Below are 57671 nucleotides of genomic sequence, written 5' to 3'. Positions count from 1 at the left end.
TAACCCAATCAGAATGGTTATTCAAAGTGTAAAGTTCTTGTCCCGTGTTAACATCCCATAGCTTTACACTGTGATCTGCACTGTAGTTAGGGTTGAGACGAATCGCTTGGGTAAAGTCTTCAATTGCTTCAGTATATTTTCCTTTTTGAGCTTTCTCCATCCCCAGTTTGTAGAAACTTTCAGCATTAGATGGAGTGAAATCAATTTTGATAGAAGTGGAAGCAGATTGATTTGTCTCATCTGGCTGATAAGACTTTAACCTTGCATAGGCTTGATTGATTTCTTTAATTTTTTCTTCCGCTTCTAACTTTTGCTGCGGTTCAATAAAACAATCTGGATGCCAAGTTTTAGCCATCTGACGGTAAGCTTGCTTGACCTCATCAACAGATGCACCTGGTTTCAACCCAAGAATATTGTAAACATGATTTATATCAAAGCGTAGACGTTTCGGCTTGTCGTTAGACATCACTCATACTAGAAAATCAGCAGCAAATCCAACTCTACTTAGTATTACCTGGTACAGGTAATATCTAACTCAAGATACGGTGTCGCCGTCTGAAGCGTCTTAAACTATATTCGCTTCTCATCTCCAACGCCGATTTAGCCGCAATATCTTTTTAATCCCCTGACAAAATCTTTCTAGCAGAGGTCTAGGTTTGGATACATATCTAGGCGATCGCACTCTTCTTGTAGCACCAGGATTTTTTAACCCTTGTTCTATTTGTGCAGCTTTATTCAAATCTGAAGCGGCTCTATATTCGTATCCAAGTTGGGAGCAAACTAGCCCACGATATTTATATGCGTCAACATAGTGAGGATTAAGACGAATTGCATGGGTAAAATCTGCGATCGCATCCTCATATCTTCCTTCCGTGGCATTCTCTACGCCTAAAGTATAGAAAGCTTCTGCATCCCAACGATTGACAGATATTTTTGTGGGATTTTTAGGCGAAGATGAAGAGGGATTTTCTGAAATGGGAGGCTCGGATGAACTTTCTGATTTGAGCTTGTTGTAAGCTACGTTAATTAATTTGATTTTTTCCTCAGCTTCCTGTTTTTGCTTTGGATCGAAAAAGCGATCAGGATGCCAAATTTTTACCAGTTTACGGTAAGTTCGCTTCACCTGTGCTTGAGACGCACCGGGTTCTAGCCCAAGAATTTCATAAGCATCATTGATATCGAAGCGTAGACGTTTCGGCTTGTCGTTAGACATCGCGCATACTGAAAAAATCGGCAACTACATACTATGTTAACTATTCCCCTCAATTTCCTCCAATCAACCCAAACGCCCCATTCTGGTTATCACTGGGATGGCGGTAGTCGCCGCTTTTTTGAAGGTTGGTATTACCGCGTCACTTTACCGGAAATTGGGCAAACATTCGCCTTTATGTACTCCATCGAAGACCCCATCGGCGGTAAATCCCACAGTGGCGGTGCAGCCCAAGTTCTCGGCCCGGATGATGAGTATTTATGCCGTACTTTTCCTGATGTGAAGAAATTTTGGGGTAGTCGGGATGTTTTGGGTTTAGGCCATTGGGGTAAAACAGATTTACAAATTGCTCCTCTGTACCTTTTAGCAGCAGAGTTTGAGCATCATGTTCAAGAAGGATATCAAGCCACAGCCAACTTGAATCAGGGAATAATTAGCGAACCTGCAACCAATAATTATTGCCGTTGGGAGTATGAAATTCAACCAGTATACGGTTGGGGTAATAAAAATAGCATTCAGCAATCAACCGCCGGCTGGCTGTCATTCTCACAGATTTTTGAACCTGGATGGCAGATTTTGATGGCTCACGGTTTAGCCAGTGGAAAAATTGACTGGAATGGCAAAATCTACGAATTCACTAACGCCCCAGCTTATGGAGAGAAAAATTGGGGTGGTGCTTTTCCTCAAAAATGGTTTTGGCTAAATTGTAATTGCTTTGAAGGCGAACCCGACTTAGCATTAACTGCTGGCGGTGGAAGGCGGGGTGTGCTGTGGTGGATGGAATCTGTAGCAATGATTGGGTTGCACTATCAAGGCAAGTTTTATGAATTCGTTCCCTGGAATTCCCAAGTAGATTGGGAAATTCAACCCTGGGGTAGATGGCAAATGAAAGCTACAAATTCTAATTATGAAATTGAATTGACAGGAACCACAGATTTAGCTGGTACACCTCTGCGTGCGCCCACAGAGGATGGTTTAAGATACTGTTGCAAAGACACCATGCAAGGAAAGTTAAATTTAGAGTTACGAGAACTAAATGGGAGAAAATCTAAAGTAATCTTGAAAGCAGAAAGTTTTCTTTGTGGTTTAGAAGTAGGCGGCGGCTCTTGGGATAATGTTTGGCAGTCTCGGTAAAAGTACTGCTATAATTATATATGCTTCATAGTTGGGGTTGTAGCTCAGTTGGATAGAGCGGACGCCTCCTAAGCGTCAGGTCGTGCGTTCGAGCCGCACCAGTCCCGTAACCAAAGAAATCCCTAAGACCTTAACTAATAGCAGGTAATAGGGATTTTATTTTTACCGTAGTAGCTGGAAAAGAGTACTGCATAACAATTTTGCTCACTCATGTCTCCAAAAAATCCCTATTGACACCATATCAATAGTACTGAGTTAAGCCAGCGATCGCTCCTCCAACACTAAGAGTGATCGCGCATTAAACTAGTGACAAGAAGACGACTATAATAAATTTCTTCATTGCTAATCAGCGACTCATTGCAAAAATCTGTTCAGCCGTTAAGGGAATGTTCCCAAACAATCTAGAATCAATTCGATCCTGCCCTCGAAAAATCTTTGGGGGTAAATACTCTCCATCTTCAAGTTGATAGACTGTAATGGTTGGCTGCTTGGGAGAACCAATGAAGCGAATGCCACCAAAAGCAGCATAGTCTACAATGATGTACTCGAAAACGCCCAAGTCCTCATATTCTGCAAGTTTTGTCAAATAGTCGTCCTTCCAGTTGTTGCTAACGACCTCAATGACTCCGGGTGGTGGAATATATGCAGCAGAAGAACTAGAGATAGTTTTCATCCTCTGCCATTCAACTCTTGCAAATATAACAATATCTGCTTTCCGGCTTTTTTCCTTTTCTCCTGGTGCTGCTTTGAGCCGAACCTGCTTAAACTGGCGCGAGATGTAAGGCAGGTCATTTTCTTGGCAGTGATTTTCTAAATAAGCACACAGTCGCTGGATCAAATCCTCATGATTTGCATTTGGTTCTGATAATGGCACGGGAATCCCATCCAATAGCTCAAACTCTCTGCCTGAACCATCATCCCAGGCAAGAAACTCTTCAAAAGTCAGTGGTTGTGTGACGGTTGCGTACATCGCCCTCGCTCTCTTGCTGACGGGTACTTCACTCAATGCTACCAAGATGTACAGCTTTGTCTATGGCTTCAATCATCCCATAGGTTTTGGATGGACACACCTTTCTAAAAGTTTTTGTGTTTTTCCTAACAAATTATATGCAATAATACCTGATGTGATATCACCATCCAGATTATCGTAGAAGTACGAAGAATGAGCATCTTCTGCTCCAACAACCATTGCCATATCTGATTGACCCATATTGTTTAATGTTTTCTCCATCCCGTTTGCATACTGCCACACATAATGATCGCAGAATAATAAATCTGAGCTAATTTCATCTTCTATGGCAGCTTTGAGAGGATAGGCAATTAAGTCAGAGGAATGAATTATATTTACCCATCTTAACTTCTGCAATCCAGCAGTTTCTTCTTTATCAGAATTTTTAAAATAATAATTGATAACCGAGAAATCAATATCTAGCATTTGCTTAAGGAATAAGAGAGGAGAACCCAGTGTCGTAATGCTAGCTAAATTTAATAGATTTAGTTTCTCACGAAAAATAAAAGCTGGATCATCATTGTCCAAAGTATCTGAAAAAATGAGATCCCAAAGAATAAAACTACCTAGAGAATGAGCAATCAAATGAATTTCTTGTTGATCTGAGTGGTCATTTAAGAACTGACTCAGTTGTTCAACAATAGTTTTACGTATTGCTTTACCGCGAACGGGATTTTGATAAATTAAAAAATCACCTAAAAAATTATTGATTATCTCATTTCTTCGTTTTTTGTATCTGTAAATATCATCATACGAACTTTTATATTCTTTATGGTGTTCACAAACTCTAGAAAAATCTTTTTCGATACATCCAATAGTTTGATGTTTCTTATTGTTGAATAAGTTTCCCCAAAAACTTGAGTAAAAATTTGTAGGGTTTGCTAGTTTTTTGTGGATTTTTTTTATTAGTACGTCAGCATATCTAGAATTCTGAGTGTTGACACCGTGAATAAAGAATACAAGCATACTGATGAATAATTATAGTTATAACTGCTAGAAATTGTATTGTTATAATATTTCCCCACAACCAACGTCAAATCACTACGCAACAGAACAATTGTTATTTGATGTTGAGCCATACAAATTTCGGGGAACACTAAACTTGAAACCCAATGAGTCTGTTATATCAGTATTTACCAGAGGATATAGTATGGATGAATTCGTAAGGAAAGCAGCTGGAATAGGTTTGCCTGCAATTGTACTTCTAATTACGATGGCTACTACAGGTCTTACAGGAGCTGCTGCTATTACAGCAGCTTTAGCAATGTTGGGGCCAGGAGGGATGATTGGTGGTATAGTTCTGCTTGGAATAATAGGCTTGGCAGCTGATATGTTATCTAGGTTTGGTCTAGAGATGTTGTTAATAGCCATCTATAGACAGCGCTTACAAAATGGTGAAACTCGTAATAATATATGCCAAGAAATTAACTGGCTACCTATCTCTGGAGATTTAAGGCGCAGGCTTAGAGAAGAATTTGGGTGCTAATTGCTTTAAGTAAACTATATTTGTTAGTGAGTATCGCCCCACCTGTTAAATTAAGGAGAGATTCTGGAAATCTGATCGCCTACGGTGGGGTCTAGACCATCGTACAAATGTCGCTCATCCTCTTTCACCGCTGTACTATTCTGCAAATAATCTCTCACGCAACTACAAGCTGGTGCCAACAATTTCTCTGGCCTGAATGGGGAAAAAATCTCCATCACCTACCAGAACACAAGGCCCGTTCGCCCCTGGCGTTGGCGGAACCATCACTCTTCATGACCTTCTGGTTAGTCTGCAAATAATCATGCAGCAAATTGCAACCCCGTGTTAGTAGTTTTTCCAGTTCGATATCTGCCAAATCTTGGAAAATCACTGTACCATTACCACTACCCGCAGCTAAAGTCTTACCGTCATTACTAAAACTGACGCTGGTTAACTCTTGCTTATCACCTTTCAAAGCAATCAGTAATGTCCCTTCGCGGTTCCAAATCCTCACTTTGTCATCACTGCTAGCAGCTAAAGTCTTACCATCGGGGCTAAAACTTACACTAATAAAACTATCACCATCACCTGCAAGATTACTTAGCAGATGACCGTCTCGGTTCCAAATCTTCACGGTGCTATCAATACTAGCTGAAGCAATTTCTTGACTATCAGGCGACCAAGCAACCCCATTTACCCGGCGGCTATGACCAATTAAGGTATATAGCAATTTACCATCTAAACTCCAGATTTTCACGGTTTTGTCATCACTGGCTGAAGCTAGCAACTTACCATCGGGGCTAAAACTTACCCAATTCACTGCATCTTGATGTCCTTGCAAGGTGTTGAGCAGCTTACCATCTCGACTCCAAAGCTTTACTGTTTTATCTTTACTAGCTGAGGCAATTACTTGACTATTAGGCGACCAAGCTACACTCAAGACGGTACTATTATGACCTTGTAAGGTGTTGAGCAGTTTACCGTCAGTACTCCAAAGCTTCACTGTTTGATCTTTACTAGCCGAAGCGATCGCTTGACCATCTGGACTGAAACTAACCCCCCAAACTTGACCCTGATGCCCTGTAAATATGCGGAGTAGTTTACCTTCGCGGCTAAATAGTTTTACAGTTTTGTCTCGACTCCCAGCTGCTAAGGTGCGATCGCCTGGGCTGAAACTGATGCTAGTTATCCAGTCATCATTATCGGCTTTGGGTTTTCGCAATAATATATCGTCCCAATGCCAGAGTTTAATAGTTTTGTCCCGACTTGCAGAAGCTAGGGTGCGACCATCTGGGCTGAAGCTGACACTGTTAACCCAATTATTATGTCCTTTCAGGGTTCCCAGCAACACACCTTCAAAACTCCAGAGTTTGATTGTCTCATCGGTACTTGCAGAAGCAATTGTGTTACCATCACGGCTAAAACTGACGCTGGTAACTCCAGCACTATGCCCTGATAGGGTTCGCAGTAATTTCCCCTCTAAATTCCACAGTTTGATTGTCTGGTCTAAACTAGCAGAAGCGATCGCTTTCCCATCGGTTGACCAAGCTACACTTTTAACTGCATCATCATGTCCCTGCAAGGTTTTGAGCAGCTTCCCATCCCGACTCCACAATTTTACTGTCTTGTCTGCACTCCCAGAAGCAATGGTCTGTCCATCGGTTGACCAAGCGACGCTCAAAACTGCACCATCATGTCCTGGCAAGGTTTTGAGCAGTTTACCATCCCGACTCCACAGTTTTACTGTCTTGTCTGTACTCGCTGAGGCAATAATTTGTCCATCTGGGCTAAAACCGGCACTATTCACTACACCTTGATGCCCTAATAGAGTAACAAGTAGTACACCCTCTCGGCTCCAAAGTTTTACCGTCTTATCTTGACTAGCGGAAGCAACAATTTGACCATCGGGGCTGAAACTGACGCTATTAACTACATCTTCATGCCCAGATAAGGTTTTGAACAAGCTACCATCAGGAAGCCAAAGTTTAATTGTAGTATCCGCACTAGCTGAGGCAATTAAAGAACGGTCAGGACTGAATGTAGCATTATTTACTCCAGATAGATGCCCCTCCAAGCGGTTATATTCTTTCAACCCAGAAACAGCTTGATAGAGCGCCGTCTGTACTTGCTCTCTTGTGTAGGAATCTACCCAAACTATTTGTTGTAATTTTCTTCCTGCCCTTAAAGCTTCTTTTAAAGAATCAATACCTTTTTGTGAGGCAAAGAGGGCTTCACTGGATGCACTAAGGGTTTTAATTTCACTATCTACTGCTGTGACGATGGAAACACTTAATCCCAATATGGCAAGAAAAGAAGCAGTCAAGGCAATTTTCAACGAACGATTTAATTGAGCTTCACTAAGTCTTTGTTTCTTTTGACTTTCTGCAAGTTTAGCTGTTAATTCTTTTTCTTTTAGTTCAGCTCGTAATTGTTCAATTTGTAACTGACTCAATTCTTCCCGCTTGTGTAATTCTCGCAATTCTGTTAGTAAGTCCACTCCCTGTTGAGGATAAGAATCTACTAATGTGGAACGCTGCGTTTTCTGGCTAAGTTCGCTCTTAAGTCGGTCAATTTCAGCTTTACTTTGTTCTACTTTGTGGCGCAACTGATTTAGTTGTACCTGTAGGCTCGATTCTTGTTGTTGTAAGTAGCGAATTAAGTCTACTAAATAATCGTGAATCAGTTGATAGCGTTCTGGTACATCAGGGAATAGTACTACCAAACCGGAGCGTACTAAAATATCTAATACTAACTCTAATTTGCTGGCATCTTCTAATTCTGCTAATTGCGCCGCTAATTCAGCACGAGTTTTAAATGGTCGGTTGTTACTTTCATCTGTTAATAAGTATAAGACAAGTAACGCGGCTCGTTCATTTTCTGGGCCGCAGTCTTTAATCAGTTCTTTAAGATATCGCTCGATGAGTTTGTTGGGTCTATACGGCTGATATTCTTCTAGAGTAGTAATACGCTCATCTTGAATTTGCGCTCCCACAACTTGCAATTCAATGGGGCGGACTTCTCCAAATTCTGTGGATAAATCTTCGATTAAGGCATCGATTAAAGCAGGTTCTAAATTAAACTGCGATCGCTCGGTCAATTTTTGGATAATTGCTTTAGCATATTCTGGTGAAAAGTTATTCAACTGGTAGCGAATATGCTTGTCGAGAATATTATTATTAATCGCTTCTAGTGCCGAAAGATGTTTAAAATCTAACAAACGATGTAAGTAATCTTCTCGTAGCGAAAGGATAACTTTAACAAAGGGGATATTTAGGCAATCACTAATAAATTTATCAAATTCTTGCTTTTGGTTGCGATCGCTATAACCAAAGAAAAATTCTTCAAACTGGTCAAAAATTAAAACTGTGATCAGGTGGTTATCAGCATTTTGTTGGAGTTGTTGTAAAATTCTGACGATGGTGATGGGTGTAGGAGAGTAGGGCAAAATCTCCGCCGCTTCGATGTTTGTTTCTAGCTTAATATCAGCGTAGACGGCAAGGGATGCGTCACTAAACATCGCTTCACTTAAAGATTTCTCTAATTCCCGCGCCCAATCGGTATAAACTTGCAATACTACAGGCACAGCTATTTGATCGCCAATAGCTCGATTTTGCAGTGCTGGAACTAAACCAGCAGTAACAATAGAACTCTTACCTACCCCTGATTGACCGTGAATCACCGTCAGCTTTTGATCGGCGCGGCTTATTCTCCCAATTAAGTTATTAATATCACGCTCCCGACCAGAAGCCGCAATTTCTAAAGCAACGCTGCTACTTCCAGAATGTGACATCAATGCTGGGTTTGTTGCTTGTCTTTGGGGTTGCAAGCGCCCTGCACCAATAAAAGCCCGAAAACCATACTGCTGCTCAACAGAACGCCGTTTCTGTCGAATGTAATAGGCTTCCAGATAGCGGCCTTCTTCAAAGTATAGCGATCGCAGTGTCCGCAATAAGCGAATATAACGATGGGCATCGTATTGATGGGCACTGCTTTCTAAAGCTGCTGACAATTCTTTTGTTGCTTTTTCTAAGTATTCATGAGCGATTACTAGCTCACCTAAATTTCGCTGTGCTTTCGCCAACACTAAATAGTAAATTTGCGCTAACAGTAAGGGAAATAAGCAGTTATAAGGATCGTTGTGCTTTTGCGCTTCACCTAATTTCAACAGCGATACATGGGCTAATATACTCGCCTGTACCCACCGAGACTGCTGCACAGCCACTTGTGCGAGAAAACCGTAGTCACAAGCTAATTGAATTTGACTACCATAAGTTTGATGCAACTCCAGAGACTTTTGGGCAACTGTCTGCAATTCTTCCCACTCTTGCAGATATTGCAAAACTTCAGCGAGTTGACTAATAAACCCAGCAACTATATCTAAACGCCCAGCCACCTGTAAAACATTCAAACATTGCTGAAAATAAGATTTAGCTGTATACCAATGACGACGGTTTTCTGTTTGATTTTGCTCTGCGAAACGGCAATAACATAGCCCAATATAAAACAGCAAGATTCCCTGTCGCAAAGGTAGCGGCGATGGGGGGGATGGAGGTGTAGGGGAAGAAAATACTCTTTCATCTCCCTCTACTTGCCTATTTCCGATTTCCTCTAATTTTTGCCAAACTTGCAAGCTTTGCTGAAAGTGGCTTAAAGCTGTACTGATGCGATCGCTAATATAATTATCTAGACCAAAAACAAACTCTAAACTAGCGTGTAATTCTGGCTCTAAGGTAATCCCACGATTGTGCAACTCTTCAATCGCAAAGTGGAGTTCATAGCTATTTTTCCAGACTTGCTCCACAGTGAAATAATGCTTGGCAACTTGAGGAGGTTGGTGTTGTCCAGCATCGCTTGGTAACACCGTGGCAAATAAAGCGTCCGTTTCCTGTTGCAAAAATTGCCGCAATGATTGAGTTGTCATCTCAAACCGAATCGGTGTAGCCGCCCAACTCGCAAAATCTGGTGCTAAACGGACTACCTTTTGCAACACTTCTTCATTCACCCACACAATCATCGGAAATGGGTGGCGTTTGCGAAACTCATCACGAATATGATTGATAGACCTCAGTAAATCGTCGATTCCATCTACTGACTCCAAACCCAAAATCATCAACGCCGATGGCGGATTATCTTCAGTTACCAGTTGTAAATGAATACTTGTGTAAAGACTTCTAGCATTATGCGGCAGAATTACCTTTTGAATATGGTGTACTCCTGAAGAGAGTTCTTCGAGTCGTTGCAGCATAAGTTCTTGCAAAACTCGATAATTGCAGCACACCAAAACCAGAGAGAATTGACCGCTAGAAAGGGCAATTGCTCTCCCCAAACTCCGTAAAGCCCGCTCATTAGCTGCTCTTATATCTGCTTGTGGGTGTCGTTCAACCATGATTTAAATTTTTCCGTCTCTGCTAAAACTGGGTTGACGGCAAACCAAGCTCCCTGATGATCTCGGTATTCAAATACAAATAAACTTCGCAATAAAGTGTGGTATTCTATATCACCTCTAACTCTTTGCTGTTGCACTACCTGAAAGATTAATTCCCACTCATGAGGATCGATCGCATTAGCTCGGTAATCTCGCTGTCTTTGAATCACCAAATCAACACACTCCCGCTCAAAAGGTGGATCTTGTTCTCGCAGACAGTCAAACAGTAACCCTAGCAAGTCGCGGACATGACCACCACTAATCAAGCACAACCGATCTAAGGTTTCCAAACTATCAAACACCTCTGTAATTAAGCCTAACCGATCGCTAGGTAAAATGTCTGGGAAAGCTCTAGCTAGTACCATTTGCCGCAACATTGCTAGCCCTTGAGGAAAAATCTCTCCAGAGCGCAGACGTACAGGTATCATCGGTAACATTTTTGGTGCGACTCCTCCCCCCAAACGATGTTGAAGTTCGGCGCTATCGTTGGAGAAAGTCAGAGCTAAAGGAATAGTGTAGACTACATGGCAATTTAGTTTGCGTAACTGTTCACCACGCTGAATAAATAAGTATTCTGGCAGCGATCGCCCCGATGGTAAAGGTCGAATTGCAACTCTATCCAGATTATCAACAATAACCACCAGTCCTTTTTTACCTCTAGTTTTTAGTTCCTTGATGGCACGTTCTAGCAATTCCTGATTAATTGACTGTAAAATGTTTGCTGTTCGCGGTTCTAAATAATCTCTTAACCGCCGCCGCAACTGGGGACTTTCTTTAGTTTTAGCTGTAATTTTGGCAATGCCTACAGACAATTCTGCTTCTACTCCAAGGTCAATTGGCGTTTGCAGAAAATCTACGATTTCACCAAACAACTTGCTAAAGTAAGTAGATTTGAGCCTGATTTTCATGGCTTCTAGGCTCTCACTTACTTGTCCTGCGATCGCCAACAAAATATCAGTCACATCCACATCTGCCATTTCTAAGACATGGGTAGACTCAAAGTAAACTACATGAAATTGCTGCGCTTCTAACTCAGCTTTTAACCGCAACAACTCCGTTGATTTTCCACAGCCGAGATGTCCTGTAAATAGCTGACAAGTTGGTTCATCGGGCGATATTTTAGCGATCGTGCGCTGCAAAGCTTCGATAATTTTGCCACCCCGTACCGCAGCAAAATCAATGTAGTACCTGCGATCACTGGGATTTCCTATGATTAGAGGTCTGCTCGGATTGCAAGCCTGATAAAATCTTTCTAAATCTAGGAGCATAACTAATCAAGTTCACTCAAGAATGGGGATGACAAAATTTACTGAATAAATATATTGATTTTAGGGAATTTATGCTTTATTTTAATCAAACTACTAACTAAACTAGCAGAATTTCGGATAATTGTTTATACATAAGTTAGATGTAGCACATAGTAATGCTGAGATTTTAGTTAAAGTAAGCAAAAATACTACTATAAGTACAAATAGCAAAAATATCTAATATTAAATAAGCTACTCTTATCAATATTAAAAATATCCGGTACAAAAAAAGGTACTGTTAAGTACAGTTTTGTAGCTCTCTTGAACCCGTCATCAGCTTGAGTTATTAAAGAGCTTTTGTCACTTTTGCGAGAGAATAATCTACAATCCTTGCAACATAAGACTTTTAGCAAAAGCGTTGGTTAATTACAACTTTAATTTAGAGTTAATTTTTGACTAGATTCCTGCCTCTAGTTACAAAAATAACGATTTTATTGATGACAAGAACGATTTTGTTGATGACCAAAACGATTTTGTTGATGACCAGAACGATTTTGTTGATGACCAGAACGATTTTGTTGATGAAAAGCATAATTTTCATCAATAAAATCATGTTTTTGTTCATAACAGCTTTTGAATTCAGAGTGACTAGGGCGTGTTTCCAAAGTTTTAGCTCCCCCCAACCCCCCTTTCTAAGGGGAGCTAAAAATCTCTTCAAGTCCCCCTTTTTAAGGGGGATTTAGGGGGATCTAAAAAATTAGGAGGCTAAACGAGTAGTTTGAAAACACGCCCTAGCCCTGAAGTATTGACGATCGCTAATCTACAATCCCATTGAGTATAAAATTATCTGGTCATGTAGCTTATCAGGCAAAATATGCTTTAGCACTGCTCCGAGTTTGGCATCTGAACCAACCAGATAGCGCGTCTTAGGTTGCTTTGCAGTGAGCGCATGAACAACAGTCTGAGCGACAATATCCGCAGAAATTCCCTTAGATGCGAGAATCTGCATTTTCTTGCGGACAATATTCATTGCTTGACCGTAGAGATTTTGTGCCGATTGTGGTAAATCGTGCTGTGCTACTTCCGATTGACTTAGGGACTTTTCCCAAATTGGGGTAGCGATGGAACCAGGTTCAATAATTGAAACCGAGATTCCCCAAGGACGTAATTCCATCCGCATGACATCAGTGAGTGCTTCCAAGGCAAACTTAGAAGCATTGTAAGCTCCTAAGAACGGCGTAGGACTCCTACCAGCAATGGAACCCATATTGACAATTCGGCCCCGACTTTGGCGTAAAAGGCCAAGAAATGCTTGTGTCACTGCTAATTGTCCGGTGACATTAACCTGCATTTGGTGTTGAAATTCTGCGATCGCTAATAATTCTAAAGGCCCAGGGATAGCGATTCCGGCATTATTCACCAAACCTAAAATTCCAGTACCACCGACTTCATTTGTTACCTTATCAACCGCAGCTGCGATCGATTCAGCATCAGTAACATCTAAAAAAATTGGAATCAGTCTTGGTGATCCTTTCTGCTTAAGTGTTTGAGCATCAATATCTTGACGCACGCCAGCAAAAACAGAGAAGCCCAACTGGTCTAAAAGCAAAGCACACGCTTGGCCAATTCCTGTTGATGCTCCCGTAACCACCACTGTACGTTGATGTTCTAAAACCATTAATTTTCTTTTTTTATAATTTGGACTACCAATTCCCAATTCCCAATTCCCAATTAGTATCAATCTTTGCAAGTACCAGCCCGAAGACAATCTTCAGTTTGGTCATCTCTAGCTGATATTTGCCAAGGTAATATGCGTGACGGAGCATTTGTACTGTAAGCAATTAGAGCAGCTATTATCGGAGGCTGGTTTTTGACAATTGTCACATCACTACTAAGACTATTACTTAGCCCAACATTGTATAAATAAACAGGCAATGCCATCATGACAATGCAAATTGTCCGTTTCATACTCAACCTCAGCTAAAAATTTCCGATTGCGCTATGTATGTATAGATGCCACCTTGATGAACCGGATTTTTAAAACTGAGTATTATATGTTGATGTTGTGTGAATTTACCCAGCACTACTAGTCGTGTATCAACTTGAAATTGATGGGTAAACAATCTCTTAGCAAGGATTTTAGCCCTTATTCTTGCACTAAAATGCTTACCACAAACCATCAAAACAAGTTAGACAGACTACTAGCCGCAGAGACGTGATTTCTAAATTATCAGTTCCACCCTTTTTTAGGTTAGGCATTGCCTACAAGATGGCTTCCTACTAACTTATGCAGATGCAACCCTAAAAAACAGGACAAAAAACCCACAGCATCCAAAAACATATCTTGGTAGCTGCATTCCCCGGATAAAATAATGAAGAGTGCTGAGTTCCAAGTCCTGAGTAAAAAATCTTGCTTATTACTTAGCACTCGGTTATAAATGTTGCCTACTAGCTGACTCATGCCGCCTTTACAAGACGTAGATACTGTAAACGTTCCCAACATCGATCCAGAAGGATATGGCAATTCAGACACAGATCCTCTTAATGAGTTGCCCGATGAAGTCGAAATGTCCCTTTTCGACCACCTAGAAGAGTTACGACAGCGCATTTTCTATTCGCTGATTGCCGTAGCGATAGGTATTATTGGCTGTTTCTTTGCCGTTAAGCCGATTGTTCAACTGCTTGAGGTTCCAGCGCAAGGAGTAAAATTTCTCCAACTTGCACCTGGAGAATATTTCTTTGTCTCCTTCAAAGTTGCAGCCTACACTGGTTTAGTACTTTCTAGTCCTTTTATTCTTTACCAAATTATCCAATTTGTGCTTCCAGGACTGACTCGCCGCGAACGCCGTTTACTGGGGCCTGTGGTTTTGGGTTCAAGTGTACTGTTTGGCGCGGGTTTAGCATTTGCTTATTTACTCCTTATCCCCGCAGCATTGAAATTTTTCATCAGCTACGGAGCAGATGTAGTTGAACAACTTTGGTCAATAGATAAATATTTTGAATTTGTGCTGCTACTTTTATTCAGCACTGGTTTAGCATTTCAAATTCCCATCATCCAATTGTTGCTTGGTAATTTGAATATTGTCTCGTCTGAACGGATGGTTTCTGGTTGGCGTTACGTGATTATGGGAGCAGTAGTTTTAGGAGCCGTACTTACACCTTCTACCGATCCTCTAACTCAAAGTCTTTTAGCAGGAGCCGTTTTAGGGCTTTATTTCGGTGGTGTTGGGCTGGTGAAGCTCACAGGTAAATAACATTTGGAATAAGTAATATAGAATAGGTAAAAAATTTTAATCCCAGCGTTGGCTTACCAGTTATACAGAATTCAGAATTGAATTCTGGCAACTGATGCCAATATTTATTTTTTGTTAAGTTACGAGGCGTTTAGCACGTTTATGCTCATACATGAGCTTGTCAGCCTCTTCTAGCAATTGTTCTAGTGAAACGTTTTCATTTAAAGCACATTGGGTAGCACCAACACTTATGGATAGTTGATATGAGTAATTATGCTCTTGATTAAAGCGCTCAATATTTTCTTGCAATCGCGGACGAAATTCATCTGTATTGCCTGGGGAGCAGACAGGAACAAATATTACAAACTCATCTCCTCCTATACGGGCAATAACATCCGACTCACGGAAGCTTTGTTTTAGTAATTGGGCTGTGTCAACGATCGCTCTGTCTCCTATTTCATGTCCTAGAGAATCATTAATCTGCTTTAAACCATCTAAATCAACAAACAAAAGACAGCAAAATATTTCTGTACGTCGGGCAATTTTGAATTGATGATTTGCCAGCCAAAAGAAACCACGTCGATTATATAATCCTGTCAATTCATCAGTTAAAGATAGCTGCCTTACCTCTGCTTCAGCCTTCAGGCGTTCCTGAATTTCATGCTCTAGGCGTTGATTTTGCTCAAGAAGTTGTTGATGTTGCTGTTTGATGAGTAGCTGATTTCTGACTCGCATTAGCACTTCAAGTTCTTGAAATGGTTTGGTGATATAGTCTTTTCCGCCCAGTTCAAAAGCCTGAACTTTATCATTAATTTGGTCAAGGGCACTAATAAAAATAATCGGAATTTGCTCTGTTGTTTTTGATGCTTTCAACTGTTGACAAACTTCATAGCCATTCATTTCGGGCATATTGATGTCAAGCAGAATTAGATCCGGTGGATGTCGCTCGGCAGCTTGTAATGCCATTCTCCCATTGATGGATTTACGGATGGTATAACCCTGTAACTCTAGTATTTTGGTTAACAACCGTAGATTATCGGGGGTATCGTCCACGATCAGGATATTCGTTTCCGAAGGGGATTTAAGTAAATTAGCCATAATCTTTTTACTGAGTTTGGGTGAGAGTTGCGATCGCTTCCAACTCGAAGTTCTCCACCAGATATTTCAGAGCATTGACGAGAACTTGCTCCTGGTTAGGGATTTGAGTGATGAGATTGTAGAGTTCGGCATCGTTAAGATCCAAAGCTGCTTGATGCACCTGAATAATCCACTCTGGCGACATTACCTGTAAATCTTTAGCTGTTAGGGATTTCTGAAGTAAATTTTGCTGGTCTAACCCCGGTAAAACTTTTTCACGGTAGCAGTAGCGGACTCTTAAGTAGTGTGCAATCTTCTCAAATAGGATAGCTTCTATAAATGGTTTATTAATGTGGTCGTTGCAGCCTACTTGAATGCTGGTGGTATAGTCTTCCTCAAAGGCATAAGCCGTCACCGCAATAATCACCACGTCTTTACCTCTTTCCCCCGCTCGAATTTGTCGGGTAATTTCGTAGCCATCCACCACGGGCATTTGAATGTCCATTAAAATTAGGTGGGGGTGCCACTTTTCCCAGAGCGCGATCGCTTCATTTCCGTTCTCGGCAGCACAGACCTCGAACCCAACTGATTCCAATAGCCTGATGAGCAACTGACGATTTTCTTGAAAGTCTTCCACCACCAAAATGCGATAAGTGGGCTGTCCGGGTTCTAGACCGATAACAGTGCGAGTCGTTTCCGGCGCGATGATATCTATTGAGTTGCCCAGACTCAGTAAAACCTCACAAATAAAAGTAGACCCCTGATTTAGGGTGCTTCGCACTGTAATATCACCACCCATTAAACGGGCAAACTGACGGCTAATCGATAAGCCTAAACCTGTACCTTGATTATGGCGACCTAGTTCTGTTTGCATGAAGGCCGCAAACACATTTTCCAAATCAGACTGAGCGATACCACATCCAGTATCTTCAACTTCGACATGAAGGGTGATGATTGGTTTGGAATCATCGGTATAAATAGAGGGACTGCGTTCTGTTGAATCAAGTGAGTTGATGCTGGACACTCTCCCGGTCAAAACTTGTAATCGCAGGCTGACATTACCTGTTGTCGTAAATTTGATCGCATTGCTTAATAGGTTGAGCAGAATTTGGCGCAGTTTTGATTCGTCACCATACACATAGCGAGGAACGCTGGTATGCTGTTGTGTTCTCAAATCAATTCCTTTCTCTAAAGCTTTGAGGGCAACCATATCTCTGATGGAGTAGATTAATTGATGCAAATCGAAACAATTTTCCGTTAGCTGTAACTGACCCGCTTCAATTTTGGACATTTCCAACACATCGTTGATCAAGGTTAGCAAGTGTTCTCCACTGCGGCTAATGATGTCTAAATCTTCTTGAAACTCAGATGGAATCTTGTTGCTGCGGTTCATCAACTGAGTAAATCCCAAAATGGCATTGAGAGGAGTTCGCAGTTCGTGGCTCATTTTAGCGAGGAACTGGCTTTTGGCACGGTTAGCGATCGCGGCTTGTTCTGCCGCTTCTTCTAGGGCTATCTGGGAAAACTCCAGCAGTGCCAACATCAGCGTATTTCGCATCTCACTAGCGGCTTCTAGTTCGGCCATTTCCCAAGGCAAGGAAGTTTCTCTCACGGTTTCCTTCCACAGTTCAAACGACTTTCGGGGACACAATTCCATCTCTCCAATTTCATTGATTTTCACTGTATCCTGGGGGTTGCCGACCCAATTCACTGTCTGGATTTGCTCTGGTCGAAACCAGATAATGTGGTAAGACTTTTGTTTAACATGATTGAATAAAATTGAAATTGCGAGGATGCCGCTAGCTTGATCTTTAAATGCCTTCGCTTCTGGATATAAACGTGAGAGGGAATCAGTCGTAAACACTTGTTCCCCCTGGTGTTGCACTAACCACGTCACCAGATCCTGTACTTGGGTAATCGATGGCGTTTGACCAACTAATGTCAGATGACCGTCAAGTGAAATCGCCGCTCCTTGAGCATGAACTAGCTCCAGTAATTGAAAAGTATTTCGGCTCAACACTTGCTCAATAAAATTGGACTCTTGCAATAATGTTTGTTGCAGTTCATTCTGAATCCTTTTCACCCGTGTTCGGTAAAAATGCAATTCTTGTTCTTGCTTATGCACCAGTTCAATTGAGGCAAACTGTCCTAAAAATTCACAGGCTTTGCGAGTTTCATAATCCACTAGTTTCGGGCTGGAGTGGTGACAGGCAATTAATCCCCAGAGACGTTTGTCGTTGAGCAACGAAATCGTCATCGACCCAGCAACCCCCATGTTTTGTAAGTATTCAATGTGATAGTGAGACACTCCTCGTAACACAGAATTACTCAGATCCAGGGGTGTATCCGTCAGAGGATAGTTGCTGGGAATCAGGGGGATCGGGGTGTAATTGACATCAGGAATGAATCGTATCAACTTGCGGCAAAACAACTTGCGGGCTGGTGCGGGAATATCTGTCGCCATATAGTGCAGTCCCAAGTAGCTTTCTAAATGCCTCTGTTTCTGCTCCGCAATCACCACACCACTGTCGTCTGCCTTAAAGCGGTAGACCATCACCCGATCAAACCCAGTCATTCTTTTCACATCTCTGGCAAGGGTTTGAGCCATATTTTTTAGGTTAGTGGCATTACGGAGATTGGCGATCGCCCCTTGTAGACGGTGATAGAACTGGGTTGAATGAATGCTGTTGCTGGATTGCTGAGGTTCTAATTCCAGGATCAACCCATCTATCATCCGGTACATTATACCTGTGAATATTTGATTTTTCTGTTGCCAATCAGTTTGGGCAACCCTCCGCCGCGTTTTTAGTTGAAACGGATTGCAAAGCTCCAGGTTATCTTGAGCTAGATACCCAGCAAGTCGCTGCACTTGATCGCCAGAAAACAATCGTTGCAATGGTTGACCCAGCAATGCTTCTGCCGAAATCCCAAAAAACTGTTCCACATTTTCGCTAATCTGCAAGATTCTAAGGTGTGGCTCTTGCAGCATCAGCAAAATTCCATGCGGCTGAATATAGCCCGGAGCATACACCGATTCATCACTGCACACTTCTAAAGCCGTTAGTAATGAAGGGGTCAGCGAGTCGAGTGAGATCGGATTTGGTGACTGCATAGCTTAAGATAAGCGATTTGGGAAATCAAAAAGTTGTGAATATGTAAGTTAAAAATTCAGACAAGGAGAATTGCCTGGAATTAGTTTAATTAGCTATTACCAGAAAGGGAAAAGGAAGAAAAACTTGGTCACAATATCCATTCTGAAGAACGTTCACCCAAATCTAGAGGAATGCTAACAGCCTTACCGAGGCGGGGGCGATCGCGTGTTTGGGCAATAAATGTTTGTACTTGTGTTGACCCGCCCAAAGCATGGAGATAATTAGCAATGCTGTCAAGATGCTCTTGGTATTCCGCCTCGCTCAAGGGAAAAGAAGCTTGCTCCACGTATTTCCACATTACTTGCAAAAATATCTTTCCCTGTGCCCGCCGGAACTGGACATCATAAGAATATCCCCACTTATCAAGCAACATCTGACGTAATTCCTGTCCTGTCATAGCTTTTCTCAATCAGATTTTACATTTAGTTATGATGTTAAGTTCCGTGACTCCAGTATGATAAGGATATAAAGAAATGTAATGCTAACAGAAAAGATGCTTTTTATATCTTGGAACAAAGAAGTATGGCATCGTTGTGAGCGCTAGCATTTCGACTTAGACAAGAGTTCCTCAAGTACAGTACTTTTGTCAAAATGCTTAACAAAATACACAAAGAGCGCGTAGATTATGGCTCAATTTTCTGAATCAGCAGACGTGCCCGATATGGGTCGTCGTCAGTTCATGAATCTGCTCACTTTTGGGACTGTCACTGGAGTAGCTCTGGGTGCATTGTATCCCGTTGTCAACTACTTTATTCCACCGGCTGCTGGTGGTGCTGGTGGCGGTACAACGGCAAAAGATGAGCTAGGTAACGATGTTAGCGTCACCAAATTTCTAGAAAACCGGAATGCAGGCGATCGCAACCTAGTCCAAGGGCTAAAGGGAGATCCCACCTATATTGTGGTAGACAGCAAAGAAGCGATCAAAGATTATGGCATTAACGCCATCTGCACCCACTTAGGTTGTGTCGTCCCCTGGAACGTTGCTGAGAACAAATTTAAATGTCCTTGTCATGGTTCCCAGTATGACGAAACTGGTAAGGTTGTTCGGGGCCCAGCACCACTGTCTTTGGCTTTAGCCCATACCAATGTAAGCGACGACAAAATCGTTTTGACCCCTTGGACTGAAACCGACTTCCGCACCGGTGATGCTCCTTGGTGGAGTTAATAATTTTGTCCTTAGTTCTTAGTCATTCGTCCTTTGTTCAGGGCTTAATGACTAATGACTAATGACCAATGACTAATGACAAATTCAATCGTTGCCCTTATTAGAGATGAGAAATGTTTTCCGAACAGCGAGGTTAACTCGCAGTGCTAGAGCGATCGTAAAAACATTGCTCATAGCGATCGCCACTGTGACATTTTACTTCACCAGCGATCTAGCCCTTCCCCAATCAGCTGCCGCCTATCCATTTTGGGCACAGCAAACCTATCCCGAAACCCCCCGCGAACCAACCGGGCGGATTGTTTGTGCCAACTGTCACCTAGCCGCCAAAGTTACAGAAGTAGAAGTTCCTCAATCGGTTCTACCTGACACTGTATTCAAAGCTATAGTGAAAATCCCTTACGATCTGTCCGCCCAGCAAGTTGGTGCCGATGGTTCTAAGGTTGGCTTGAACGTCGGTGCTGTACTGATGCTACCTGAAGGCTTTAAGATTGCTCCCGAAGACCGTATTTCTGAGGAACTTAAAGAAGAAATTGGCGACACTGCCTTCCAACCCTACAGCGAAGATAAAGAAAATGTCGTCATCGTCGGCCCCTTACCTGGTGAACAGTATCAGGAAATCATCTTCCCAGTTCTTTCTCCCAATCCCGCAACCGACAAAAACATCCACTTCGGTAAATATTCAGTTCACGTAGGTGGTAATCGGGGACGCGGACAAGTTTATCCTACTGGCGAAAAGAGCAACAACTCTGTTTACAACGCTTCCGCGACTGGCACAATTACCAAGATTGCCAAAGAGGAAGATGGAGATGGTAACGTCAAATATCTAGTAAACATCCAACCTGAATCTGGTGATGTTGTTGTTGATACGGTTCCTTTAGGTCCAGACCTGATTGTTTCCGAAGGGCAAGCAGTTAAGACTGGTGATGCTTTGACCAACAACCCGAACGTCGGTGGATTCGGTCAAATAGATGCAGAAATCGTACTGCAAGATTCCTCTAGAGTCAAATGGATGATTGCGTTCGTCGCTCTTGTAATGTTGGCTCAAGTTATGCTTGTGCTGAAGAAGAAGCAGGTTGAGAAAGTTCAAGCTGCTGAAATGAATTTCTAAATTCTTTGCTAAATCATTATTTGTAGGACAGGCAACAAGCCTGTCTTTTTTAATGTTAGTTACATGAAATTTAGAAATTTGGGACTTATACAAATTTCTGTACGCCTACCAACGTATTTATATCATTATTAAAATGAAACGCTATTAACTGCTAGTAAACTTTATGAACTCAATCATGGTTATTCATCCCTATAAGTTCGGCGAGATGTGGGTGTTTGACGATGAAAATTTAGGTCTAGTTAGAGAACCTTTCGTGGCAGGGGCAGACGAAATTATCGAAAGAATGGTGGCACAGATTCCAGATGCAGAGTCAGGGTTCAGTTTGGTATTTTCTGCATCTCCCTTTCCTGGCTATCAGATCAAGTTTGACTGGCGGCGTGAAGAATATGGAGGTAACTGGTATTACAGTGCAGATTTAGACCGGGAAGGATGGCTTTGCCCTGCTCTATTTAAGTATTTCGATGAGGCTCCCAAAGAGTTCTACGCTCAGTTCAAAGTAAGAATAAACCAATAATGTTGGTGAAGCTGATGAAGATGAGGGCACTAATTATGATGAGCCTCTTCCCTAACTTTTTGATGAAAGATGCTATGCAGAACCCTTCTAAACTTGTTCCTTATACTCAATAAATAAGCGATAAAATGGATGATTTACTAGCTGATGTAGTTATAGACTAATGGCTGCATTTACTTGTAATGGATGGCAGACTTTTTGATACCCAAAACTTGAAACGCACAGCAAATGATTAACAAAGAAACTGCCGAGCATTATCTGTGGGGTAATAATTGTCATGGCTGGCATCTTGTTAAGCATCCAGAGTTGAGCGTGATTCAAGAACTTATGCCGCCAGGAACCTCAGAAGTCAGACACTATCACCAGCGCTCACACCAGTTTTTCTTTATCTTATCTGGAAAGGCAACCTTAGAAATCGATGGTTCCCATCAAGTACTTTCTCAACATGAAGGTGTAGAAATTCCGCCTAATGTTCCTCATCAGATGCTCAATGAAAGCGACTGTAATTTGGAATTTTTGATGATTTCACAGCCCCCAAATCATGGCGATAGGATTTTGAGCGATATTATTGAATCTAGCCCTAGTTAAGTTGAGGTATCTGACCATGACAGCCTCAGTAGAGTATATCCCCGTTACCCCGATTGAGTACCCAGATGAGGATGGTAGGCCGATGGCTGAAGGTGATTTACAGCGCAAGTGTCTCGTATACGCTACCACTGTGCTGGAAATTTATTTTCAAAATCATCCAGATGTATACGTCGCTGGTAATCTATTTATTTACTACGAAAAAGGTTATCCAGAATCAGTCGTAGCCCCAGATGTATTTGTAGTCTTTGGAGTGGAAAACCGTGACAGACGCTCTTACAAAACCTGGGAAGAAAATAATCAAACCCCAGATTTTGTTCTAGAGATTACCTCAAAAACCACCCGCAGCAAAGACCAAGGTGCAAAGAAAGGAATTTACGCCTTTCTGGGAGTACGTGAATATTTCCAATATGACCCCACAGGCGATTATCTCAATCCCCAACTTCAGGGTTTACAGTTGGTCGATGGAAATTATTTCCCAGTGGCAGCCAATATCCTGCCAGATGGTACAGTATCTGTACCCAGTGAAGTTTTGGGGCTAGAGTTACGCCTGGAAGCAGGAAAACTACGTTTTTACAATCCAGCTACAGGTCAAACACTGCTAACTCATGAAGAAGAAGCAACTGCACGACAAGCCGCAGAAGAAAAAGCGCAAAGATTAGCTGCTAAACTCCGAGAATTAAATATTGATCCAGATAGCTTTTAGCTAATAATATAGGGTGAGTAATGCCCACCCTACTGCTGTTGATTATTTTTTGTGAGACTATAGCGGACGATAGACGCGATAGTTGATTTCGGGGAAGATATTATCCATTAACTCGACTTTTTCCAACCAACCACTGTCAACTTTGCCAACTTTCACATCTTCGTAGAGCTTATTGAAGCGCATCAGGTGCGATCGCGTCCGTCTAATTGCATAGGGTACCATTGTTCCTGTCCGCATAATAAATGCCCAGTCAGAAGATTGTGCTAATAGCAGTTCCCGCGCCGCTTGGTTAAGCGCTTTCCACTGCAATTCATCCTCTGGTTCCAAATGCGAGATTTCAATCATCCTTTCAGCAGCTTTGTGCAAATGCGGATAAATCCATGCATTGGTTTCGTTCAACCAATATTCGTGGAAACCCTTGAAACCCCAACTCGACTGTGAAGGACGACAGACTTGCTGAGTTGGCTGATCTCGCAAATAGTCTGCTAAATGGGTCATTTGATATGTTTTTTGGTCATACCACGATTTGCGGAATAGGTAATCGATGAACCAGGGGCCTTCATACCACCAATGCCCAAATAACTCTGCGTCATAAGGCGAAACGATAATTGGCGGACGCTGCATTATACCATAGAGATGCTCAGATTGCCGCTCTCGGTTATACATAAAGTTATCAGCGTGTTCTGCTGCCTTTTCCCTAGCCCAATACGGATCGTAGAGTGCCTTATCTGATAGCCCTAAGCCACGCCCTGTAATTTTGTGATACTTAATGCCCGTGTTTTTCCGTTGACCATTGGGCATGATGTAGGGCTTGATGTACTCATATTCTGCTTCCCAGCCCAAATCTTTGTAAAATTCTCGATATTCCGCCGCTCCAGGATAGCCCACTTCAGAAGACCATACCTGTTGGGAAGATTCATGATCTCGACCAAAAACAGCAACACCAGTTTCTGTATAAATTGGCGCATAAGTCCCAAAGCGCGGACGGGGGCGGGCGTAAAGAATGCCATGCCCATCTGTGAGGAAGTAGCGTAACCCCGCATCGGCTAGCATCCGGTCTAAACCTTCATAGTAGGCACATTCCGGCAACCAAATTCCTCTGGGTGCTTGTCCAAAGTTTTGCTCGTAATGCTCGCAAGCTACCTGGATTTGCGCCCACACCGCCTCTGGATACATTTTCATCAAGGGCAAATAGCCGTGAGTAGCGCCACAGGTGATGATTTCCAGGTTGTTACTGTCTTGGAATTTCTTAAAAGCTGTTACCAAGTCACCGTTGTAGCGTTCCCATAGCTGACGCGCTTCGCTAAACTCAGTAGCGTAATGTTCGGCTAAATAACGAAGATGCCCGTTGTTTACATTATGTTCTGCTTCTAGTGCTATAAGTTCTTCTAGTTGGGCTAAGTGTGCTTCATAGCGTTCTTGAAGCAGAGGATCGCGAAGCATTGACACGAGAGGAGGTGTCATGCTCATCGTGATTTTAAAGTCGATACCGTCTCGCTTTAAGCCTTCAAATACTTTCAATAATGGAATGTAGGTTTCTGTGATGGCTTCATAGAGCCATTCTTCCTCCAGCACGTAGTCACTTTCCGGGTGACGAACGAAGGGCAGATGTGCGTGGAGTACAAGCGCGACGTAGCCGATAGACATAGTGATTTTGGGGTGATACTTGTAAGTTGAAGGTCGAGAGGTTTGGCTGAAATTAACAATATTTTAAGACTTTATGGGGATCGTAAGAATAGTTTTCAATTGAGTTAAAGATAGTGTGTGTACGTACACAACAATGTTATGCCGTTATGCACCCACTGCGTGTTGTTGTTAACTAGTTGTAAAACCTGCCTATTTGCTTATTGTATAAGCCTGTACTGAAAATATTTACTCAGGTTTACTAACAGAGGCAGTTTTTACTGATCGCTTTTGGTGTCTCCTTCTGGGAGAGTTTACTTCAAGAGCATCAGTGACAGTTTAGAATCACGAACAATTTGTCAATAAGTAATAGTGCTTAAAGATATCGTAGACAAACCTCTCCTACCACTTCGTAGAAGCAAGCTACACGTTAGCGTCTCTGTTCGCGCAGCGTCTCCGACAGGAGAAGGAGAAGAGAAGGCTTTACGCTACGCGATCGCAAATCATAAATCCAAATCTGATGAGATAATCTTGCAATAATAATTTTTATATATTTGCTATTGCTGAATTTTAGAGCTTTTGCATAGCAGGCGATTACGCCTACGCATGATTATTTTCTAATCACAAATACAAGACCCATTTTTTTCTAATAGGATAGCTTGTATTGATTGCCTCATGAGGCTTCTGGCAATCGCCCTCCCGGAAAGTGACAAAAGAGGGATACTGCGGGTAAGTGCTAACCCAAAGTTTGCCAGTCAGCCTTTAAACTCACAAACCTGTGATTCCCGCAACCCAGAAACCCGAATAATTACATATTGGATCAAGACTTGCAGCCAGATGAGTGTTGCACTGATCGCCCAAAAAGCCGACAAAGTAAAGTCTTCCTTTATATAGAAGTGCGTAGGCTAGGCACATCCCGTCGTAGACATCGCACTCCTTATTCTTCATCGCGATATAATTCCTGCAAGTCCTGTAACTGAGTCTTGCGGGAAATTCGGCGATATTTTTTACTTTCTAGCTTGGGTTCGTATTGACTCTGCCCTTTGCCTTTGCTTTTTAACTTCATGGTGGATTCTGGATCGGCTTGTTGGTGCATCTGAGTTTGATGAGCGATCGCACCATCCAAAAATTCTAAATAATGTTCATATCGTTCCCAGTCTCCCCGCACCACACACTCAGGCTCGTCTCGATGCAGACAATCACTAAACCGACAGCTAGCAACTGCTAACCGTTTTCTTGCTTCTGGGAAATAATGGATTAATTCTTCTGGTATACAATCCATATCCGGCTGATTAAAGCCGGGAGTGTCAGCAAGCATTCCACCGCTAGGCAACTCAAATAATTCTGTATGGCGAGTAGTATGACGACCACGAGCTAGTTTGCCAGAAACTTCTCCTACGCGCAACTTTGCCGAGTCAATTAGCGTATTAATCAAGCTGGATTTACCAACGCCGGAAGGCCCAGCAATGACAGTAATTTTATCGCTTAAATATCTGCCTGCTTGCTCAGTATTTATACCATCTTTGACACTAATAAATATTGGTTGATAGCCCCAACGAAGTAGGCGCTCGCTAACTTGCTGCTGTTCCTGTGGTGAAATTAAATCACTTTTATTCAAACATAAAAGCACATCCAAGCCAGTAGACTCAGCCTTAATCAGAAACCGACTCAGTTGATAAGGTTCCAAAGGTGGATCGGCAACGGCAAATACCAATAAAATTTGGTTGACATTGGCGATCGCTGGACGATCTAATTCGCTGTGACGGGGTAAGACATCAGCGATCGCTCCTCGTCCTCCAGCCCAATCTGGCTCTTCAACCACAACGCGATCGCCTACCATCACCTGTTGTCCGATTTTTTTCAGCCGTGTTCGGCGAGTACAGAGGAGGAGAGGGGGATAAGGAAGATGAGAATCTTGATCCCCCATCTCCCTCATCTCCCCCTGCTCTTGATCCAGCTGTACTCGGTAAAAATTAGCCTGTACAGCAAGCACCGTACCCAATAACTGTCCAGTTTCAGCAAAATTTTCCCCTGTCATTGGCCAGCAACTGGACGACGCACTAACAGAGAAAAATAATTAGTACAGTCTGTAATTTGTTCCACCACATAACCTGCCATTATCAGGCTATCGGGAACCTGCTCAATTGGCTCACCTGGGTCTAGCCAGACTTCTAGCAAACCTCCCAATGGCATTTTTTCCAGACGTAGTTTTGTCCGGACAAAATTAATTGGGCAAGGAGTGCCACGTAAATCAAGTTGAGCATCGGGAGTTAACAGAGAAGAGGGCATCATTACTTAAATAAATTTCCCAAAAATCCTCCTAGACCGCCTTCACCAGTACGATCTCCCTTAATTTTAGCCAGCTTCTCCAAAAGTTCCCTCTCCTCTGGGGTTACTTTGTTGGGAATATCAATTAATACGTTCAGCATGTGATCCCCACGACTGACAGGATTACCCAAGCGAGGTACGCCGCGATTTTCTAACTTCATTACCGTATTTGGCTGAGTTCCAGCTGGAATAATCAGTTCTACAGGGCCATCTACCGTATCTACCTCTAACCGACAACCTAAAATCGCTTGTAGGTAGCTAACTTTGATTTCCGAAAGAATATTAATCCCATCCCGTTGGAATTCTTCGTCCTCATTTACGAACAAGTAAACGTATAAATCCCCAGGAGGACCACCACGTTGGCCGGCATCTCCTTCACTAGAAATCCGCAAGCGAGTGCCATTATCCACCCCAGCTGGAATGGTAATTTTGAGTTTCTTGGTGACTTGATTGGCGCCCTTCCCATCACAGGCATCACACTTGTCTTCGATTACCATCCCTGTCCCATTACAGGTGGGACAAGTCGAGACTTGGGTGAAACTGCCAAAGGGTGTTCTAGTGACACGGCGGACTTGACCCGATCCGCTACAAGTCGAACAAGTCCGGGGGCGGGTTCCAGGTTTAGCACCAGAACCGCTACAGACTTCACAATTTTCTAAATGTGAAATACGAATTTCTTTTTCGCCACCAAATACCGCTTCCCGAAAGTCTAACTTCAGGTCTAGTCGCAGATCATCGCCCCTCGCAGGCCCACTGCGCCGTCTCTGTTGCGTGGGACTACCCATACCGCCAGCAAAGCCACTAAAAATGCTTTCAAAAATATCGGCAAAACCACCCATATCGCCGACATCTTGGAAGCCAGCGCCAGCACCTGACACACCCTCTGGCCCAAAGCGATCGTAACGAGCGCGGGTTTCTGGTTCCGAGAGTACCTCATAAGCGCGGTTAATTTCTTTAAAGCGATCCTCCGCCCCCGGCTCTTTGTTCACATCTGGGTGATACTTCCGGGCTAAACGGCGATAAGCTTGCTTGAGTTCTTCTTTGTCGGTGTCACGAGAGACACCCAGGATTTCATAATAGTCGCGGGCCATATAGCAAAGGTAAAAGTTAGAAGGAAGAAAGCAGAAGTCAGCAGAACGTCACTCACGGTCACTTGCTACTTTACGGTAAGGCGTTTTGCTTTACAGAATATGTAAGAGCAACACACTATCCTTTAAAGGGCGATTTGCCGGAGGTTAGGCAGAAGGTAAAATTAATTTTTGTTAATAACTGATTTTAACCTTTACCTTTTACAAAAATCACCGACAAATCTTGAGCAACAGGTGCTTTCCTCGTGGGAGACGACAAAAGCTATAGAAGTTATGATCAGAGGAAGCCACTGCTCAGACTTCATCACTGCCGAGTCGGTTGTCTCTTTTACAATTGTGCTACGTAGGAGAGGAAAACCCCGCCCATTAACCAGAGGTGCTAGCCGCACCATTCGGTGTGGAAAACCACCCTTATGCTTTGGATCGCATCTGAATCGGGATACTGCCTGGCAGTAATTTGCCTCTACAATCTAGCAAACCCCAGGGGTCTTGTGAAACTTCGCTAAACCTACAATCAATATTAGATATATTAAAATGTCTTAATAAAAATCTGCAACTTAGGATATTGGGAATTGGGAATTGGGAAGAGGGGACAAGGATAATTGGGGACAAGGAGAAAGAAAGATTTGTTGTAAGTTCTCACTCAAGTCACCTTGTCCCCTTTTTACCCATTACCCATTACCCATTACCCAATCCCTAATCTATCGCCTCATAATCAACCTGTGCGGTACTTTCTTCGTCAAAATCAAAGTTGAATTGTGGTATTAGTGTACCGTTCATTGGTGAGTCTACTTCTGGGGTAAAGAGACTAGCTGAAGCCTCCTCAATCTCATCTGTTTGGCTGTTAGCTCGGTTATAGACATCAGCACCAATTGCAAACAGTGTTTGTTGGAAGTCGTCTAAGCGCTGCTTAAACTCCACAGTCGAGATACCGGAGTCAATCATTGCAGCTTGGAGTTGTAAAGCTTTTTCACTAGCCAAAGTCTTCATCTGCTCGCCGATAAAGTTGCTATTATCCTTAATCGTAGATTCGTAACTGAACAACAGATTATCTGCTTGGTTTTTGAGTTCAACCAGTTCTTTACGTCTTCTATCTTCTTCAGAAAATAGTTCGGCCTCTTGGCGCATCCGTTCAACTTCGTTAGTACTCAAGCCACCTGTATTGGTAATCCTGATACTCTGTTCTCTACCTGTGCCTTTGTCTTGGGCAGAAACCTTCAGGATGCCGTTGACATCAATTTCAAAAGATACTTCAATTTGTGGCACACCACGGGGCGATGGGGGAATTCCTGCTAGCAGAAACTTGCCAAGACTCTTGTTATCCCGTGACATTGCCCGTTCACCTTGGAGAATATGAATTTCTACCGAGGTTTGCCCATCAACTGCTGTGGAAAAAATTTGTGACTTACTAGTAGGAATTGTGGTGTTGCGTTCAATAATTTTGGTGAATACTTCACCCAAGGTTTCAATTCCCAAGGACAGAGGGGTGACATCCAAAAGTAAGAGATTATCTACTTCGCCACCCAACACCCCTGCTTGGATAGCTGCTCCCAATGCTACCGCTTCGTCAGGGTTGATAGAGCGATCGGGAGCTTTGCCATTGAAAAACTTAATTAGCGCGTTTTGGACTGCGGGAATTCGGGTAGAACCACCTACTAAAATAATCCGATCTATGGCTGATGGTTTGAGATCCGCATCTTTGAGTGCTTGGATCATCGGTTCGATGGTGGCTTCAATTAATTGTCCTGCAAGCTCTTCAAATTTAGAGCGGCTGAGTTCCATTTCCAGATGCTTTGGACCGGTTTCATCAGATGTGATAAACGGCAGGTTAATGGAGGTATTAACCATGCTGGAGAGTTCAATTTTCGCCTTTTCTGCTGCTTCTCGTAGGCGTTGCAGTGCCATCTTATCTTGGGAAAGATTGATTTTTTCGTCTTGCTGAAAGCGTTCCATCAGCCAAAGCACGATCGCATTATCAAAGTCGTCTCCACCTAAGTGGTTGTTACCACAAGTCGCCTTAACTTCAAAAACGCCATCCCCAAGTTGCAGGATCGATACGTCAAAAGTACCGCCTCCTAAGTCGAATACTAAAATTAGCTGCTCTTGGTCTTGCTTTTCCAATCCGAAAGCTAAAGCCGCAGCTGTTGGTTCATTGATGATTCGCAGAACTTCTAATCCTGCAATTGTGCCTGCATCTTTAGTAGCTTGTCTTTGAGCATCTGTAAAATATGCAGGTACGGTGATCACTGCCTGAGTGACTTCTTCACCCAAGAAGTTTTCCGCATCCTGCTTAAGCTTTTGCAGGATCATGGCGGATAGTTCTTGTGGCGTATAATTTTTTGAGCGGATTTGGACATCAACGGTATCGTCTCGACCTTTGACACAGTTGTAGGGGACGCGATCGCGTTCTATATCAGTCTCTTCCCAACGCCGCCCGATGAATCGTTTAATACTGTAAATTGTGTTTTCGGCATTGGTTACGGCTTGACGCTTTGCCAATTGACCAACCAAGCGATCGCCACTCTTGCCAAATCCCACAATACTTGGAGTAGTTCGTCCACCTTCAGAATTGGAGATCACCAGTGGTTGACCGCCCTCCAAAACTGCGACGCAACTATTAGTAGTGCCTAAGTCGATTCCAATAACTTTTCCCATATTCGCCAGTATTTTTACTGAGTCTTCCTGCTGTAATATGTCGCGGACTAACTTTTTAGCTCCAAACTAAGGCTAGCGGATAACGTCTGTGGAACCCATTTTGCTGGTAGCAAGAGGAAGTTGAAACACAGAAAGTTATCCAAAGCCTTGTCCAAGTTTTAGGTACGCGATGCTCGTCCTTGCTAGAACCCAGGCACTTTTGGTCAGCGAGACGAGCAACTACAGCTTAACTGAAGGCTTGACTCGACTGATCTTCCTCCGTAGAAGGTGTATCTTCCTTTGGAGCAGCTACTTTGACCATTGCATGGCGTAGCACACGTTCGCCCAAGTAATATCCGCGCACTAACTCTTCTAACACTGTTCCTTCAGGATGTTCATCCGTAGGTTCCCGCATTACTGCTTCGTGCAGGTTAGGATCAAATTCTTGACCTTCAGGACGCATTGGTGACACACCCAACCGCTTCAGGCTATCTACTAATTGTTTGTAAACGCCTTGGTAGCTTTTGTGCATGGTCATTTCGCCATCAGATTGAGGTTTGAGGTGCGATCGCGCCCGCTCAAAATTATCAACCACTGGCAGCAATTCTAGAATCGTGTTCCGCTTCATCTGCGTCTCTAGCTCTTCTTTTTCTTTGCTAGTGCGTTTCCGATAATTCTCAAAATCAGCAGCAATCCGCATATATTGAGTACTACGCTCTTCTAGCTGCGTTTTGAGAGACTCAATTTGTTGAGTGAGTTCTGCCAAAGCTGCCGTTTCCACTCCAGTGTTCTCGGTTGCAGCAACACCAGTTTCTGGATTGAAAGTAGCTGCATCTCCCGATACATTAGTTTGGGCTGACACTTGCTCTGTCACCTCGCTATCAGATTCATTGAAATTAATTTGGGCTGGGAAGTCACTCTTCATTGCTTGCTTTACCTCTGTTGGTTCACCCAATTGCTGGCTAGTATTGTTTATCTGTTTATTTTCATCCATCATTGTCCACTCATTCCAGATGCTTGCTATTTATGGCAGTGTATCTCCATTGTTTGCAACCGTCGTCATCCACGACTTGCAACTGAGGCTGATTTTTTTGCCGACAAGTTTCTGGAAGTGATATAACCATTTTCTTATTGTGACAAATGGTGAACACGTTCGCGTAGGCACTATTAAGGCGGGAACCCGAACGAGTAGTCTACCTCTAGGAGTAAGTAATTTGGAAGAGTGGCAGAAAGCAGTATCTTTAATTTTGTTAGCGCAGCATTAGTTAGCGCGCATACTCTATAAGAGTTGCAAGCTACGCTTTTAGCGTCTCGTAGAAAGCGTCATTTTGAACTCCGAGCGTACTCCTTTGGTAAAGCAAGCGACTTAACTCAGGACTTTTTTGGGAAATGAGAATTCTATCTCACAGGCTGGGAATACTTTAAGCAGAGGTTCCCCTACTCATTCGCTCATTTATGACTTACTCGTCACCACAACGGCGCAGTACCGCTCTAACTACCAGAACAGAGTTTTCGCCCTTTGGCAACAAGCTAGTGCAATCTGGCTATGTCAATACCGAACAGATGAGGCAGGCATTAATTGAAAGCCGCAAATCTGGCCGACCCTTAACGGAAGTACTAGAGTCAATTACTGGGCAACAACTATCACCTGAGTTGCTCAGGCAATACAAAAAACAGCAGCTATTTGAACTTAAAATACTATACGGTGTTGAATTCCTCGATCCGGAAGTCAACTCCATTGGCAACACGATGATGGGGAACCTGATTGAAACCCTCATCCCAGTGGATATCTGCCGTCGCCATCGTTTAGTACCACTATCGAAACACGAAGACCAAACCCCGCCCTCAGTTTTAGTGGCGATGGTCGCTCCAGATAATCTAGAAGCTTCCGATGACCTGAACCGCATCTTGCGTCCCCAAGGGCTAGCATTACAGCGTATGGTGATCACACAGGAAGACTACCAGCAGCTAATCAACCAATATCTGGATGAAATGGCTGTTCGGCAAAAACACCTGGAACAAGAAAAGTTTACAGATATTAATCAGGATTTAGAAAACCTCGGAAATCTTGATCTTGCAGATGCTCCTGAAGAAATGGAGGCTGATTTAGGAGCAGCGATGAAGGGTGCAGAGGATGCCCCAGTGATTAACCTAGTCAACAGAATTCTGGCTAAAGCTTTGCATGAGGGCGTTTCTGACATTCACATCGAACCACAAGAAGAAAACTTACGCATTCGCTTTCGGAAGGATGGGGTACTGAAGGAAGCTTTCGATCCCCTACCGAAAAAAATTATCCCGGCGGTGACAGCCCGATTTAAAATCATCTCAAATCTAGACATTGCTGAACGCCGTATGCCCCAAGATGGACGTATCCGGCGGATGTTTGAGGGACGTAAGGTTGACTTCCGGGTGAATACCTTGCCCAGCCGCTACGGGGAAAAGGTGGTACTGCGGATTTTGGATAACTCCTCCACCCAACTGGGATTAGATAAGTTAATTACCGATCCAGAGACTTTACATATTGTTCAGGATATGGTTAGCCGTCCCTTTGGGCTAATTTTGGTAACTGGGCCAACTGGTTCCGGGAAAACAACCTCGTTGTATTCTGCACTCTCAGAAAAGAATGATCCCGGAATTAATATCAGTACTGTGGAAGACCCAATTGAGTACAGTCTTCCAGGGATTACTCAAGTACAGGTGATTCGGGAAAAAGGGCTGGATTTTGCTACCGCGTTGCGGGCTTTCTTGCGACAAGATCCAGATGTGCTGCTGGTGGGTGAAACGCGGGATAAGGAAACGGCAAAAACAGCAATTGAGGCTGCCTTGACCGGTCACTTGGTATTAACTACTTTACATACCAATGATGCCCCAGGAGCGATCGCTCGTTTGGGAGAAATGGGAATTGAGCCTTTCATGGTTTCTAGTTCGCTAATTGGCGTTCTAGCTCAACGTTTGGTGCGGCGTGTATGTTCTGAATGTCGTATTCCCTACACTCCTACAACCGAGGAACTGGCTCGTTATGGTCTATCAGCTTCTTCTGATGTCGGAGTCACCTTCTATAAGGCTAACACCTTGACATTAGATGGGATCGCTGAAGCCAAAACCAAAAATCAGCTTTGCTCAAAATGTAATGGTGTCGGCTACAAAGGGCGTTGTGGTGTTTATGAAGTCATGCGAGTCACCGAAAACTTGCAAACTCTCATCAACGAAGATGCACCCACAGAACGCATCAAGGAAGTGGCAATAGAAGAGGGTATGAAAACCTTGCTGGCTTATAGTTTGGACTTAGTGCGCGAGGGTTCCACCACTCTAGAAGAAGTAGAACGAGTGACATTTACTGATACTGGTTTGGAAGCAGAGTTAAAAGCCAAACGCAAGACTGGCCTTACCTGCCGCAGTTGTGATGCCACATTGAAACAAGAATGGCTGGATTGTCCTTACTGTATGACATCTCGATTTTGAGACTAGTCATTAGTCATTGGTTATTAGTCATTAGTTGATGCTTCGTAACTTTAAACAAATGACAAAAGACAAATGACAAAGGACAAACAATAAACATTAAAAGGAAGCAGAACTATGGAAATGATGATTGAAGACTTGATGGAACAGTTGATTGAACTGGGTGGCTCGGATATGCATTTATCCGCAGGTTTGCCTCCCTACTTCCGCATCAGTGGCAAACTCACTCCCATCGGTGAGCATGTATTGACAGCCGATCAATGTCAAAGGCTGATTTTTAGTATGCTCAACAACACCCAGCGTAAAACCTTAGAGCAGACCTGGGAATTAGATTGTTCTTATGGTGTTAAGGGTTTGGCTCGCTTTCGGGTGAATGTTTATAAAGAACGTGGTGCTTATGCCGCTTGTTTACGGGCATTAAGTTCTAAGATTCCTAACTTTGAAAAATTAGGTCTGCCAGATATAGTGCGGGAAATGTGCGATAAGCCCAGAGGACTTATTCTAGTGACAGGCCCTACAGGTTCCGGCAAGACAACTACCCTAGCGGCAATGATTGACTTGATCAACCGCACCAAGGCAGAGCATATTTTAACGGTGGAAGACCCAATTGAATTTGTCTACGAACCAATTAAAAGCTTGGTTCACCAACGACAACTGGGTGAAGATACTAAGAGCTTTGCTAACGCTTTGAAAGCAGCTTTGCGGGAAGATCCAGATATTATTCTGGTGGGAGAAATGCGCGATTTGGAAACGATTTCTTTGGCGATTTCCGCAGCAGAAACAGGACACTTGGTATTTGGTACTCTCCACACCAGTTCCGCCGCCCAAACTGTTGATCGGATTATTGACGTTTTCCCTCATGAAAGACAAACGCAGGTGCGGGTGCAGTTATCTAACTCATTAGTAGGAGTATTTAGCCAGACTTTGGTATCCAAGAAAAACCCTAAACCTGGTGAATATGGTCGGGTGATGGCTCAAGAAATTCTGATAGTCACTCCTGCTATTTCCAACTTGATTCGAGAAGGCAAAACATCTCAAATTTACTCAGCTATTCAAACTGGTGGCAAATTGGGGATGCAAACTCTGGAGAAGGTTTTAGCCGATTTTTACAAAGCCGGAACCATTTCCTTTGAAGCTGCGATGTCTAAAACTTCTAAGCCAGATGAAATCCAACGTCTCATCGGGAATTCTACACCGCAAGCAGGCGCAGGTGCAAAACCTGGTGCAGCGGCCAAAGCGCATTAAAGGAATTAGGGAGATGAAGGAGATAACGGGAAAAGGGAACAAAGAGTAATAACTCCTAACTCCTAACTCCCCACTCCCCATGCCCAATGAATAACAACTATTTTGAATTTATTTATGCCAAACTTTGTTGCCCGTGTTCGGGATTCGCAAGGAAAATCTCGAACAGAAAAAATTGTTGCCGAATCCTTAGTACAAGCCCGTACTAATCTGAGAGATCAAGGTTTTGTAATCCAAGAACTCAAGCAATCTCAAGGATTTCAACCAGATATTGCCTTCAAAAAATTCCAGAATTCCTTAGTTAAGGTTTCTGTGAAAGACAAAGCAGTTTTTTCCCGTCAATTTGCCGTTTTGATGAATGCGGGAGTTGCGATCGTTAGAAGTTTAGGGGTACTTTCTGAACAGTGTAGTAATACTAAACTCAAACAAGCCCTAGTTGAGATTAGCACTGATGTTCAAAGTGGAATGAACCTTTCAGAGGCAATGCGGAAGCATCCTGACTGCTTTGATGGGTTATATGTGAGTATGATTCAAGCCGGTGAAGTGGGTGGTGTTCTAGATGAAGTATTGAATCGTTTAGCTAAGTTGTTAGAAGATGTTGCTCGTCTACAAAACCAAATTAAATCAGCATTATCTTACCCAACTGTTGTGGGTTTTATAGCAGTTGCAATCTTTCTCGGTATGACCATTTTTCTTATTCCCATTTTTGCAAAGATTTTTACAGAAATCGGAACTCAACTACCGCCTCTAACACAATTCTTGATGGATGCTAGTCAATTTTTAAGAAGTCCGAAGGTTTTTGTACTTATTGCTGTTCTTGTAGGAGCGAAAATTGCCTTTACACAATACGGTAAAACTCCTGTTGGTCGCATAACACTTGATCGTCTTTCCCTCAAGCTGCCATTGTTTGGTGACTTAATTCAAAAATCTTCAGTTGCCCGCTTTAGCCGAACTTTTGGTTCTTTGACTCGTTCAGGGGTGCCAATTTTAACTTGCTTAGAAATTGTCCGAGATACATCAGGAAACCAAGTAATTGCCAATGCCATAGACGCAGCTCGGATGGAGATTCAACAGGGAGGTATGATTAGTCTTGCTTTACAAAAAGATGCCGTTTTTCCGGCTATGGCAATTCAGATGATTAGTATTGGAGAAGAAACTGGAGAACTAGATGCAATGTTGATGAAAGTTGCTGATTTCTATGAAGATGAAGTTGAGCAAGCAGTAAAAGCAATGACTAGTATTTTGGAACCAGTGATGATTGTAGTTTTAGGTGGGATGGTTGGAACTATTTTGCTAGCAATGTATTTGCCTATGTTCGCGGTCTTTGAAAAGCTGGGATAAGGGATTAAGAGTTAAGAGTTAGGATTTAAGGGTTTAAGCTCTTTACTGTTCATCCTCATTTTTAACTCTTAACTACTTAATTTTATTTCTAACTCCTAACTCCTAACTATTTAATCAACCATGACTGTGCAAAAATCTCACTATGAAGCGAGTTTGGCAGAGTACAGCAATCATCTAGCTGCGATCGCCTTACTAAAGCAATATCGGCCATACTTAGAGATGATTCCCAGTCTGCGCCGTCCAGATGAAAGTGTTATCACTATCCCCTTGCCAATTGTCCGGCTTCGCAATACTGCGACAACAACTCCACAAACAATCTGCTTACCCTGTGATGTGGCAATTTTGATGTGCGATCCAGAGTGGAAAATCAAAACTGGAGCCGAAATTTTAGTCTTTATTCATCGCGCTCACGAAGACTTTTCTGATTTGTTAGGACGTTGGCGACAAACCCAAGTTTTCCTAGACAATGATTATGAATGGTTAATGCCTCTCCGTCACAGTCATATTTTGAGTGAGGGGGCTAATATTATATATCCTTTGTTCGTTGTGTTTAGTGATACTTTAGAACGTATCCAACGAGGACTCGTAGGGGCCGAACTTCCATTTATTATACAAACACCAGATTCGCTGCTTGAAGAGGATGTGACAGATATTTTTTGTCCAGAAATCCCACCAGCTTAGAAAAAATTAGGAGTTAAGAGTTTTCAATTGCAACTTTTAAACAAAACCAGAGATTTTGAAGTCTCAAGTTTAGTTTTTAACTCCTAACTCCTGTAAAGACGCGATTAATCGCATCTCTCGTAATTATTACCTGACAAATTGGGGCATAATTTCAGCAGCAGTGAATATTCCATAAATGCCACGTTGGTGCAATTGTCTACCAGCTTTGAGATAGCCAAAGGCAGGGCCGCAGACATTAGCTGCCATGCTCGTTTCATCTCCTAGAGTAAAGGTATGAGTGGAAATCTTACCTTCAAAGGTGCGTCCTGTTACCTTAACATTGGTGCTGAGGGGCTTTTTCGGATTGCGAGTATCGACTACACCACCAACAGTAACGCGATCGCGATCGCAAATTCCCGCTACTTCTAGCATGACATCATCAGCGTGTTCCATATTCTTTAAGGTAAGCACGCCATTAGTTTTATCTAGTAGTGCTTCTACTTCTGCGTCAGTCATTGCCCTAGCGGTTTCCACTGTGTAACCAGGCATGTGGCCAATATCTTCCCGAACAGTGGCGCGGTAAGCTTCCCAGTTGGCAATTCCGACTCCAAAGGTTATTTCGACTTGATGAATTTCGGCGTAGCTTTGGGCTGCTAATGCGGCGGCGGCGGTTAACAATCCGGGTGTTGCACCGCAGCCTGTCATATAGGTAATCCCGGCGGCTTGCAGTTCTTCTTTCATCGCCAGTAATTGTTCTACGGCAGTGGTGCGCTTAATTGCATCCACTAGCACTCCACGCCAACCAGATTTGATAAACTCTTTCGCTACAGAGGGGATAAAATCGTTTGGTAGGTTAGGTAAAGCCAGAAAATACCCATCTACAGGTTGAGCTATTTTAATTACATCTTCAATACTTTGATTTGTTAATGTACCAACTGGCTCCAAATAACCTACGGAATCTTGGGATTGGTAGGTTGCAATGCATTCTTGAGTATTTAAACCTTCAGCAGCATAAGCGTAACCTTTTTGATCTGCGGCTGCGACTAAAACCATTTCCTGTTTAGCAGCAAGTACTTTGGCGGCGGCTTGTCCGAGTCCGCCGAAACCTAGTACTCCTACACGTATCGCTGACAAGATATTTGCTGTACTCATAGTCAATTACTGAAGTTGAATCACAAGCCTTCAAACTTTACCATCTCAGCTTGTGGCTGATGGCTGACAGCTTTTAGCTATAAAGGTTAATTATGCTTCATTATCCTGGTTAGTTCTCTAAGCAAATCAGTTTTTTCACCAGAAATTCTTGCTGAGTGATTTAGGCTTGGGCAAATTTTCACGCAAAATAGCATCAAAAATATAAAGGATTGCGAACACCCCGACTACCACAATTAAGAACATGGGTATAAATCATGGTTATTTTCACATATTCGTTACTGAGTAACTCTTAACCATCAGGAGCATAAGCTTAAGTAAGTCGGCGAGCATAACTCAAACTATATGAATTAATGTAAAACATATTGAAATTATTTCGTAGTGAAGGACTTAACCCTACTTGAGAGCTTCAGCCCTCACTACAAAACTTGTTAATTTGTTGAAAACGATGGTGGGCATTCAGGAGTACCGGACATCGCTGTGTTTGTTTGAAACATAATTTTGCGAAATATTTTTCATTGCTTGAAATAAAATTAAACAGGAAAAGTGTTTAAATAGGAATTGATGTAAATGTTAGTTGAGATATGCGATTCGATGAATTAGAAAAAGAACGTCAACGCAACCGAATTCTTGCTCAAGAAAGTTTTTCTGAACGCATATCAGTTATAAAAAATTGTATTGATACACAGCATGAATATATTGAATTATTTTTCGGTTTGCTTCAACATCGTCACCTTACGCAGCACGGTGATGCAGAAAAACCAATATTTTCAGCAGTGATCAAAAATGAAATTGCTCTTTACTCAAGCCTAATATTGACTTTAGACGGTTTACACGGATCAGGTTTAGCTTTACTACGATCAGTCTATGAAGCTTTAATGATTGCAAAGTTTGCTTCCATACGAAAAAGCGATAATCTTATCTCGAAGTGGATAGCTGGAGAAACAATTTATTTTTCAAATGCAATTTTGAAGAAAATTGTTACACCAGAACTTAAAGAGTTAAAAATTCTTTGGGGAGCATTGTGTAACGTATCCCATGCAACTATTTATTCATATCAAGTTTTCACCAGGTTTGAAGATGTAGAACAAGAAGTAGCGGGCAATCTTGCTATTTTGATAATGTTATTAGGTTGCAATTTTCACTTAATTAATAAGCACTATGTTACTAGAGAAATGGCATATTTAGCCAAAGAATATCACAGGGAAGAGGGTGAGTTTCAACGTCGCCGAGATGCCGCAAAGATTGCTGTCCAAAAAGCTACAATATTTATTTCTTCTCAGGCTCGGGAAGTTATTAGAGATTATTCAAGGGTTTGGCAACTAGCTCCTTCTATAATTTCATAAATCTAAAGGAGTGGTTTCACTTAATAATAATTAGAGATTACTTGCCACAACGTACTTAAGAGGTACAGGGCAGCGAGTGAGCTTTCAGATACACTGTACTGCATCCAATCCAAGTAAAAAACCTTACTTAAAATAAGACCGACCGAATGGTAATGATAAAGTTTTTCAAGAATTTTTATATTTTTGTAACTCAACTAGCTGGCTATACTACGTCTAATGCTTATTTTTAGGACTTTTGCCGCTTAATTGGCAGGCTCGGTTGTTACCTTGACTAATCGATGAGGTTAAGAGAAACTAACTAAATACTGATGTGACTGCTTATAAATTTAATAAGTTTTGTAAAGATTCTGAGATATATATGTTGAAAGATGGAACATTATTTAACAAATGGCAAGTTTGTATCTAAGTAAAAATGTTCCTACGGCTATATTTATAGCCTTCTGCTAAGGCAGTACAATTTAAGCGTACTTATCCTGGTTGGCCAAGAGCATGGAGACATTAGAGTTCATAATCTATCCAGACGGTCGGGTACAAGAGAAAGTCACTGGTATTGTGGGTGCTTCTTGCGCGGAGGTTACAGCAGCAATAGAGGCGCAATTGGGGCAAGTACTTAATCATGAGCCAACCTCAGAATATTTCGCCGCGAAGTTGCAGCAATCTAATGTGGCGAATACCCACACCACTTACAGCGATTGGTAAGTTTTCACAGTAGTTTAGTGTTATTAATTCACAACCACCATGTCACACTTTAGCCAAATTAAGACTCAAATCCGTAACCTTGATTCTTTGAAAGATGCTTTGACTGAATTGGGCGTAGACTGGAAACCTGGCCCACGCGAAGTCCGTGGCTATCGCGGTCAAACCCATCCTGCGGAAGTTAGTATTGAGCAGGAAAATGGCTATGATATCGGCTTTAGATGGAATGGCAAGGAATATGAATTAGTAGCTGATTTGCAATATTGGCAGCAAGACCTTTCTGTGGATGGATTTTTGCGCCAGGTAACACAGCGCTATGCTTATCAAACAGTTGTGAAAGAAACTGCTCGTGTTGGTTTTCAAGTCTCTGAACAACAAAAAAATGAAGATGGTTCCATTCGTCTGGTAGTACAGCGCTGGAGTGCGTAATGGCTGATTTTCTGCCGTCGCCGGAAGAACAAGAAGATAACCGTTCCGGTTTGGAACCAGAATTAGGGGGTTTTTTACGGGATGCCCCAGAACGTTCTGGTTTAGAACCGGAACTGGGCGGTTTGTTGCGCCAAAATGGTGTTTATGTTGATGAAATCACCTGTATTGGTTGCAAGCATTGCGCTCATGTTGCACGTAACACCTTTTATATTGAACCAGATTACGGGCGATCGCGCGTGGTTCGGCAAGATGGAGACGCTGAAGAAATTATCCAAGAAGCAATTGATACTTGCCCGGTTGATTGTATTCACTGGGTTGATTACACTGAATTGAAAAACTTAGAAGCAGAGCGCAAATATCAAGTAATTCCTGTAGTGGGTTATCCGGTAGAACAGGCCGTTGCTGCTAGCGAACGTCGGCGTAAAAAGCAAAAGTTAAAGACAAAAAAATCTCGTTATTAACAAAAAACATTAAATCAATATAATAAAGGACTGGGTATATCCAGTCCTTTTGCTTTTCGTAATATAGTTAATTTCTGACAGCTTTTTGGTAAGTCTTTTAATCCAAAATCGTTATGGTTGGCTTCATTTGAAATTTAGAGGATCATGTTGTGAAAGTAATTTTTCTACTTTAGCCTCGTCTAACCTAGCGGTTAATCTTCTATTTTCATGCAAGTCTCTAGTAGTTTTCGCCAACGTAAAAGTTGAGCCAACAGAGAAAGCCATACCCATACCCATAAAGCCCTTGACCCAACCATTTACAGGTAAGTTTACAATGCCGAAGCTGGTCATAGAAATAGAAATCACAAAAGCTGCCCAAGTTTGAATAACCCAAGCTGGACTGTCTTTTTGAGTACCAATTGTTTGCATATTTCCTAACTTTGATATTTGATATGAGTGATTTATACTAATTCGTAATTACAGCTATTTTCAGGTAAATAGACCACGCACTAGGGTATAGCATTACTATGCCTCTGCGTCAGATGTGCTTCAAATACATGAAAGCTGCTGTAAAAGGCATCAGATTTTATCTGGGTTTCCAGACTTGTATCTGTAGTTTAATGTTGAAAAAGTGGTGTTAAAAGAATTGTATTCATTGGTAGGTTTACTGTTATCAACAGTAAGACCAGTTTGGTAACTGGGCTCCGAAAGATAAGCTCAAGAGCAATTGAAGTAAATAGAAACTGGCACAAAGTTTGTACCAGTTTTATAAGTGGCATTAAACAGATTAATTTACTTATTCATCTGGAAAAGTCTGTACCTTGCCATCAGGACTGAGAACAACTCGAATTCTGACATCTTGTCCGCGTGTATTGGCGGAAACAAAAGGTTTACCAACTTCAGGCATCCCAGTGCTATCAACGAATTCTCTTGCTGCCTTATTAAGAGGAAAAATTCGTTCAACTGTGCCGTCAACACTGACTATCAGACTGTACTCTAATGTTTGTCCTAGTCCAGTAGGTGGTTGCCAACGCTTTTTTAGGTATTCTCTAGCTTCTGCTACTTGAGGTGTATCAAATAATGTACCAGTAGCCACTTCTCTGGATTTAGGGGTTTTACGTGCATCTCCTAATTGGTCGATGAATGGATTGTTCTCCGCAGTTCTAGACGAAGGAAGTTGTGAAGCGGGTTTTTCTCCAGTAGAAGGTTGCTGTAGGGAATTGATTCTTTCGTCTAGCTGTTGTGAGTTTAGTGCAGAGGTATTGCCACGATTATTATTTGGTATGCTCTCAAGAGACGGAGGGAGAACTGGTGAGATATTAGTTGGTAAGCTGCCTGGGTTAGAAGATAGTCTGGGTGGCAAATTCCGCAACTGAGGGAGAGTTCCAGCTTGGGAATTTGACCCTGTAGGGTTCTGTCCAAGATTTGGTACTATGGCGATTTCCTGTCCTGGGATTTTACTTGATGGTGAGTTAGCGAGGCTCGCCGTTCGCGTAGCGTCTCGCAAAGAAGGCATCGCTCGATTACTAGGAAGGGTTGCAGTGTTGCCCTGAGTTGTTGTCAGTGCATTATTGGGAAATAGAGGTTGCGGTGCAGAAAAACTAGAACTAGGGGCTGTTAAAGGTGCTTGGGGCAAAGTAGATGTGGAAAGTGGAGGAGTGGAACCTAGCAAATTATCCGATGGAGGGATAATTCCAGGTTCAGGCGTAGGAAAGTTTAGTGAAGTTGAAGGTTCTAAGGCAGTCTTTACTGCTGCTGGATCTGATGTTTTAGCTGTTTGCTGTTCCTTTCCCCTAATGCTGTTAGCATATTGCCAAGTAACTGGTAAGAAACCTATACCTAACACTAATACTGCGGCAACAGGTGCCCAAGCAGGGAACCTCAGAGTCGAACTCGTGCTGTTGAGAGTTGGGAGTGCCATAACATCAGTTGAGTATTCATCTAAAGCACTTGCCAAATCGAATAATTGCAGCAGAGTGAGTTTAATTACGGGGCCAGATGAGTGGTTGGTAAGAGAACCGAGAAATAAGTTGTGAGTTAAATAGCTGCTTGGTTCTAAGCGGATATTTGCCCCAGGAAACTGGGTGCTAAAGGAATTTAATGTTTTTGTTGAGGACTTTAATTCCGGCTCACCCATTGCTGTGCCTGATTCCTGGGTACCGGAGAAACTTACCCAAAAGCTTTCTGGAGACTGTTGAAGGAATTGCTGTACGTAGTTTGTGACTGCATCACATAAAGCTTCAAGTTGCTCGCGATCGCCCCGAATTGGAACTCTGTGTTCTTCTGGGAGTCGGGGATCATCAAAGCGTAGTTCAAAGCTTAGGTGTTTGAGGACAGTTTTCCCCATCCAACGGGATAGAGGCGAGCTTTGGGCGAATACTTCTAGCGTACAAGTAGGTGGTGTGTAGCGACGAATTACAGAATTTGATAGAGGCATGGCAGGAACTGCGAGGAAGACTATTTGGGATTTTGCAAAAAGTTAAGCCAGTTGCTTGCAAAGAAAAGTTAAACGGTGGATTCCTTCTGAGTGAAGGAAGTTGGTCAGGTTTCTTTCGTTATGTAGTCTTGTACTAGGAGGAAGCATTGCTGATAGTGCATCGCTCAAGAGCTAATGACGATCAAAAGAGTTTCCCGATCTAGCAAACAAATCACAAGCAAATTTTGATTGAGGAATTTCAAATTTCAAATCTAAAATTTTGTCGAACCGTCTATAAGTGCTAGCCAGAGACGGCGATGTCCACCAGGGGCGCTGTAAAAAAGTAAATCTACAAGCAGTTTTAGTGCCAGGTTAGTAAGCAAATCTGTTGAGATTTTCTCATCCTCTTCCATGCGCTCTTGGTAGGTGTTGCAAAAAGCATCAATATAGTCTCCAAGTAAGGCAGCTTGGTGAGGTTCCCGGTTATTTTCTGCCATTTGTTCCAACAGACCGACAGCGCGGCGAATCAATTCCTGGTGCTGTTTGGCTAAGTAGCAGATGATCAGAACAAGCGATCGCGCTTCTTCGACATCTAGCTTTTTCCGCCCTCCTTGACCTTTGCGTAGGGGATTTGATTGGCGCAATCGCCATAAAGCTACGCGGTCTGGCACTCTTGACTCTAAATTCAGATCAGTTGCCGCCGAAAGCATAGCCTCTGAACCAATCCCAGTTAAGGTTTCTAGCGCCAACAGCACCAAGTCTAATTGGGTTTTGATATTGTCCCATTGAACTGTGTTTGGGGCTGGAAGCTTGATTAAATCCTCCCACTGAGAATTTGGCGTGGCTGAGTTGGCGGCCGAGTGCATAACTTTTAGCATAGGTGATCAAGCTGATAGGGGATGTTGCTGTTACCCATTTTGAAACCAGACTCTCAAGCATCAAACTTGGTTTCCCATAGCTATGAGCCAGAGACTTCAGCTAGATTTTTCTATGTGGTAAACAGCATGTATCTTTGTCCTACTCTAGATGAAAATTTATTTTCAACAAAGTAGAAAAGTATCAATTCTAATTAAGGTTTACCTGACTTTCACTGCTAATTCCGTACAAGAGTATAAATAAACAATGTTACGATTTACCCAAATAATAGCGAAAACCCTAATTCTTAGGTAGGGGCAATTCATGTAGACGCAAAGCAGCTTCCCGCAGGGTATTGCCCCTACAGCGTGTGGTTTTGCCTAAATCCTAAATCTTAAGAATGCTAACCCTAATTATCGCTAAGTAATTATTTAGAATACCTCCTAATTTATTTGCGGTTGGAAATTTTGAAATTTCTTGATGTTTATTACTTAGTCTTCATGTATTCCGAGAGCGACGATATCACTTGAAATACTTTATTCGCAAAGAGTGTAACCCAGTACCCTTTTCTTCTTCTCTGTAAATTTATCAGTAAATAATGTAAAGAGTATGCAAAGATGTACCTGCAAGCAAAGATACTTAAGTAAATACAGTAGTATATGGTCAGTATTGGGTTGTTAAGGTGTTTTCTATTTTCAAGCTAAACATCTACGCAGAATTGCTCCCAAACAAGGTATAAAAATATCGAAATAGTTGACTATTAGGTAAGTAAAAGTTATGGAAAACATCATTGGAACCGACAGTAATGATACACTGTTCGGCAGTCTCGACGCTGACACGATTAACGGTCTTGCAGGGAACGATACCATTAGACCTAACGGGGCTTATGGGGGCTATGATACCGTGACTGGTGGTGGTGGTAAAGATCAATATTACTACTACAACTACAATATCGATAGTATCATCACCGATTTTGGTGGCGTAGGTAAAGGAACAAACCCAACCGCAGCAGTTATTGCCGAGGTGGACACTCTAAATTTCCAAGGCTATGGCTTCACTGCCCAAAATCTGCTACTGACTCAGAATGGCAGCAATCTGGAAATCTCCTTTGCAGCATCGGGTAGTCCCAAAGTCATCCTGGAAAACTTCGCCCTAGAAAACCTAGATAACCTCAGCAAATCTACAGGAGCCACCGTAGATTTGGGTAATATTCTGTTTGATGGGCAAACTAGCATTAGTGACAGCTTTGATGTCTTCAATGCCAACTCCACTCAAAGCACAATCTTCAGTAAGAATACAGTCACCTTCCTTAATGATTTGAATAACAATGTTAACGGCTTTGACAACTCAGATGATGTCATAAATGGTCAGGGTGGTGATGATATTATTGACGGCAAGAGTGGCAACGACTTGCTGCGAGGTGGTGAAGGCAATAATACTCTCATTGGTGGCGCTGGCAACGATACCTTGAACGTTGAATATTCAACAGGTGATAACACTCTCAACGGTGGCACTGGTAACGATACATTAACGGCTAGCGGTTCAACAGGTAATAACCTGCTCTCTGGGGGCAATGGCAATGATTATCTTGACCTTTCTGGCTACTTATCCAGCTTCGAAAGCTCAGGCCAGTTTTTCTCCTTCGACTCTCGCTCAAGAGGCAATAACACCATCAACGGAGGTGCAGGTGACGATACATTGAGAGCTAGCGGTTCAACAGGTGATAACCTACTCTCTGGGGGCGATGGCGATGATTATCTTGACCTTTCTGGCGTCTTTAACGCCTACAGGGGTTATTCCGACTCTCGCTCAAGAGGCAATAACACCCTCAACGGAGGTGCAGGTGACGATACATTAACGGCTAGCGGTTCAGATGGCGATAACCTGCTCTCTGGGGGCGATGGCAATGATTTTCTTGATATTTCTGGCGACTACATCTCTTACGACTCTTACGGTTATTTCTCCCCCTACTCCGACTCTCGCTCCATAGGTAATAACACCCTCAACGGAGGCTCAGGTAACGATACATTGGGTGCTAGCGGTTCAACAGGCGATAACCTACTCGATGGGGGGACAGGTGATGATTTGTTGTTTGTCGATTACAAGAATGCTATCGGTGGGATCGCTACAACTTTTAATGCCACCACTAACATTGGCTTAATTACAGCAGGCACGAGTGGGATTAACTACAAGAATATTGAACGATTAAATATCTCAGGTACAGCCTTCGATGACAATATTGTGGGGAACTCTGGCAATGATACGCTCTCTACGGGATCTGGTGGCAAAGATACGATAGATGGGGGTAATGGTGATGATTTGTTATTCGTCAATTACAAGAATGCTATCGGTGGGATCGCTACAACTTTTAATGCCACCACTAACATTGGCTTAATTACAGCAGGCACGAGTGGGGTTAGCTACAAGAATATCGAACGATTAAATATCTTAGGTACAGCCTTCGATGACAATATCGTGGGAACCTCTGGTAATGATACGCTCTCTACGGGATCTGGTGGCAAAGATACGATAGATGGGGGTAATGGTGATGATTTGTTGTTCGTCGATTACACCAATGCTACAGGGGGGATTACTTCGACATTCAATGCTACTAGTAACACTGGCTCAATTACAGCAGGCACGAGTCGGGTTAGTTACAAGAATATCGAACGATTAAATATCTTAGGTACAATCTTTGATGACAATATTGTAGGGGGTTCGGGCAATGATACGCTCTTCGGGGGCAGTGGCAATGATACCCTCTATGGAGGGGATGGTACTGATACCTTTGTTTTCAATAGTTACGGTTACTATGAAGGCGTTGCTAGCCTTTATGACTTCAACGCCACCAATGAATATGCCACCAATGAAGTGATTCAGGTATCGGCTAATGGTTTTGGCAGTGTCGGTGGGTTATCATTAGGCACGCTCTTGGCTACTCAGTTTACCATCGGAACATCTGCAACCACTACCGAAGAGCGATTTATCTACAACAGCGCGACAGGTGGACTGTTCTTCGACCAAGATGGTAGTGCTGGGTCTACTCAGGTGCAATTTGCACAATTATCTGCTGGATTGTCACTAAGCAACTACAATTTTGTAGTTGTTTAATCGGAATTAGTGCTTTGCCATCACTAAGAGGTACGCTTTGCGAGGTGTTATTTTTAGCATCTCGCAATCGAATGCGAGAGCGTTAAATCGTGGCGAATTGAGGGTTAAATTTTAAACGCATAGGCGCTTCGCATTCCCGCAGGGTAGTCACGCAGAGAATTCGCTTGCTTAGGTATTGCAACTAAATGTTCAAGTAACATAAGCATTCCTGCTTTTTATTTTATGTGAGCAACGGTAACACCAGTGCCGCCATCTGCTTGTTCTGCTGGTTCGTAGTTGTTCACTCTGGGATGCTGTTGCAAAAATGCGTGAACTCCTTGCCGCAGTTTCCCAGTACCGTAACCATGAATAATCCAGACTGGGCCAGTAGCTTCCGAAATAGCTTTATCTAAAATATATTCGGCATCAGCTACCCGTTTACCACGCAAATCGATGGTATTTTTGGAAGTCCGAATTTCTGGGACAGCTGGCGGTGGGGGGGTTACTGCTGCTGGGGTTGGTTTGGCTTTAACAACTGGTTCGGGTTTTTGACCATCTAGAGATTCTACGTCTTGCAACTTCACGTTCATCTTCATTAGCCCAAAGCGAACGCTTAACTCGCCATCCTCATCAGGGGCGGTGATCACATCTGCTATCTGTCCCAATTTTGGAATGCGGACGCGATCGCCTACTTTGGGCATAAAACCAGCTTTTGGTTTTGCTGGCATTGCTGGCTGATATTGCTGGCCAATTTGATTCAAAGCATTGGTGGCTTGCTGGGCTTCTTGGGCTGTGGGCGTACCTTTCTGCAAGCGGCGGATAACTTGGGCAATTTCACCTTTTGCTTGAGCGATCGCTTGCTGAACGGCTATTTCTTGTGAAGCCCGCAAACTGCTTTCCCTCTCTTCCAAACTTGCGGCTTTTGCGGATACTTCTTTGTATAAGCGTTCCGCTTGCTGCAACAAACTTTGGGCTTCGGCTGCTTTGGTTTCCTGGCGGCGGCGTTGGGCTTCTAAGCCAGCAATCACTTGGTTAACTTCATCTGTGGCCTCTCCCACTTGGATTTTTGCCTCTTCTACCACTTCTGGTTTTAATCCCAAACGTAAGGCAATGGTTAAGGCATTAGAACGTCCGGGGATGCCCCACAGCAGACGGTAAGTAGGCGAGAGAGTACTTTCGTCAAATTCTACAGAGGCATTTTCAAACCGCTCGTCTTCGTATTTCAGGGCTTTTAATTCGCCGAAGTGAGTGGTGGCGATGGTTAGTTGGGCATGGTTAGCGAGATATTGCAACAAGGCGATCGCTAGGGCACTTCCTTCAACTGGATCGGTTCCTGCGCCGACTTCATCAAGTAAGACTAGGGATTGGGGATTGGGGATTAGGGATTGGGGATTAGGAATTTCTTTTTCCCTAGTCCCCAGTCCCAAGTCCCCAGTACCCAATGCTTCTAAAATCCGACTAATGCGGCGGATGTGTCCAGAGAATGTGGATAAACTTTGCTGTAAGGATTGTTCATCGCCAATATCTGCCAGCACTTTGTCAAACCAAGGAATTTCCACCGGTTCGCGGGCGGGGACAAATAAACCCACTTTGGCCATCAATGCTGCTAAACCCAAGGTTTTTAAGGTTACAGTTTTACCGCCAGTATTTGGCCCGGTAATGGTTACAACCCGAATTAGCGGGTTGATCAGCAAATCTACAGGAACGACTGGTTGCCCTTGTTCGTGCTGTTGTTGCCACACTAACAGAGGATGTCGTAAGTTCCGTAAGGTAATGATTTCCTTGTCTTCACGCTGGATAAATCGCGGGGGATTCGCTCCTAGCCAGAAACTATAGCGGGATCTAGCGGTTGCCAAATCCAAAGTGGTGGCGATCGCTAACAATCTCTCTAAATCTGGTTTGACTGCGGCGACTTGTTCAGTCAAAATACGGCGAATCGCTTCTTCTTCCGCTTGCTCTCTTCGGATGATTTGCCGTAGTTGGTTGCCTAGAGGTACTACCGAATTCGGTTCTACGTAAAGGGTTGCACCACTGGTAGAGGTATCGTGAACAATACCAGGGATGGCATCTTTTTGCGGTGCTTTTACAGGGATGACAAAGCGATCGCTGCGTTGCGTAATTAGCTGTTCTTGAACTGCCCCAGATTTTGCCTGTAAGATGTTTTGCAGCTTTTGGGTAATTTGGCTGCGTAATCGCCGTAAATCTGTGCGAATTTCTCCCAGTTTTTGACTCGCGCGGTCAGTTACCTGGGCCCGTTCATCAATACATCGGTGAATTTCTTGTTCTAGTTCTGGATAAGTCCGTAAATCGGCAACTAACTCAGTCAGTATTGGCAAATCTTCCTGATTGTCGATAACACGGCGCAAACTTCTAGCACCAGCGAGGGTGGTGGCGATCGCTAACAGTTCTTCCCCTGCCAAAACTCCACTGCGTTCTGCTCGTTCTAAGGAATCGCCAATATCTTGAATTCCCTCAAATGACAGTCCCGTAGTCAGGCGACTTTCCAGTTGGTAGACTTCTTTGGTTTGCTCTAACAACTGTTCGCTTTGGGTCTGAGAATCGGGTATTTTCAGATGACGCGCAGCTGTCGCCCCCAGCTTAGTTGCCGCGAAGGTGGCAAGGTGCTGGCAAAGGCGATGCCATTCTAATAATTCTAAGGTTTCAGATTGGATCAAGGTTTCAACATCTAATCTGAAATTATCGTAACAATTCTAGCTCCTAGATGGCTAAATCTTAAAGGAGAAAATTTCGCTTTATTTAAATCAGCCAGATAGTGTGTGGTAATAACCAAGTAATAAATAGCACATTAAGCTATTTTTTCTGAGAAACTATTCCAACATCTATTGTCATCGAAAATAATAGAGAACTAATTTAAGTAAGAACTATTTCCTTCACCAAAACGTAAGGCTGAACGATGAGAGTATTAAATCGCTTACTGCGCTCAAGATTCCATTCTCCCACCTGTACCGTTGTGGGTTTGGTAATTAATTGCTCATCAATCCACTGTTGTACTGATGGAATGTTATCACTGGCGATCGCTACTCCAACATCCACCAAGTTTAACTCCGGTGCTACCAAAATTACTGCATCTCGTTGTACATGAGGAATTAGCCACTCCCACTCTGCCTCATCCAAAATTTCTGTTAATTCCGCTCTTAAATCCGACATCATTCATCAATTTGTATTGTCTAACAAATTATTTTACATTAATTACTACAGACGCGATTCATCGCATCTCTATTCCCACCTTTTGTAGAGACGCGATTTATCGCGTCTCTAAACTTCAGATTTCATTTCATCAATTTCAAATAAAGATACAATTACTCCTGCGATTGGAATAGATATAAAAACACCTAATAATCCTGCTACTCTAGCACCTACTAGCAAAGCAAAAAATATCACTACAGGATTAAGATTCAGCGCATCTTGCATAATTCGAGGCGAAATCAAATTGTCTTGTATCTGCTGGAGGACAATACAAGCTATCAAGACTTTCAATGCTAACCAAACACCTTGAGACAACACAAATAAAGTCACTGTGCTTACTCCTAATGTCGCTCCAATACCAGGAATAATATCAAGGAAACCAACTATTATTGATAATATCAAAGCAAATGGTACTTTTAATATTAAGAAAACTAGGAAAGTTGTACTTGTGAGAAATGCACTTAATAGTAACTGTCCTCTAAAAAATCCTAAAAAAGACCGCCTGATTATATTTGTAAATCTATTACGGCGATGTTTAGGGACTATTTTTAAAATAAAATTCCACAATTTGTCTCCATCCAATAGCATGAAGAAAGCCACAACTGCAATCAAGATAAAAGTCACAAAATTCGTCATGAAGCCTTGTAAGATAGCCAAACTAGTCACAAGGCTTGATACAGCTTGATTTCGCAATTGTTCTTCAATGAAACTTAAATCTATTTGTAAATTCCGGCTTCGCAAAAATGCTTCTAGTCCTTCTAATAAAGGTACTAAAGAATTTAAAAATACAGTGATACTATCAATTAATTCTTGTCCTTGAGATAAAACCGTTAAGCCCACGGTAATTATCAGACCGCCTATAATCACAATACTGAGTAAGAAAACTAAGCCAACAGCTACACCGTGAGGCAAAAAACGTCGCAGTCCTTGTACAGGATAGCTGAGTAAAAAAGCCAAAATTGCCGCAAATGTAAAAATAACAATGACTGCTTCAAAGTAAGCTAAAAGCTGTACAATTGCCCAGCCAGAAGCAACTAAAAGCAAAAAGCGGACTAACGCCAGATTATTTAATCGCTCCCAAAAATTCTTGGCTTCAAAGCCGCTCATAATGCTGTTTAGGGTGAAATTGCTGGTAGATTTGCCTAGCAGTTGCATTTAAGCACAAAGTCTGATGTCATTGCTAGAGCAGATTGACCTTAAACATACAGAGGTTAAGGGGCGATCGCTACCTCCTTAAAGCATATACAGCAGTTTTCTTTCGTATGAAGTACAAAGCTACTGGTTTGGAGGCAGGGGCAGAAACTCTTTATATATGATTTTTAGTCTTGCCTTTTATTCCTTATTTACCAAAAAGGGGAAAAGGGGAAAGGGTAAGGGGGAAAGGAAAGGATAAAGAACTTTTCCCCACAAGGTATAAAGCCCCTATTTTTAAATAGGTCGAATAAAAAAGAAGATTTTTAAGACACGCAGTGCGATAAAAATCAGTGTCCATATTTGAAACCCCTGCTTTTAAGTTACTGGTTCCCTTTCCCCTTTCCCCTTTTCCCCTTTCCCTTTCTTCCATTTGGAAACTGCGTTATCTGAGCTTGTCTAGCTTATCGTCCTAAATCATGCATTTCGTTAATTACCGTGGCACACTTTTGTGTCAACGCCTCCAATTCTTCTTTATTAGTGGAAGTGGGAGCATCAATCAAGCTACCAATTCTCACAGTGATGGGAACTGCGTGAGGTAGAGACGAGCCTTTTTGCAAAATCTTCTCAGTACCCCAGACACTTACTGGTAATATTGGGGCTTTTGCTTTCGCAGCTAGCAGCAGTGCGCCTCTTTTGGGGTCTGTAATTCGACCATCTGGGGTGCGAGTACCTTCCAAGAAAACACCAACAGCCCAACCTTTATTGAGATATTCTAGGGCGGAACGGATAGCATTGCGATCGGCATTTCCCCGACTCACCGGGTAAGCACCATACAGTTTAATCGCTTGCGCCAAAACTGGGATTTTAAATAACTCTTCCTTAGCCATGTACGCCACAGGACGACGTACACAATTAGAGACAATCGGTGGGTCAAAGTAACTAGCGTGATTACTTACTACTAATAACGGCCCTGATTGGGGGACATTTTCCGTACCATGAATCTGGCCCCGAAAGTAAGCGTGAAGCATGGGGCTGACGACTGACCATTTAAAGGCGTGGTAAAGTGCCAGACTGATAAACGGTTCGCGGTTTTTGTCCACAGAAGATAATGCAAATCAAACTGAATTTAGCATAAGCGATCGCAACACCCAGATCAAACGCAAAAATGCTATAGAGATGAATTACTTCACCCATCGGGGAACACTAAATCTAGAAATCTTTATAATTTAACTGTATGTTTCCCACTACAGTCAGTATTCCTAGATACAAGGTTAGTGAACAACTCTACAACGGTTCTCGAACCCTGGTTTATCGTGGTTATCGAGATACTGACTCATTACCTGTAGTGATTAAATGGCTCAAAAATCCTTATCCGAGTTTCAGCGAACTCTTATCGTTTCGTAATCAGTACACCATAGCTAAAAATCTCAACTCACCTCTAATCAGCCAAACCTACAGCTTGGAACCGTATCAAAATGGCTATGCATTGGTAATGGAAGATTTTGGCGGGATTTCTCTTAAAGATTATTTCACCTCTGACCAGACGCGACATACCGCTTTTCTACAAGAGTTTTTACGAATTGCGATCGCACTGTGCAACACCTTAGATATACTCTACCGCGAACGGATTATTCATAAAGATATCAAACTCGCCAATATTCTAATTAATCCCGAAACCAAACAAGTTAAATTAACGTGAGTTCGATGAACCTCTCCCTCTCCGAAAAGGAAAGGCAGGAGCAACGAAAAATTCAGCTTTTTACTCCCCTCTCCGACACCGAGAGGGGTTGGGGGAGAGGTCAAATAAGACTTGTCGAACTCACGTTAAAAAACTATGGTAAATTGCCTCCGGCGATCTGCTACCCTGGACAACTCAATCAGGTATTTATGAATATTCTGTCTAATGCTATTGATGCGTTAGAAGATGCAAATCAGCAGCGCACGCCTACAGAAATTGATTTACATCCCAACACAATTTGGATTCATACTTGCTTGGTATCTGAAAACCAAATCAAAATTTCCATTGCAGATAATGGTCTTGGAGTTCCAGACACAATTATAACAAGGTTATTTGACCCCTTTTTTACAACTAAAAATGTGGGTAAAGGATCTGGATTAGGTTTAACTATCAGCTATCAAATTGTTACTGAACTACATCTTGGTAAACTTAATTGTAATTCCACACAAGGATTGGGTGCAGAATTTGTTGTCACCCTACCTTTAAAAGCTAAAAAGATTCAACAGCAACAGGTAAATCAGTAGCACTCTGGATATTTTGTAAAATCAAATCAGGGCTACTACGTTTAATCAAGCCAGTTAATACTTTACCTGGACCAACTTCTACTACTCGCTGGATACCGTTAGCTGGTAATTGCAAAGAAATTTCTCGCCACCGTACAGAACCAGTCATTTGTTTGTTGAGGCGCTGCTTTAAAATCTCGGCATCAATAGACGGAATTGGTTCTACATTAGATAAGACTGGCACAGTAGCTGGTTGAAATTCCACAGATTCTAAAATGTCTTGGAATTCCGCAGCTGCTGGTGCGATTAAATGTGAGTGAAATGCTCCAGAAACTTTTAGGGGAATAGCACGCTTGGCTTTAACTTGAGTCATCACTGCTTGTACAGCCTCAGTCGTGCCTGAAATTACCACCTGAGCCGAACTATTATCATTTGCTAGAACCACATCAGGCGTTTGGGCAATGACTTTTTCCAACTGTTCGCGGTCAAAGTTCATCAAAGCTGCCATCATCCCACCGACGGCATTATCCATGAGTTCTGCACGACGCTTTACCAGATATAAACCAGCCGACCACTCAAAGACACCCGCTACATAAAGGGCAGAATATTCTCCTAAACTGTGACCAGCAACTAAATCTGGCTGGTGTCCTCGTTCTCGAAGCAGGTCAGCAAGAATGCTTTCTATCACATAAAGACTTGGCTGAGTATATAGCGTCTGTGATAACTTCTCTTCTTGAGTTTGACAAATTTCAGTTACAGACCAACCCAAAATATCCTCAGCTTTGGCAAGCTTGTCTTTAGCGGACGGTATATCTAATAAATCCATTCCCATTCCCAGCGCTTGGGAACCTTGTCCGGGAAACACCCATGCAGTTTTTGTCATTTGTCAATAGTCAGTGGTCATTGGTCATTTGTCATTGGTCATTTGTCATTCACAAAGGACAAATGACTAATGACAAATGACAAAATATTTATCTTCCCCATTGAAAGATTGCCGCGCCCCAAGTAAGACCGGCACCAAAGCCGGATGTCGCAACGATGTCATTGGGTTTAATTTTACCTTGTCGCACTGCTTCATCCAAAGCTAAGGGAATGGAAGCAGCTGAGGTATTGCCGTACTGGGCGAGATTACTTATAACTTTATGTTCTGGGATATTTAGACGTTGAGCAACTGCATCGATAATGCGCTGATTAGCTTGATGCAACACTAGCCAATCTATTTGGTCAACCTTAAGGTTAGCTTGAAATAAGGCTTTATCTATGATTTCTGGGACTTTTTGCACAGCAAAGCGGTAGACTTCTTTGCCGTTCATAGTAATAGGTTGATAAGTACCTTTAGTGATATTTACACCAGGGAGCAATTCTTGGGAAGCGCCTGCATAAGCAAGATTGAGGTGATGGTTTTGAGTACCATCACTTTTAAGAGCAAATCCTAATAAGCGATCGCTTTTAGAAGCCTGTAATACTACTGCTCCTGCACCATCGCCGAATAGTACACAAGTCCGACGATCTTGCCAATCTACCCAGCGAGAGAGGATATCTGCCCCTATCAACAGTACATTTTTATAGACACCTGTTCTAATATATTGGGCTGCTGTAACCAGACCAAACACGAAGCCAGAGCAGGCTGCTGTCAAGTCAAAGGCGACTGCGTTGGTAGCTCCTAATTGAGCCTGTACTTGACAAGCACTACCAAACAAATCATCAGGGGTGGAAGTCGCTAGCAAAATTAGGTCTAGGTCTTCTGGTCTAATTCCTGAAGCTGCGATCGCGCGACTGCTGGCAGCAGTAGCTAGTCCACTTAAGGACTCAGATGACACCGCTAATCGTCGTTGGCGAATTCCCGTTCTTGTGGCAATCCACTCGTCTGATGTTTCAACTAGTTCAGTTAATGTCTGGTTGTGTAGGGAAGTTGCTGGTACTGCCGAGCCACTTCCGGTAATTGCTATGCCTAAGTTTTCCACTCCTAATCTCCCAAGCTATCAGCTTTTGTCCTTTGTCATTTGTCCTTTGTCATTTGTCCTGTGTCATTTGTCCTGTGTCAGTTGTGCTTGACAAATGACTAATGACTAATAACTAATGACTAACCGCTTTCGCGCTCTAGGATATATTGGGACTGAATTCGTTGTAGCACCTGGTTGTCAACAGCTTCTTTAGCCATGCGAATAGCATTGAAAATTGAAGGTGCTTGTGAGCTACCGTGACCGATAAAACAAACTCCTGCCACGCCTAACAACAAAGCACCACCATGTTCGGCATGATCCATGCGTTGCTTAACTCGCTTCAGGTTTGGTTTTAAGAATGCTGAACCGATTTGACCATGCAATCCTTGGGGTAATTCTTCCCGCAGAATTTGCAGAATCACTTCTCCAACTGCTTCGGCAAATTTTAACAGTACATTGCCCACAAAGCCATCGCAGACAATTACATCGAAGTGACCGGAAAGCACATCACGCCCTTCGGCATTGCCAATAAAATTAATTTGAGAATTTTCGCGGAGCAGCTGGTGGGCGCGGACGGCTGCATCATTGCCTTTAGAGTCTTCTTCACCGATATTCAACAAACCCACTTTCGGTTCGGTTGTACCTAAGACATACTGACTGTAAGCCGATCCCATGACAGCAAACTGCTCTAAAAATTTCGGGCGGCAATCTACATTTGCGCCGACATCAAGAACTAACACTGGCTTACCAGCAACAATTGTCGGAAAAACGGTCCCGATTGCTGGACGATCGATTCCCGGCAATCGCCCTAAGCGGAGCAAAGCTGATGCCATCGCTGCCCCAGAGTGACCGGCAGAAAATACGGCATCTGCCTTTTGCTGCTTGACTAAATCCATTGCCACATTGATAGAAGCCTTGCGTTTGCGTCTAACTGCATTTAAAGGCTCCTCATCCATCGCGATCGCTTCCTCAGCAGGAACGATCTCCACCTGCGCTAAATTCGTTTTTGGCGGCAAGGCAGCTTCTATTTGTTGGGGATCACCAACAAGTAATATTTCTACACCCAATTCTTCCTTTGCTCGCAGTGCGCCAGCAACGATTTCACCGGGTGCGTGATCCCCTCCCATTGCGTCAATTGCGATCCGTACGCGAGTCGATCCCATTGCTCAGAGCTTTTAGAAACCTTATAAATTTTACCAGATGGCTTTGCCGAAAAAGCTTAACTTTCTGACTGCCAAATTACTTCTGTTACTATTGCAACAATTTTTGCTGGCAAGCTCAAGATAGCACGAATTGGGAAATGGGGAATGGGGGATGGGGAAT

51 protein-coding genes, 1 tRNA gene and 1 pseudogene (1 of these 53 running past the window's edge) are annotated in these 57671 nt (G+C 42.8%); 22 read left to right on the top strand and 31 right to left on the bottom strand.

What is annotated here, in order from left to right; genetic code table 11:
• Together G1O98_RS07730 and G1O98_RS07725 are read right to left on the bottom strand one after the other, a co-directional pair.
• Window positions 1-466, bottom strand: the 5' portion of a protein-coding gene (locus G1O98_RS07730) for a tetratricopeptide repeat protein (protein WP_243458375.1). 86 nt of this gene lie to the left of the window's left edge; 466 of the gene's 552 nt are visible here — the first part of the coding sequence; the start codon lies at window positions 464-466; its stop codon lies off the left edge, out of view.
• A gap of 117 nt (window positions 467-583) precedes the next feature.
• Window positions 584-1213 (bottom strand): DnaJ domain-containing protein, encoded by a 630-nt coding sequence (locus tag G1O98_RS07725; RefSeq protein WP_163928180.1) that lies wholly within the window; start codon window positions 1211-1213, stop codon window positions 584-586.
• A 33-nt stretch (window positions 1214-1246) separates the two neighbouring features.
• Between G1O98_RS07725 and G1O98_RS07720 the strand changes: the two genes are divergently transcribed.
• Together G1O98_RS07720 and G1O98_RS07715 are read left to right on the top strand one after the other, a co-directional pair.
• Window positions 1247-2344, top strand: a complete 1098-nt coding sequence (locus tag G1O98_RS07720) for a tocopherol cyclase family protein (RefSeq protein WP_163928179.1) — start codon at window positions 1247-1249, stop codon at window positions 2342-2344.
• A gap of 33 nt (window positions 2345-2377) precedes the next feature.
• Window positions 2378-2451, top strand: a tRNA-Arg gene (locus tag G1O98_RS07715).
• Between the two features lie 239 nt (window positions 2452-2690).
• Here G1O98_RS07715 and G1O98_RS07710 read toward each other — a convergent pair.
• Both G1O98_RS07710 and G1O98_RS07705 read right to left on the bottom strand, forming a co-directional pair.
• Window positions 2691-3314, bottom strand: coding sequence for a Uma2 family endonuclease (locus G1O98_RS07710; protein WP_163928177.1), 624 nt, complete (start codon window positions 3312-3314; stop codon window positions 2691-2693).
• Window positions 3315-3386: 72 nt separating this feature from the next.
• Window positions 3387-4319, bottom strand: coding sequence for a hypothetical protein (locus G1O98_RS07705; RefSeq protein ID WP_163928175.1), 933 nt, complete (start codon window positions 4317-4319; stop codon window positions 3387-3389).
• A 184-nt stretch (window positions 4320-4503) separates the two neighbouring features.
• On the opposite strand from G1O98_RS07705, the gene G1O98_RS07700 reads away from it, so the two are divergent.
• Window positions 4504-4839, top strand: a complete 336-nt coding sequence (locus G1O98_RS07700) for a hypothetical protein (RefSeq protein WP_163928173.1) — start codon at window positions 4504-4506, stop codon at window positions 4837-4839.
• Between the two features lie 214 nt (window positions 4840-5053).
• On the opposite strand, the gene G1O98_RS07695 is transcribed toward G1O98_RS07700, so the two are convergent.
• The 5 genes from G1O98_RS07695 to G1O98_RS07675 all read right to left on the bottom strand — a co-directional run bounded on the left by G1O98_RS07695 (window position 5054) and on the right by G1O98_RS07675 (window position 13458).
• A complete protein-coding gene (locus G1O98_RS07695) occupies window positions 5054-10204 on the bottom strand; it encodes a hypothetical protein (RefSeq protein WP_163928171.1) in 5151 nt (1716 codons plus the stop codon).
• Window positions 10174-11511, bottom strand: coding sequence for a P-loop NTPase fold protein (locus G1O98_RS07690; protein WP_163928169.1), 1338 nt, complete (start codon window positions 11509-11511; stop codon window positions 10174-10176). The genes G1O98_RS07695 and G1O98_RS07690 overlap by 31 nt, the downstream gene beginning before the upstream one ends.
• A gap of 470 nt (window positions 11512-11981) precedes the next feature.
• Window positions 11982-12155: a hypothetical protein gene (locus G1O98_RS07685; RefSeq protein ID WP_163928168.1), complete on the bottom strand. Its 174-nt coding sequence runs from the start codon at window positions 12153-12155 to the stop codon at window positions 11982-11984.
• 155 nt (window positions 12156-12310) lie between these two features.
• Complete coding sequence (locus G1O98_RS07680; protein ID WP_163928166.1) at window positions 12311-13168, bottom strand: SDR family oxidoreductase; 858 nt, start codon at window positions 13166-13168, stop codon at window positions 12311-12313.
• Between the two features lie 59 nt (window positions 13169-13227).
• Window positions 13228-13458 (bottom strand): hypothetical protein, encoded by a 231-nt coding sequence (locus G1O98_RS07675; protein ID WP_083782292.1) that lies wholly within the window; start codon window positions 13456-13458, stop codon window positions 13228-13230.
• A gap of 491 nt (window positions 13459-13949) precedes the next feature.
• Between G1O98_RS07675 and tatC the strand changes: the two genes are divergently transcribed.
• Complete coding sequence (gene tatC / locus G1O98_RS07670) at window positions 13950-14744, top strand: twin-arginine translocase subunit TatC (protein ID WP_114080191.1); 795 nt, start codon at window positions 13950-13952, stop codon at window positions 14742-14744.
• A 114-nt stretch (window positions 14745-14858) separates the two neighbouring features.
• Here tatC and G1O98_RS07665 read toward each other — a convergent pair whose 3' ends face one another.
• The 3 genes from G1O98_RS07665 to G1O98_RS07655 all read right to left on the bottom strand — a co-directional run bounded on the left by G1O98_RS07665 (window position 14859) and on the right by G1O98_RS07655 (window position 19349).
• On the bottom strand, window positions 14859-15821 hold the full coding sequence (locus G1O98_RS07665) for a diguanylate cyclase (protein ID WP_163928165.1): 963 nt from the start codon (window positions 15819-15821) through the stop codon (window positions 14859-14861).
• 7 nt (window positions 15822-15828) lie between these two features.
• A complete protein-coding gene (locus G1O98_RS07660; protein WP_163928163.1) occupies window positions 15829-18912 on the bottom strand; it encodes a response regulator in 3084 nt (1027 codons plus the stop codon).
• A gap of 128 nt (window positions 18913-19040) precedes the next feature.
• A complete protein-coding gene (locus G1O98_RS07655; RefSeq protein ID WP_163928162.1) occupies window positions 19041-19349 on the bottom strand; it encodes a DUF3067 family protein in 309 nt (102 codons plus the stop codon).
• A gap of 228 nt (window positions 19350-19577) precedes the next feature.
• Here G1O98_RS07655 and petC point away from each other — a divergent pair, with 228 nt between their 5' ends.
• The 5 genes from petC to G1O98_RS07630 all read left to right on the top strand — a co-directional run bounded on the left by petC (window position 19578) and on the right by G1O98_RS07630 (window position 23027).
• Entirely contained in the window at window positions 19578-20117 is a 540-nt protein-coding gene (petC, locus tag G1O98_RS07650) for a cytochrome b6-f complex iron-sulfur subunit (protein WP_114080194.1), read from the top strand.
• A 106-nt stretch (window positions 20118-20223) separates the two neighbouring features.
• Window positions 20224-21225, top strand: a complete 1002-nt coding sequence (gene petA / locus G1O98_RS07645) for a cytochrome f (RefSeq protein WP_163928159.1) — start codon at window positions 20224-20226, stop codon at window positions 21223-21225.
• Window positions 21226-21388: 163 nt separating this feature from the next.
• Complete coding sequence (locus G1O98_RS07640) at window positions 21389-21739, top strand: DUF6717 family protein (RefSeq protein ID WP_163928157.1); 351 nt, start codon at window positions 21389-21391, stop codon at window positions 21737-21739.
• Window positions 21740-21964: 225 nt separating this feature from the next.
• Window positions 21965-22324, top strand: coding sequence for a cupin domain-containing protein (locus G1O98_RS07635; RefSeq protein ID WP_163928155.1), 360 nt, complete (start codon window positions 21965-21967; stop codon window positions 22322-22324).
• A gap of 16 nt (window positions 22325-22340) precedes the next feature.
• Window positions 22341-23027, top strand: coding sequence for a Uma2 family endonuclease (locus G1O98_RS07630; protein WP_163928153.1), 687 nt, complete (start codon window positions 22341-22343; stop codon window positions 23025-23027).
• 57 nt (window positions 23028-23084) lie between these two features.
• Here G1O98_RS07630 and G1O98_RS07625 read toward each other — a convergent pair whose 3' ends face one another.
• Window positions 23085-24674, bottom strand: coding sequence for a glycoside hydrolase family 57 protein (locus tag G1O98_RS07625; RefSeq protein WP_163928151.1), 1590 nt, complete (start codon window positions 24672-24674; stop codon window positions 23085-23087).
• A 348-nt stretch (window positions 24675-25022) separates the two neighbouring features.
• Between G1O98_RS07625 and G1O98_RS07620 the strand changes: the two genes are divergently transcribed.
• Window positions 25023-25190: a hypothetical protein gene (locus tag G1O98_RS07620; RefSeq protein ID WP_163928149.1), complete on the top strand. Its 168-nt coding sequence runs from the start codon at window positions 25023-25025 to the stop codon at window positions 25188-25190.
• A 228-nt stretch (window positions 25191-25418) separates the two neighbouring features.
• Here G1O98_RS07620 and G1O98_RS07615 read toward each other — a convergent pair whose 3' ends face one another.
• The 4 genes from G1O98_RS07615 to dnaJ are packed head-to-tail and all read right to left on the bottom strand — an operon-like array spanning window position 25419 to window position 28069.
• Window positions 25419-25598, bottom strand: coding sequence for a hypothetical protein (locus tag G1O98_RS07615; protein ID WP_163928147.1), 180 nt, complete (start codon window positions 25596-25598; stop codon window positions 25419-25421).
• Window positions 25588-26688 carry a small ribosomal subunit biogenesis GTPase RsgA gene (gene rsgA / locus G1O98_RS07610; protein ID WP_163928145.1) on the bottom strand — a complete coding sequence of 367 codons (1101 nt, stop codon included), beginning with the start codon at window positions 26686-26688 and terminating at the stop codon, window positions 25588-25590. Before rsgA ends, G1O98_RS07615 begins: the two co-directional genes overlap by 11 nt.
• Window positions 26685-26942 carry a sulfurtransferase TusA family protein gene (locus G1O98_RS07605; RefSeq protein ID WP_163928143.1) on the bottom strand — a complete coding sequence of 86 codons (258 nt, stop codon included), beginning with the start codon at window positions 26940-26942 and terminating at the stop codon, window positions 26685-26687. The genes rsgA and G1O98_RS07605 overlap by 4 nt, the downstream gene beginning before the upstream one ends.
• Window positions 26942-28069 (bottom strand): molecular chaperone DnaJ, encoded by a 1128-nt coding sequence (dnaJ, locus tag G1O98_RS07600; RefSeq protein ID WP_114080201.1) that lies wholly within the window; start codon window positions 28067-28069, stop codon window positions 26942-26944. The genes G1O98_RS07605 and dnaJ overlap by 1 nt, the downstream gene beginning before the upstream one ends.
• A 168-nt stretch (window positions 28070-28237) precedes the next feature.
• Here dnaJ and G1O98_RS07595 point away from each other — a divergent pair, with 168 nt between their 5' ends.
• Window positions 28238-28522: a hypothetical protein gene (locus G1O98_RS07595; RefSeq protein WP_163928141.1), complete on the top strand. Its 285-nt coding sequence runs from the start codon at window positions 28238-28240 to the stop codon at window positions 28520-28522.
• Between the two features lie 240 nt (window positions 28523-28762).
• Here G1O98_RS07595 and dnaK read toward each other — a convergent pair whose 3' ends face one another.
• Together dnaK and grpE are read right to left on the bottom strand one after the other, a co-directional pair.
• Window positions 28763-30721, bottom strand: a complete 1959-nt coding sequence (gene dnaK, locus G1O98_RS07590) for a molecular chaperone DnaK (RefSeq protein WP_163928139.1) — start codon at window positions 30719-30721, stop codon at window positions 28763-28765.
• Between the two features lie 226 nt (window positions 30722-30947).
• A complete protein-coding gene (gene grpE, locus G1O98_RS07585; protein ID WP_163928137.1) occupies window positions 30948-31697 on the bottom strand; it encodes a nucleotide exchange factor GrpE in 750 nt (249 codons plus the stop codon).
• A 458-nt stretch (window positions 31698-32155) separates the two neighbouring features.
• On the opposite strand from grpE, the gene G1O98_RS07580 reads away from it, so the two are divergent.
• The 4 genes from G1O98_RS07580 to G1O98_RS07565 all read left to right on the top strand — a co-directional run bounded on the left by G1O98_RS07580 (window position 32156) and on the right by G1O98_RS07565 (window position 37423).
• On the top strand, window positions 32156-34162 hold the full coding sequence (locus tag G1O98_RS07580) for a GspE/PulE family protein (RefSeq protein ID WP_163928135.1): 2007 nt from the start codon (window positions 32156-32158) through the stop codon (window positions 34160-34162).
• Window positions 34163-34276: 114 nt separating this feature from the next.
• Window positions 34277-35404 carry a type IV pilus twitching motility protein PilT gene (locus G1O98_RS07575; protein ID WP_163928133.1) on the top strand — a complete coding sequence of 376 codons (1128 nt, stop codon included), beginning with the start codon at window positions 34277-34279 and terminating at the stop codon, window positions 35402-35404.
• A 114-nt stretch (window positions 35405-35518) separates the two neighbouring features.
• Window positions 35519-36742, top strand: a complete 1224-nt coding sequence (locus G1O98_RS07570; protein WP_163928131.1) for a type II secretion system F family protein — start codon at window positions 35519-35521, stop codon at window positions 36740-36742.
• Between the two features lie 120 nt (window positions 36743-36862).
• Complete coding sequence (locus G1O98_RS07565; RefSeq protein ID WP_163928129.1) at window positions 36863-37423, top strand: hypothetical protein; 561 nt, start codon at window positions 36863-36865, stop codon at window positions 37421-37423.
• 126 nt (window positions 37424-37549) lie between these two features.
• On the opposite strand, the gene G1O98_RS07560 is transcribed toward G1O98_RS07565, so the two are convergent.
• Window positions 37550-38554 carry a saccharopine dehydrogenase-like oxidoreductase gene (locus tag G1O98_RS07560; protein WP_163928127.1) on the bottom strand — a complete coding sequence of 335 codons (1005 nt, stop codon included), beginning with the start codon at window positions 38552-38554 and terminating at the stop codon, window positions 37550-37552.
• Between the two features lie 581 nt (window positions 38555-39135).
• Here G1O98_RS07560 and G1O98_RS07555 point away from each other — a divergent pair.
• The 4 genes from G1O98_RS07555 (at window position 39136) to G1O98_RS07540 (ending at window position 41483) form a co-directional block, all read left to right on the top strand.
• Window positions 39136-39897, top strand: coding sequence for a hypothetical protein (locus G1O98_RS07555; RefSeq protein WP_163928125.1), 762 nt, complete (start codon window positions 39136-39138; stop codon window positions 39895-39897).
• 489 nt (window positions 39898-40386) lie between these two features.
• The gene (locus G1O98_RS07550) at window positions 40387-40596 is read left to right on the top strand and encodes a DUF2997 domain-containing protein (RefSeq protein ID WP_163928123.1); all 210 of its coding nucleotides are present in this window, start codon (window positions 40387-40389) and stop codon (window positions 40594-40596) included.
• 39 nt (window positions 40597-40635) lie between these two features.
• Window positions 40636-41022: a DUF1257 domain-containing protein gene (locus G1O98_RS07545; RefSeq protein WP_012406942.1), complete on the top strand. Its 387-nt coding sequence runs from the start codon at window positions 40636-40638 to the stop codon at window positions 41020-41022.
• On the top strand, window positions 41022-41483 hold the full coding sequence (locus G1O98_RS07540) for a ferredoxin (protein ID WP_114080210.1): 462 nt from the start codon (window positions 41022-41024) through the stop codon (window positions 41481-41483). The genes G1O98_RS07545 and G1O98_RS07540 overlap by 1 nt, the downstream gene beginning before the upstream one ends.
• 123 nt (window positions 41484-41606) lie before the next feature.
• On the opposite strand, the gene G1O98_RS07535 is transcribed toward G1O98_RS07540, so the two are convergent.
• From G1O98_RS07535 to G1O98_RS07525, 3 genes are all read right to left on the bottom strand, one after another.
• Window positions 41607-41891 carry a YiaA/YiaB family inner membrane protein gene (locus tag G1O98_RS07535; protein ID WP_114080211.1) on the bottom strand — a complete coding sequence of 95 codons (285 nt, stop codon included), beginning with the start codon at window positions 41889-41891 and terminating at the stop codon, window positions 41607-41609.
• 367 nt (window positions 41892-42258) lie between these two features.
• The gene (locus G1O98_RS07530; protein ID WP_163928121.1) at window positions 42259-43899 is read right to left on the bottom strand and encodes a DUF4335 domain-containing protein; all 1641 of its coding nucleotides are present in this window, start codon (window positions 43897-43899) and stop codon (window positions 42259-42261) included.
• Between the two features lie 251 nt (window positions 43900-44150).
• The gene (locus tag G1O98_RS07525; RefSeq protein WP_114080213.1) at window positions 44151-44756 is read right to left on the bottom strand and encodes a DUF3038 domain-containing protein; all 606 of its coding nucleotides are present in this window, start codon (window positions 44754-44756) and stop codon (window positions 44151-44153) included.
• A 754-nt stretch (window positions 44757-45510) separates the two neighbouring features.
• Between G1O98_RS07525 and G1O98_RS40630 the strand changes: the two genes are divergently transcribed.
• Window positions 45511-47844, top strand: coding sequence for a calcium-binding protein (locus G1O98_RS40630; RefSeq protein WP_163928119.1), 2334 nt, complete (start codon window positions 45511-45513; stop codon window positions 47842-47844).
• 215 nt (window positions 47845-48059) lie between these two features.
• Here G1O98_RS40630 and G1O98_RS07515 read toward each other — a convergent pair whose 3' ends face one another.
• The 5 genes from G1O98_RS07515 to G1O98_RS07495 all read right to left on the bottom strand — a co-directional run bounded on the left by G1O98_RS07515 (window position 48060) and on the right by G1O98_RS07495 (window position 53264).
• Window positions 48060-50498 carry an endonuclease MutS2 gene (locus G1O98_RS07515; protein ID WP_163928117.1) on the bottom strand — a complete coding sequence of 813 codons (2439 nt, stop codon included), beginning with the start codon at window positions 50496-50498 and terminating at the stop codon, window positions 48060-48062.
• Between the two features lie 196 nt (window positions 50499-50694).
• Window positions 50695-50991 (bottom strand): DUF2288 domain-containing protein, encoded by a 297-nt coding sequence (locus G1O98_RS07510; protein ID WP_163928195.1) that lies wholly within the window; start codon window positions 50989-50991, stop codon window positions 50695-50697.
• 108 nt (window positions 50992-51099) lie between these two features.
• The gene (locus tag G1O98_RS07505; protein ID WP_163928115.1) at window positions 51100-52137 is read right to left on the bottom strand and encodes an AI-2E family transporter; all 1038 of its coding nucleotides are present in this window, start codon (window positions 52135-52137) and stop codon (window positions 51100-51102) included.
• A 232-nt stretch (window positions 52138-52369) separates the two neighbouring features.
• Window positions 52370-52594, bottom strand: coding sequence for a hypothetical protein (locus tag G1O98_RS07500; RefSeq protein WP_163928113.1), 225 nt, complete (start codon window positions 52592-52594; stop codon window positions 52370-52372).
• A gap of 31 nt (window positions 52595-52625) precedes the next feature.
• Complete coding sequence (locus G1O98_RS07495; RefSeq protein WP_163928110.1) at window positions 52626-53264, bottom strand: lysophospholipid acyltransferase family protein; 639 nt, start codon at window positions 53262-53264, stop codon at window positions 52626-52628.
• 134 nt (window positions 53265-53398) lie between these two features.
• Here G1O98_RS07495 and G1O98_RS07490 point away from each other — a divergent pair.
• Both G1O98_RS07490 and G1O98_RS07485 read left to right on the top strand, forming a co-directional pair.
• Window positions 53399-53857 (top strand): annotated as a pseudogene (locus G1O98_RS07490) (protein kinase); the annotation flags it as partial.
• An 11-nt stretch (window positions 53858-53868) separates the two neighbouring features.
• Complete coding sequence (locus G1O98_RS07485; RefSeq protein WP_163928108.1) at window positions 53869-54426, top strand: ATP-binding protein; 558 nt, start codon at window positions 53869-53871, stop codon at window positions 54424-54426.
• Here G1O98_RS07485 and fabD read toward each other — a convergent pair.
• From fabD to plsX, 3 genes are all read right to left on the bottom strand, one after another.
• Entirely contained in the window at window positions 54392-55288 is an 897-nt protein-coding gene (gene fabD / locus G1O98_RS07480; RefSeq protein WP_163928106.1) for an ACP S-malonyltransferase, read from the bottom strand. The genes G1O98_RS07485 and fabD overlap by 35 nt on opposite strands.
• Before the next feature lie 88 nt (window positions 55289-55376).
• Entirely contained in the window at window positions 55377-56369 is a 993-nt protein-coding gene (locus G1O98_RS07475) for a beta-ketoacyl-ACP synthase 3 (protein WP_163928104.1), read from the bottom strand.
• 119 nt (window positions 56370-56488) lie between these two features.
• Window positions 56489-57511, bottom strand: coding sequence for a phosphate acyltransferase PlsX (plsX, locus tag G1O98_RS07470; protein ID WP_012406928.1), 1023 nt, complete (start codon window positions 57509-57511; stop codon window positions 56489-56491).
• Window positions 57512-57671: the final 160 nt, after the last annotated feature.

The organism is Nostoc sp. UIC 10630, assembly GCF_010747425.1.
Taxonomy (GTDB): Bacteria; Cyanobacteriota; Cyanobacteriia; order Cyanobacteriales; family Nostocaceae; genus Nostoc.
Note: the sequence above shows the minus strand (reverse complement) of the source record. Positions and strands in the feature narration are given on the sequence as shown.

Bases quoted from the DNA above. Each gene is read 5' to 3' on its own strand.
- G1O98_RS07725 (WP_163928180.1), bottom strand. From the start codon at position 1,213: ATGTCTAACGACAAGCCGAAACGTCTACGCTTCGATATCAATGATGCT.
- G1O98_RS07500 (WP_163928113.1), bottom strand. From the start codon at position 52,594: ATGGAAGAAAGGGAAAGGGGAAAAGGGGAAAGGGGAAAGGGAACCAGT.
- G1O98_RS07680 (WP_163928166.1), bottom strand. From the start codon at position 13,168: ATGGTTTTAGAACATCAACGTACAGTGGTGGTTACGGGAGCATCAACA.
- G1O98_RS07560 (WP_163928127.1), bottom strand. From the start codon at position 38,554: ATGAGTACAGCAAATATCTTGTCAGCGATACGTGTAGGAGTACTAGGT.
- G1O98_RS07690 (WP_163928169.1), bottom strand. From the start codon at position 11,511: ATGCTCCTAGATTTAGAAAGATTTTATCAGGCTTGCAATCCGAGCAGA.
- G1O98_RS40630 (WP_163928119.1), top strand. From the start codon at position 45,511: ATGGAAAACATCATTGGAACCGACAGTAATGATACACTGTTCGGCAGT.
- G1O98_RS07665 (WP_163928165.1), bottom strand. From the start codon at position 15,821: ATGGCTAATTTACTTAAATCCCCTTCGGAAACGAATATCCTGATCGTG.
- dnaJ (WP_114080201.1), bottom strand. From the start codon at position 28,069: ATGGCCCGCGACTATTATGAAATCCTGGGTGTCTCTCGTGACACCGAC.
- G1O98_RS07615 (WP_163928147.1), bottom strand. From the start codon at position 25,598: ATGAAGAATAAGGAGTGCGATGTCTACGACGGGATGTGCCTAGCCTAC.
- G1O98_RS07695 (WP_163928171.1), bottom strand. From the start codon at position 10,204: ATGGTTGAACGACACCCACAAGCAGATATAAGAGCAGCTAATGAGCGG.
- G1O98_RS07535 (WP_114080211.1), bottom strand. From the start codon at position 41,891: ATGCAAACAATTGGTACTCAAAAAGACAGTCCAGCTTGGGTTATTCAA.
- petC (WP_114080194.1), top strand. From the start codon at position 19,578: ATGGCTCAATTTTCTGAATCAGCAGACGTGCCCGATATGGGTCGTCGT.
- G1O98_RS07505 (WP_163928115.1), bottom strand. From the start codon at position 52,137: ATGAGCGGCTTTGAAGCCAAGAATTTTTGGGAGCGATTAAATAATCTG.
- G1O98_RS07510 (WP_163928195.1), bottom strand. From the start codon at position 50,991: ATGTCGGATTTAAGAGCGGAATTAACAGAAATTTTGGATGAGGCAGAG.
- G1O98_RS07640 (WP_163928157.1), top strand. From the start codon at position 21,389: ATGAACTCAATCATGGTTATTCATCCCTATAAGTTCGGCGAGATGTGG.
- G1O98_RS07555 (WP_163928125.1), top strand. From the start codon at position 39,136: ATGCGATTCGATGAATTAGAAAAAGAACGTCAACGCAACCGAATTCTT.
- G1O98_RS07525 (WP_114080213.1), bottom strand. From the start codon at position 44,756: ATGCTAAAAGTTATGCACTCGGCCGCCAACTCAGCCACGCCAAATTCT.
- G1O98_RS07545 (WP_012406942.1), top strand. From the start codon at position 40,636: ATGTCACACTTTAGCCAAATTAAGACTCAAATCCGTAACCTTGATTCT.
- rsgA (WP_163928145.1), bottom strand. From the start codon at position 26,688: ATGACAGGGGAAAATTTTGCTGAAACTGGACAGTTATTGGGTACGGTG.
- G1O98_RS07570 (WP_163928131.1), top strand. From the start codon at position 35,519: ATGCCAAACTTTGTTGCCCGTGTTCGGGATTCGCAAGGAAAATCTCGA.
- G1O98_RS07530 (WP_163928121.1), bottom strand. From the start codon at position 43,899: ATGCCTCTATCAAATTCTGTAATTCGTCGCTACACACCACCTACTTGT.
- G1O98_RS07575 (WP_163928133.1), top strand. From the start codon at position 34,277: ATGGAAATGATGATTGAAGACTTGATGGAACAGTTGATTGAACTGGGT.
- petA (WP_163928159.1), top strand. From the start codon at position 20,224: ATGAGAAATGTTTTCCGAACAGCGAGGTTAACTCGCAGTGCTAGAGCG.
- G1O98_RS07550 (WP_163928123.1), top strand. From the start codon at position 40,387: ATGGAGACATTAGAGTTCATAATCTATCCAGACGGTCGGGTACAAGAG.
- G1O98_RS07700 (WP_163928173.1), top strand. From the start codon at position 4,504: ATGGATGAATTCGTAAGGAAAGCAGCTGGAATAGGTTTGCCTGCAATT.
- G1O98_RS07720 (WP_163928179.1), top strand. From the start codon at position 1,247: ATGTTAACTATTCCCCTCAATTTCCTCCAATCAACCCAAACGCCCCAT.
- G1O98_RS07660 (WP_163928163.1), bottom strand. From the start codon at position 18,912: ATGCAGTCACCAAATCCGATCTCACTCGACTCGCTGACCCCTTCATTA.
- G1O98_RS07625 (WP_163928151.1), bottom strand. From the start codon at position 24,674: ATGTCTATCGGCTACGTCGCGCTTGTACTCCACGCACATCTGCCCTTC.
- fabD (WP_163928106.1), bottom strand. From the start codon at position 55,288: ATGACAAAAACTGCATGGGTGTTTCCCGGACAAGGTTCCCAAGCGCTG.
- G1O98_RS07540 (WP_114080210.1), top strand. From the start codon at position 41,022: ATGGCTGATTTTCTGCCGTCGCCGGAAGAACAAGAAGATAACCGTTCC.
- G1O98_RS07635 (WP_163928155.1), top strand. From the start codon at position 21,965: ATGATTAACAAAGAAACTGCCGAGCATTATCTGTGGGGTAATAATTGT.
- G1O98_RS07655 (WP_163928162.1), bottom strand. From the start codon at position 19,349: ATGACAGGACAGGAATTACGTCAGATGTTGCTTGATAAGTGGGGATAT.
- G1O98_RS07580 (WP_163928135.1), top strand. From the start codon at position 32,156: ATGACTTACTCGTCACCACAACGGCGCAGTACCGCTCTAACTACCAGA.
- dnaK (WP_163928139.1), bottom strand. From the start codon at position 30,721: ATGGGAAAAGTTATTGGAATCGACTTAGGCACTACTAATAGTTGCGTC.
- tatC (WP_114080191.1), top strand. From the start codon at position 13,950: ATGCCGCCTTTACAAGACGTAGATACTGTAAACGTTCCCAACATCGAT.
- G1O98_RS07605 (WP_163928143.1), bottom strand. From the start codon at position 26,942: ATGATGCCCTCTTCTCTGTTAACTCCCGATGCTCAACTTGATTTACGT.
- G1O98_RS07485 (WP_163928108.1), top strand. From the start codon at position 53,869: ATGAACCTCTCCCTCTCCGAAAAGGAAAGGCAGGAGCAACGAAAAATT.
- G1O98_RS07705 (WP_163928175.1), bottom strand. From the start codon at position 4,319: ATGCTTGTATTCTTTATTCACGGTGTCAACACTCAGAATTCTAGATAT.
- G1O98_RS07710 (WP_163928177.1), bottom strand. From the start codon at position 3,314: ATGTACGCAACCGTCACACAACCACTGACTTTTGAAGAGTTTCTTGCC.
- G1O98_RS07675 (WP_083782292.1), bottom strand. From the start codon at position 13,458: ATGAAACGGACAATTTGCATTGTCATGATGGCATTGCCTGTTTATTTA.
- grpE (WP_163928137.1), bottom strand. From the start codon at position 31,697: ATGATGGATGAAAATAAACAGATAAACAATACTAGCCAGCAATTGGGT.
- G1O98_RS07565 (WP_163928129.1), top strand. From the start codon at position 36,863: ATGACTGTGCAAAAATCTCACTATGAAGCGAGTTTGGCAGAGTACAGC.
- G1O98_RS07630 (WP_163928153.1), top strand. From the start codon at position 22,341: ATGACAGCCTCAGTAGAGTATATCCCCGTTACCCCGATTGAGTACCCA.
- plsX (WP_012406928.1), bottom strand. From the start codon at position 57,511: ATGGGATCGACTCGCGTACGGATCGCAATTGACGCAATGGGAGGGGAT.